Here is a 47,695-nt window from a genome sequence, read left to right as displayed (position 1 = left end):
CTCCTTGAATAATAAGAAGCGATAAGGTTAGCGGTTTGAGGGCGTCATGGGCAGGTAGGGTTGGATTGGCGCTTACAATCTTCCCCCGTTTGATGCCAATGCATCAACTCAGGCAATAATCCATTACCTTCAAGCGCTGAAAATGCAAATACATAGCACTCACAATGCTCCGATAATGCTTGTATAAGTTCAATAAAACTCTTGGGCAAACTGGCCACACCAAAAATACATAACGTCTTGGGCAATGGAAAAGTACGTTCTTTTACGGCACTTAGTAAAGCCAGCTCTTGTTGAGAACGAAACTGTTCTTCACTTTTATCGGACAGTAGATTCCACATGGCCTTTTGCCAAGGCTCGTCTTCCCCCAACCCCAAGCTATTTCCTACTTGCCATTCACTTAACCAATCACCTCTATACACCTGGTAAAGATCAAAGATACGGCTTATTTTACCTGCTAATACCATGCGATCAGAATCACAGCAGTTATTAAGGTAGTGACCTAACCGAGTAAAATTAACATTCAGAGCAGCGTCATCCAGTATTTTACGTATAGAGAAAAGCATCACCTCAGAAGAAAAATCACTCTGCTCGGTCAATTCCTTTTCCGCTTTGCGCAATAAAGACCAAGCGTACTTAGCTGGTAATACCGGATCTAAATTGACGCTAATGCCCTTTGATGTAGCCACTTGTTGCTGCAACCATCGACCGATCGCCTTATTGGGCACAACAACAGGCGTTTTAGTAAATACGGGGGCGGATAATGAAGACGTAATTTTAAGGTATTCATTCACTAATACTTTAAAATTTCTAGATGTATAGAGATGTAGCATTTCTCTTCCTTTTGAAATATTCCATAAACATAAAAATCAGCAACTTAAAACTCATAGTTGCCCATCACAACAATACCGTTACCCTCTTCAACCATGCTGCGCGCAATCTCAACGACACGGTGTTGGCCTTCAGTTACTGCCACTACCATCGATAAGATCACCAACCATGATAAAGTTTCGCTCAGAGTGTCTGTACCCTTTTTGAAAAGGCTCGTATCCAATATCAGATAGTAACTGCTCAAACTCAACACTATGACCGTGTATGTCACCGACTAAATCAACAGCTTTACTCATATGGGGCTCTTTTAAACAGTGTTTCCTTCAACATTTCTTGACAGAAAGTTTGACTTTATTTGTCTTTGGAAATATCTCTAGCATGCTACATTGAAATAAGCGATCATCAAATTTTAAAGCTGTGTGGATATTTCCACTTTCGTCAAATAAAAGAGAGATTTCATGAGGAGATAGCGCTTGGTATCGAATAGAAGCGGAGCTATCGACAAATTTAACATTAATATGACATTCACCTTGATTTGAAAACAAGGTTAAGTACTCTAACTCTTCATTGGTAGGATGATGACTTTTTGAAAAATCATTGTAAAATCTATCATTCGTATCATAAGCACTAGCATTTATAAAACTGCTACTGCTTTCTTTTACTACTAAAATATTAATAAGTTGATGCATTGAGTTAATTGATAGTTTCTTTACATTATAGACAATCCCATTCATATAAAACGATTTTCTAAAACCACTATCATCCAGTAGGAGGTCAATTAATCGACATGACTGCAAAAAACCCGTCGAAATAAATTCTCTTCCTTGACAAATATCAATTTTATAATGCGTAAACCTGTTTATAAAGTCATCAATTGGAGCTATTGAATCAGTAACCATAAAACCTCTTAAATTTCATTAAACTTCGTTTAAAACAAGATCTCGATAAAAAATATAAAGGCTACCACCGAAATTTATTTAAATGCAAACTTGTAGCGCACTTTAATAAAGGTAAAAGCTATCTACTTAAGACTAAGAAAATAGACAGATTATTTTTAAGTTCAATACTCCCCAAACCCCAATACTACAGACAGCCTATTTGCGTATTGCTGAATAGTTTCTAAAGATTCGTCAATGTGATCAAAGCGATGCGATCCACCCTCGAATATCAAAGTCTGTATATCAGGTAACAACCGTACGGTTTCTCTGTAATCAATAAGCTCGTCACCCTTATCCAGTAGAAGAAGCCCATGCTGCTTTTCCAGTGCCATTTGGTCGTATTCTTCCACTATACTTTCTTCTAAGTGATAAGGCCTGCCATAGTAGTCAACGCCTTCACCAATGTACTTACTAAGAGTGGTTCTAGGGCTCATCGCTGGATTGATCATGACATAAGGAAGACCAACCATTAGACCAACTTCGGCAGAAAAATACCCGCCCATTGACGTACCAACTAATAACTCAATGTCTTTCTGGATGATAACGTCTCGTAATTGTTGAGTAATAACTGATCTGCGATCGGTGTAGTCAATGTCTATTCCGTAAACGACCCCAAGAGAGGACAGACTTTTTACCTTATCCGATTGGGGCTTAAACTTTGAACCAAATCCGTGGATGTACAATATTTTCATTGCCGATTACTCCATTTTTAAATGAGCGATTGACTAACATACTAAATACATACAACGAAACATAACGTTCACATGATAATGAAAATAATTTACTTGCTTTCATATCTATGGAGTATGTATTTATTATCCATGCTGATTGACTACTTTTTTTAGTAAGGACAATAAAAATAAAGCATGGCTAAGCACAACCAATGTTATTTCTTCTTCATCTTTCTTTGCAAGGTATCTCAGTTCGCAACACTCCACGATCACACCTAAGTTTTGCCGACGCCTTAACGTCTCAGATGAAAAAATCGGTGACCAAGACAATTTATTACTTATTTCCTCCCATTGAACTTTCTCATTTATTGGCACTTTGCATACTCGACTATTGCCGTCCCATGCATTTCCCCAAAGCAATAACAATTGATGCTGTTCACCCTTATCCAAAGATAAAAGTTTGGCTAAAAGCGACCAAAAGCTTTGATTTAACAAATAAGCTTTGGCTGCTTTTGGACGATACGGCTTAGGAAGCAAAATATTTTCCTCCCGAGCGGGTATTGAAAAGGCTCGGTAACCAACATCTCGCTGTAATGTATCCTGAAAGGCACTCCAAACGTGATTAACAAAGCTAGTTTCAAGATCAGCTTTTTCAATTACATATTGAGCTTGCTCAGAATGAAGATCAATTTTTAGATTCTTAGAGGAAAAAGTTAAGTTTTCTAGCACTCGCAACGAGCGCTCTATATCTTTGATCATTTCCAATTGCGCTGTAACTGTGTCTATCATGACGTTACTAAGTTCAAGTTCCGGAAAATCGATTCCACTATTATTGATAAGGTTGGACACAGCACTGCTCTTGATTAAATCCTCAATTACACAATATGAAGCGGATAAACCAGTTTTATTTTTTTGTCGAAAAAGCTGCTCTTTAGACGTTTGTACAAGAGCGTATAAATCGCTGTCTAAGGTTTTAAGGGACCTAAATGTCTGCTCTACTGAAAGCCAACGCCAATAGCCAGTTAAATGAATATAGTTATTGGTAGTTGTCGTCGCTGAACTGTGGCCAACCATCTGTGCCAGTGCAGGTAACAAAGCATGACGTGTTGACGGATTACCTATAGTCACTTGAAAAAAGCTTTCTTGAAACTCCGCGAAACTACCGCATGGCAACCACCTTTTGATGGATAATGCAATCGGATCTGCTTGGTTATCACTTAGTTGCAGGGCAGTTGCAACAAAATTAATACCCGCATGACGACAATCATAAAGACGCGTATTTTTATCGCCTGTTGCCAATTGAAGCGCCTCTGTTACCCGATTAAATGTTTTATCCATGCTCCGAATGCGTCTAGGAAATAGGGAATCATAAAACAATGGCGGGTTATCACCCTGCCTTTTTGCTTCCTCAACGAAAGCCTGAATTCGATCATGCTCAGCTTCTGTCATCAAAATCTTGTAGGGGATTCGCCTGTTACCCTTAACCGTCTTGGTACTACCAAAAACATTACTGCGAATTGAGCATAGACCACTATGGGCACACCAATCGTTTACTCGCAAACGTCGGATCTCTCCACGCCTTGCCATTAATCGATAACTAATTACTAAAGCTACAATACAAGCCTCACGAGCTGATGGAGTGAAATATGGATCATTTTCTAATAGACAAATCGCCCTTTCATACTCCACATGTGTAATGATATTTCTGGTGATCTCTTCGTCGGTTAGTGGTACATCAAGGTCTTGCCAATCTATCTTAGGAAACTGAAAATATTTGCGACATTGCTTATGGAAGTCCATTAATCGGTTCGATCTAGTCTTGGCGTGAGTCTCCTCACCCATATCGATCACTGCTTGATAGACATCAATAAGATCGTCGTAATCTAAAGATAACAGCGACTTATTCGCACATAGCTCGCACAATGCAGGACCTATTGTAGACAAGTAAGTTTTGATTGTTGATACTGCCAGCCATGTGTTTCTTTTTCCTTTCCGACAGGCTGCCTCAAGCAACCAAGTAAGGATTAGAACAATGATTTCAGGTAACGAATTGGAACTGTTTACTAATTCAGTAACAGAAGTGCGAGACTCTTTACCATCGCTGATTAAACGATTCCAAAAGACTAGAATCCCCCTCTTTGAATTATTATTACAATCATCAAGTGCTTGAAGTAAGTCTTTAAAAAACGCTTTATAAAACACTTTATCTTTAGTCGCTTTATACGTCCTTTTTTCAATAACCTGTTCTTGAACAGCAGATAATTCCTGAGTATTGTTGAGTGGAAAATACTGTGTTGGCGAGATTAATCGTTCTAGAGCATGCGCCGATAAATCTTTGGTTTTAACCTTTTTTTGCCGTAGGCCAAACAAAACACCACTTTCGTACTGACGAGGACTGATGCTGATATGTTTGAAGAAGTCAGAAACACTCCAAGTTTCAGTTTTAAACTCACATACTGCAGCGCTAGTAAAATCCAACAAAGATTTCGTTACGCTGTTTAAATTATTTTTAACATTACTTTCTTTCAAAACCTCCAGACGCCGATCAAGCTCCTGAATATTAAATTGAACCTTATTTGAGTTAGAATTATTCAATAATAGAATCAATAGCGTACTCGTAACACCAGCAAAAATAACAGGTTGCTTTAAAATTTCACCCGTAAGATAATGATCAACATAGGTTATATTCTCTATTTTTAAGATTTTCTCAGCACTGGATCTAAAAAACTTAATGATAGAATCTTGACCATCAAAAATAATTGACAGCAGCAAAGCTGTCTTCAAATCATCTTCATTTTGAGGCCTACGATCACTAAATATTGATCTAACCAGCTCAATAAATTGAGGAAAGAAGATACTATAAACATCCTCGGCAATGTGCATTCTATATGGGAAAACGGTTTCAATTTTGGGGCTTTTAAGATAAACGCCTTTGAGTAGATTTTCAAACGCCTCATCATCCAACTGTTCTCCATTATCATCAACAATTAGCATTTCTAATTGCTTCAAGGCTTCTTCGTGTATGAAAGGTTGATGAGAAAGCTTCTTATTAATAAGCTCATATATGGAGTCATTAGAATCTTTTATTTCTGCCATGATGCTAACTAAAGCATTATTTGCTGACTCTTTCGTCGTTTCAGAGTTATTACCATTAATTGTTTCTGGTAAAAAAGATGCGATATTGAGATTTTTGTCGTTACTAAATTTTGTACGCCTTAAATTCACAAAGCCGAGTATGCCCAAAACGTCCTGAATTATTTCTCGATGCTGATTTTGCTCATCATCATGTAAGCTCCTTAAGGATGTATTCTGGAAATAATTAAGAGCAGAGGAAACATGACCCATCTGATGATCTAAATATCCACTTGATTGAGCTTGCAGAAGCATAGTTTGATAAGATAACTGTCTAAGGGCGTTCTGAGGCAACGTCCAGTCGGAGCCTAAAAACAAGGATATCTGCGAGGTTTCTGCGGTTTTAAGTGTATTACTATCCGTCCAACAACCAAGGAAAGGGCTATTTCCTTTCCTTGATAATGAAGCTGATAATATTTTATAAAAAGGATGCCCTATTACTATTAAGCGCTTAATAATTTGCTCAATCCAACCTTTTGTATTTTTAATTTGAGCTGTCATTACCTCTGGGACCGCAATGACGCGAGCCGCACTTTCACCAAAGAAAATTTTGTCTGCAATTAATACCTGCGTATAATCATGATTCCAACAGGAATGCTCAATAAAAACTGAATTATGTCGGCGATGACTAGTAGCACAAGCGAACATAGTGACAGTATAAGAAGCGACTAAATTATAAATATGTTTCAATTGCTCTGGATCTTTTTCACTTTTTACTGTCAACAGGAGCTCGTTTAAAACATTTATGTTATAAACTAACCTTTCTTTAAAAGAATCAGCTGAAATAGATAGGCGAGATCCTACCGTACCTGTTTGACCAATAGCCTTAACATTGGATGTCTCAACTGGTGTAAATAAACTTATTGCTTGAGCATACAATAGCTGAAGATGTTCAGCACTAGCAGCCATGTAGTAATGTCTAGTGGAATTAGAAAAGCTGTTGTTTGCAAAAATCAACGACGCAATATGTTGCCCAAACTGATCTGCAATGCGAGCAAACAGAGAATAGCGAAGAGCTCTTCTACTAATTGGTCTGTGTGATTGACCCAATTCTCGAATTTCTCTACATGCACTATTAAGAAACTCTTTTGCTTGTTTTTCGTCACTAAGGTTGAGCCAAGTCTTGACAGTGCATTGAGGTGAATCCAGCACCACACCAGACATAATTTGGTTAAAAATCAGAGGAATGGGCAGTGCTAACCATTCGTTATGCTCATTTAGCCAAGGTAAGTGTTCTTCTGTAGGAGTAAAACAATTTTGAACATCTAATTCTTTACGCCAGTAAACATTCGCCTCAAGATCGATGACACCATAGGCAGCCTTATCACTCATTATTGACTCTACTTCAGCGGTTGAACTAGTAACATTTAGACCCAATATTTCATGCTCTTTTAACGTAGTGAGCATAGCTAATGATACTAATACAGATGATATTGAGCTGGACGTTGAACGTAGCCACAGCTGAACACCATATATCTCAAGTAATGAAAGACGCACCGGGCTAAGCAGCAGGCCAAGTTGCTCTCTAGTTTCAATAATTTGATTTCGAAATAAATCTCGCTGTGCTGATCGGATAGGAAATACCGAATTATCATCTAACTCAATGATCTGAGTTTCTTCGGGGTCATCTATCGTCAATTCACTGCCAAAAAAAGGCAATGGCTGCGTGTGAACCTGTGGTTTATGGTGTTGTTTCTTTCGAGGTAGGATAATTTTAACAGGTGGGCGACTTTTTAACTGAACAAAAATATACCAACCTCTTTTAACTTCTTTTAAAAAAGAACCTTTTAGTTTATTCCTCTTAAAGTCTATATTGACTATATATTCTATCGACTCTAACAGCCCAAATTCCTTGGGAACTTCAAACAACTCTTTTGGGGGGTTAGCAATTAATCGTCTAATATCTCGAGCAGCTTCCATTATAGTGGATGATGAATTAATACGTACACCATCACTAAATAATGAAATAAAAACTGATATTTTCAAAAAGCAAACAATCTGCTTGCAATCATCATTAATATGTTGATGTTTCATAGCTGCCAAGGATGAAATTGCATAAGCTACAAGTTTATTTCTCGTATTATTTAATAGTAAGCTTTCGTCATAGTTGTCAAAAGGCTCAATTCCTACCTGACTTTCTATGAAAGATATTGGGCCTAGTAAATCCTTAGCAATACCAGCATCATAAAATAATCTAATATAGCAACGTATAGCGGAGTTGTGGCAAATTGCCGTAATATCATCCGGCCAGCGAGATATGAAAAGATCTAAGTCAAACATTGTTAAGCTCTATCTGTTCATTTCGGAATGAGCAGAAAGAGATTAAATTAAATTTCTTGCCAACTTGCTCTTTTACAACAAAATTAAAAATCACACTTTTTGATAAAATTCCATCAGCATATTTTTGATGAAATTTATTAAACTCTTCTGGACTTAAAACTATATTTTTTTTCTTCTCAGTATCAGTCAAAACCGCTATCTGATTTAATTCGAAATCTATAGCTTTAACTCTATAACCGATTAACTCTATTGAGTTATTATCAACTTTTGGAATTGGCTTAGGCGGCTCCACAGGAAAATGTATTTGAACTGTGTCATGCCCTTCAACTTCGACTGTAAAAGACTGACCTTCAGATAAAGTATGAAGTATTTTTGCTGACTCATATGAATCTTGAACGCAACCACAACCAGCTGCTTCGTACGCAGAATTATCAATCATTTGTTTTTGTTTAATTAAATTATGACTATTAGATTGATTGATTTGAAAGTATCCATAAACCTCATCACAGACTATCTTTTTTATAGGGTCGGATAGGTCTAAGGAGTTTGCATTTGCATCAAACCGATAAATAATTTCAAAATACTGATTAGGTGTTACGCTAAGGGTAAATCGGTCACTTTCAAGCTTAAGACCTGCTTTTCTTTTTTCTACCTTTTTCAACTCACTGTTGTTTGAAATTCTAGCAATGCAACCGAATAGCTTTCCGGATGAATTTGTGTCTTTATTACCTGAATTACCAAACAACGAAAACAAGACAGCCCCTGTTTCCGGATCTACAGAAATACCTTTAATTTTGAGATTCACCTTACAGATTACTGCACCCAAGTTCATTTCCGCCATACGCACTCCAGCATTAAAGTACAAAAATCAATCAGTTGACTTTTCGATACTAACAGAAGGAACACAAAATAACAGGGTGAATACAAAAACCTGCGTCACCATGTGACGCATGAGAGAAAGGTTTATCTTAATTGATAGGTTATATAGATGCGCTTAGGATGGCTTTAGCGTGTTCATGGATTTTTTCACGCCATTCAACAGGCTCTATGACGTTGATCTGTGAGCCATGACTTAAAACCCACATAAATGTTTGCTGATCATTAGGAATAGTAACAATTAGCTCATACGAATCAGAACTATCTGACAGCCTTAACTCTTGATCAAAACCTAGAGGTGTCTCCAGCAGCGTCTGAGCCAATTCCTTCTTGATGGTAGCGTAAAGCTGAACATCGTAACTTAACCCTTCAGACATTCTCACACCAAACCCACCCTTAGAAATATGATCTTGAATTTTAAAACTAGGTACTGAGCGATAGGGTTGATCAGATTTTTTTGCTTGTAAAAATCTATGTAGTGCAAAGTGCGCAATATCTTGATGGTCATTTGCTGACCCAACTAAATAGCTCACACTATGACGAATAATCATCCCATAAGGATGAATGACGTAGCTCTTCGGTTCACCCTCCCCGCGTTTGTTATATACAACGTCTAATGCGTAGCCTTCGAGCAAAGCAAGGGATAGATTCCACCAAATTCTATCGTCTACTTTTGCAGGGATCAAAGGTTTTCCATTTGGCAATGAAGCAACACGCTTTGTCCAGTCGACAAGACTATTTTGCCTTAAGCCATCTAAGTAATTCTGAGCAGCTTCAAAATACTGATTGAGCTGTTCCATTACAATTTTTGGGAGTAGACCTGAAAATTGATCTCGAGCAAGAACCCACGTCAAAGCCGTAGCGGTATCCATAGATTCAAAGTTGATAGGACTATTACCTTTAAAACTCCACTTATACATAGGCATTGAAGTATCACAGTTTAAATTGAACTGCTTGGTTAACACTTTAAGATCCCTCTGTAGAGTACGGGCAGGTACATTAAACCCCTTCCCTTCTAACACAGTTTGTATTGTTGCCGTCGACATAGCACGATCTGGTGTATTTGGAATAGCTCTTAAAATCTCTATTTGACGAAATAATGCATTGTTATTAATGCCCACTATCTATCCCTCTGATTAAGAGCAAAAACCATACGCAAGCGCTCAGTAAAAATAAACTCACTCAAAAAACATCAACAAAAAAATGACTTGTTCTAGGCATTTTGGTCACATAAAGTTTTTGACTACAACAGATCTGACCAATCACCCCTAACGAGTAATTTCAATATTATTCAGTAAGTTACGTTGGTAAAGAAAAAAACACTTTAGATACATTAAAGTCGTTTAGTGTCCAATATGATTATAGAATAATTGTGACCACATATATCATGATTTTTTTCTAGACCAAAACAAGCGAAGGTCAAAATAAGCTCAAAAAGCGAACAAATCAGCGATTTTGTTTGGCAATTAGAAAACTCAAAATATTCAATTTGGTCACAATATGGTCACAGATTCGCCACATGGAAATCTGAAGTGATTTTTTGATTTACTAGATAGGAGTATTTATAATGAAAAGTAGAGTTAATTGATTTTGAAAAATCTTATTATTTCAATAAGTTAGCTTGAATTACAGCTTAAGGGTAAGGATCAAAAAGTTGGTGGGTGTGGAGGGGTTCGAACCCCCGACATTCGCCTTGTAAGGGCGACGCTCTCCCAACTGAGCTACACACCCAACTTTTTTATTCCATCTTAAATGATGGCGGAATGGACGGGACTCGAACCCGCGACCCCCTGCGTGACAGGCAGGTATTCTAACCAACTGAACTACCACTCCGTATAACTTTTAATCATTGAATAGCTTTTGCAGTGCTGCTCAACTGAAAAAGAATTATAAGCATTTATTATTATTTATCAACAACTTAATTATGTATTTAAGCCAAAAAATCAATTAAGTGTGAGCTGTTTAAAAATCACGCATTTAATAGTTACAAAGTCACTCAAACAGTGAAAATCGCTGATTTAGTTTGATATTCAACAGTTACCTTATCTATTTCCAAGGCCGCTTTATTCAAGCCATCCATCATGATGACTAAATCTTCTATCGCTTTCGCGGCGTCGCTTACTTGGTGATTAATACTGCGCAACTCAGAGACTTGGTGCTCTGTATCTTTTACCACAGAAATACTTGAGGTGTGGATAACCGCAACATCCTCTGCACTTTTCAATAACCCTTGAGAGATATCCAGTGCATGTTGCACGCCGACTTGAGTTCGCTCTTTTCCAGAGATAATTGACTTCGACGTGTTTGCCACACTCGTATTTAAATTCGATAACACGCTTTCAATTTCATCAGTTGTATCACTTGAACGCTGTGCTAATGTTCTTACTTCATCAGCGACAACTGCAAAACCTCGCCCTGTCTCACCCGCTCTTGCAGCTTCAATGGCCGCATTTAATGCTAGCAGATTTGTTTGATCCGAAATACTTCTAATAGATTGTAATAATTGACTGATGGAGTCCACATCAGTCATAAGAGTCGCCAGCGATTTAGATACCCCGTCCATATTCTCTGACAGTAGTGTCATATCTGTCATTACATGCTTAGCACGTTCACTGTCTGAAATTGTGGCTTTTTTCAACTCTGTGACCATGGTGGCAGAATGTGAACTGTTAGTTGAAACCTGCTCCATCGAACTGGAAACATGGACTGAACTTTGTTCAACCTGCTGGAATCGCACATTATTATCATGTGCGTTTTGATTTGCCTTAGTACCGATGGCAACCACATCCTGACTGGCCGATGTTAAAGCAATGGCAATTTTTTTAAAGTCTTCAAATAAAGAAGACAGATCAGACAACAAAGTATTCAACGCCTCTTCCGCTTGAGAGGTAGGATTATCAACCCTTAAAGCAAGGTTTTTAGTTACGGATACTTGCTGTATAACAGCAGCCACCTTGTTATTCGCCAAAGTTTGCTTTGTCATAATATGAGCCATGTAGATAAGAACACACGCCTCACCGATAGCAAAACCACAATGAATAAACATAATTGACATATGATGATGACCTGCAAATACAGTGATCGGCATATTGCCAATGTGAACGCCCGCCATTTGTATATACATAAAAGCAACATGATATATTGCCGTTGTCAGCAGCGCCGCAATAATAGGCTGCCATTTCTGATAGATAAGCAAAATCACCATGCTAGCAAAGATATGAAAATGCATTTCTGTCAGACCAAGCTGGCTCTGAATTAGCAAAGATGAGACTACCATGATCAAAATACCTGCGATCACGGAAAAAGCCATAGATCCTTTAAACAGAGAATATGTAGTTTGCGTTGTTACAAAAAGAGCAATAGAAGCGTATAGGGTAAAAGTAAATAGCCCTTCTCCCACTAACCCGCTTATGAGTAGTATAGGAATTTGGGCAAGTAGGAAGCGGTATAGCAGAAGGTCTTTTTGTTTAATTGAAGTGTCTTGTGTTGTCATAGAGCGACCACCCTTTGTATATTGAAGTGTCTTGTGTTGTCATAGAGCGACCACCCTTTGTATTAGGATTTATAATTATAATCATAGGTAACAGGTGATGTGCTTTCGCTAGAAATCAAACGCTAATATGATGATTTTAAATTCAGTATAATAGAATAGTTCAAAAATAGGATGCATCCATGCATATTTTCTACATAATGAATACATTAATTAACAATCTTTTCCTTGATGAGAAAATCAATGAGTTTTTGACTGTGCGATTCAATGTTATCAACAGAATCATGACCAGCTCCATCTACCTCAATTAAGCTTACATGAGATAAATGGCCATCAGCAATGATAGCTCGTGAGTCTTCTATGGGAACGACTCTATCCACATTGCCATGAACCAGCAATACTGGGCATTTCACACTACGAATTGTGTTGATCGGTGCGATGTCGTTAAAACGACTACCAATAACCCACTCCACATAACGCAAAATGGATGGTCGCATGATCGAAGGGAGATGAACGCTTTTTAAGTAACGTTGCATCATCCATGTTGGGTGCGCAAAAGCTGAGATACTAATAACGGCAGCGACGTCATTCGTTCTTGAAGAGGCTAACAACACCGCAGCACCGCCAACAGAATGCCCTAAAAGTACGATTTTTTGTGATGCCATGGGGTGTGTTTTTTTCAACCAATCTACGACACTTTGTGTGTCCTCTGCAAAACGTGGTAAGGAAGAAAAAGTGTCCGATTCACTACCCCCATGACTACGAGCATCAAACAGCAAAACATTCATACCTGCAGCATGGAAGGGGGACGCAAGAGGAAGCATCATACCTGCATTACTGCCCCAACCATGCAAAATCACTACTGTGACTTCTGATTCATGAACTGGAAGAAACCATGTCGACAGCTTTTTAGCGTTTTTAGTCGGGACAAAAACAGTGCTATAGGCAACACCTAGCTTTGTTTCAGGCGTCTCAGTATTGCTTATCCGAGGCGCTCGAAAACCAACATGGATCGCCAGCATAAATATCACAACGCAAGCTAATAAGATTACTGCAAGCACAAAAAGGAAATTCATAGGCATCCATAAAGCAACACAAGCGTTAGACCGGTGTATAACCCTCTAGCATCACATCGTAGATTGGTCTTAATAATGATTTTTCCATCACCCAAGACAGCTTACTTTTCTTCAATGGATCCACTACCTCAAAAGGCAATGCTGTCACTGGCTGAAGTGTGTAATCAAACTCCCAAAGCATCGCGTGACCCACATCTAAAATCATTGGGCAAGAAGTATAACAATCCCACTTAGCAGGCGGCTCTACACCGCGAATCATAGCGGTTAGATTGGTTGCTACAACCGGAAGTTGAGCTTTTACAGACGCTGCGGTTTTGCCAATCGGTGTCCCTGCTGTATCGCCTAATCCAAATACATTGGGATAACGCTTATGTTGAAGGGTGTATTTATCAACTTCTAAATATCCTTTAAAGTCATTACTATCCGCAAGAACAGAGTTACGAACAGCTGGAATCGCCGACATAGGTGGCGTTACATGAATAAAGTCCCACTCTTTTTGATACTCTTCACCCGATACGGTTGTGAATACTGCTTGTTTAGTTTGCGTATCAATGGATTTTAAATCGTGTTCGTAATGATAGGCAATCTGCCTCTCTTGCCAAATCTCTTGCAGGCGCTCATCAAACACTTTCACACTAAACAAAAAATTCTCAGCGGTCATGTAGTCGAAATTAAAACGCTCTCGCTGCCCCGACTCCCTAACAAAATACTCAACCAAGTTGGTCGCTTTCAAAGGAGCACCAGCGCATTTAAGCGAACCATGTGGACGAGTAAAGATGGCATTACCACCTTTTGATTGAGCAAATTCCAATGCTTGTCGATGGCTTGCAATACCTGCTTCAGGGCTATGGTAAATACAAGTAAGGCCATCTTTTCCTATTTGCTCTGGGTCAAAACCTTCAATCAGATCGTAACGCAACTCTAACCCTGTCGACACAATAAGATAATCGTATGCCAAAGTACCGCTCTTGCCCGTTAGTATTTGATTATTATCAGGATCAAATTCTGTGACAGAATCCTCGACCCAACGTACGTTTGCGTCCATATATTCTTTATTAGTGCTAATCACGTCTTCACGTGAATCGTACACACCAGCCAAAAGCAGAGTTTGTCCAGGCTGGTACCAATGGTATGGACGAGGATCAACAACTGTAATCTGCGCACCATTAAGGTACATTTGCAGCTTGTTCGCGATAGCAATACCTGCCGCACCACCACCCGCGATGACGATCTTGGCATTAGTGTCTTGCTTATTAAGCTCCCAACTTATAATACCAGTGGCTGAGACTGCGCCTAAAGTAGCACCAGAAATGAGAAGGTTACGTCGGCTGATGGCCATAATTAATCTGCCTTATTCTGCAGTGTTACACAGAAAAAAAGTGTTGTTATTAAAATAGTATTTCGGTGTGTTTTCGCGAAAAACACCGACGATCATTACTTATCTGTACGATAAATTTTATCGGTATTAGGCTTAGAACCCCATGATAGGCCTTCATTTTGCCAACCATTTTTTACACGTAAACCGCGTTGTTCTCCCTCTTTTACGCTGCTTCCTTGAAACCCATGGATAACATAACGAGCATTTTCAAAACCATTGTTTTGTAGAAATTCAGCACTTGGCAAACCACGCTCACTGCCAGAACGACACATAGTAATTATGGTCGCATCCTCACTAAGGCCTTTTTGTGCTAAAGCCGCTTTCACTTCTTCAACGAAATTGGGGTTACGATGCAGGCGGAAACGTTGCTTTTCTTCATCCCAGTCATTTCGGTCTACGATTAAATATGGAATGTTAATATCCACTGCATCAGTAAAACCTATAAACATGATTTCAACTGGATCCCGAACATCAATAAACAACACATCATCACTTTGTTGGAGCAAAGCGTAGGTATCCTGAGCACTTATTCCAACAGTGTCTGCTTGAACTTGCCAAACGGGTAGTGCTAAAGCACTGAAAAGTAGTGCATTTTTGAGAAATTTATCCATAACTCTCACCTTATAATCAGTTTTATGTATCTTTAATTGTTCTACTAAAACACCAAACCAAATCAAAAACAGTTCGATTCCTATATATCATTATAAAATGATATATCATAAAAAACTAATACAGATACTACTTAAGTCAATTTTACGATGATTAATTGATTTTATGGATAAAAAAAAACGGACTGAGTAAACTCAAGTCCGTCTTGTTTACACTACGCAAAATCCGTTTAATTAAGCTGAGCCAACGCTCCTTCCACATCAGCAATAATGTCTTCAATGTCTTCAAGCCCGACGGAAACACGAATCAAGCCTTCTGTAATTCCGGCTTTGGCTTTTTCTTCGTCCGATAAGCGACCGTGAGTTGTTGTTGCTGGGTGGGTTACTAAGGTCTTAGTGTCTCCCAAGTTTCCAGTTATAGACATTAGCTTAGCTGCATTGATCACTTTCCAAGCCGCTTCTCGTCCACCTTCAACTTCAAAAGAGAGCAAACCACCAAAGTCTTTTTGTTGCTGCTTGGCAAGCTCGTGATACTTATGACTTGGTAAACCGCCATAATTGACTTTTTGTACTTTAGAATGACCTTCTAAAAATGTTGCCAACTTCATAGCATTAGAAGAATGAGCTGTCATCCTAAGAGACAGTGTTTCTAATCCATTCAATAACACCCAAGCATTGAAGGGGCTCATACAGGGGCCGGCACTACGCATAAAAGCAGTAAATACATCAACAATTTCTTGGCGAGAAATGAGAGCGCCGCCTAAACAGCGGCCTTGTCCGTCGATGAATTTTGTCGCCGACTGCATAACAATATCAGCACCCTGGGTGATAGGATTTTGTAAGGCTGGTGTTGCCAACACAGTATCTACACATAAAAGTGCCCCTTTAGCATGAGCCAACTCAGCAACACGAGCCACATCGACTACTTCATACAAAGGGTTAGAAGGCGTTTCAAAGTAACAAAGTCGTGTTTTACCGTTGATTGCTTCTTCCCAAGCTACATAATCAGTCGCATCAACGAAAACCACTTCTACACCAAACTTCACGGTATAGGCATTAAAAAACTTTACTGTAGAACCAAAAATATTGCGTGAACACACCACTCTATCGCCAGCACTTAATAAGCTGTAGGCGAGAGTCATTAATGCCGCCATACCAGAACTGGTCGCAATGGCCGCCTCCGCTTTTTCTAAGGTCGCCAAACGCTTTTCAAATAATTCTACCGTTGGGTTTGTAAAACGCGAATACACATTACCCTCTTCGTCACCAGAGAACTTACCAGCCGCCTCTTCTGCACTGGCGTAGGCAAAACTCGATGTCATAAAAATGGCTTCGCTGTTTTCTTGCTCTTGTGTTTGACGAATACCTGCACGGATCGCATTGGTGGCATCTTTATAGTCTGACATTCTTTCACTCCAAACCGAGTCTTTTATGAGGGTTTTAAAACACGTAAGCCAGGATCAACCTGGCTTACTGTTACACTTTTATAACATTCACCAACCCTACATAGGGTGCATCATGTCATTACTTTGCATATCTTCGATGGATGTTTTGTTCTGGTCGTTACGAGCCCCTTCGATACCAGCTAGGTAAGCTTCATCAATATTGCCTGTGATGTAAGTGGCATCGAAAACAGACGTATCGAACTCACGCACATCAGAATGCTTTTCATCAATGCAAGCATCTATAAGGTCTTGAAGATCTTGGAATATAAGCTTATCAGCACCAATCAATTCACAAATTTGGTCAACATTACGACCATGGGCAATCAACTCAGTAGCGGCCGGCATATCAATACCATAGACATTAGGGTAGCGAACTTCGGGCGCAGCAGAGGCGATGTAGACTTTCTTCGCACCGGCTTCTCTCGCCATTTCAATAATCTCTTTACTGGTAGTACCACGAACAATTGAATCGTCCACTAACAATACAGTTTTATCTTTAAACTCAAATGGCACAGGGTTCAATTTCTGACGCACTGATTTCTTACGAATTTCCTGACCAGGCATAATAAAGGTGCGACCAATGTAACGGTTTTTCACCAAGCCTTCACGGAAAGGAATGTTCAAGGCTTGCGCAATCTGCAAGGCTGCAGTACGACTTGTATCAGGAATTGGGATAACCACATCAATATCATGGTCCTGCCACTCACGTTGAATTTTCTCTGCCAAACGATCACCCATGTTGATACGAGCCTTGTACACAGAAATACTGTCAATAACGGTATCTGGTCGAGCAAAATACACGTATTCAAAAAGGCACGGACGTGGTGCTTTTTTGGGTGTGCACTGGCGCACATGAACATTGTGTTTTAAGTCAAAAAAGATGGCTTCACCTGGGCGAATGTCGCGTTCAATAGTAAAGCCTGCCGCATCCAAGGCAACACTCTCAGACGCCACCATGTACTCAACGCCCTCTTCAGTTTGTCTTGAGCCATAAATGAGCGGGCGAATACCGTCTGGATCACGAAATGCCAAAATACCATAGCCAGTAATGAGGGCGACGACAGCGAACCCCCCTTCAATACGCTGATATACACGTTCCAGCGAGTTAAAAATATCTTCTGGAGAAGGGATAAATTTCCCTTCTTGATGCAGTTCGTGGGCCAGCACATTCAACAAAACTTCAGAATCTGACGTGGTATTGATATGGCGTAAATCAGACTCAAAGATCTCGCGCTTTAACTTTGCCGTGTTGGTCAAGTTACCATTGTGTGCCAATGAAATACCGTAGGGAGAATTCACGTAAAAAGGCTGAGCTTCGGCTGAACTAGACGTACCAGCCGTTGGGTAACGTACATGCCCAATACCTATGTTACCGTAAAGTTTTTTCATATGACGAGTGCGAAATACTTCACTCACCGGACCATTGTCTTTGCGTAAGCACAAACGACCATTATGGCTTGTCACCATACCCGCCGCGTCTTGCCCGCGATGCTGAAGAAGAGTTAACGCATCAAAAATGGCTTGATTTACCACAGACGTGCCTACGACACCAACGATACCACACATGTTCTAGATCCTCGTGTTGGGGAGTTGCGACCCGAAGGCCACAGGATGTTTAACGATTTGATGGTTAAAATACGTAACTAATTACCTAGAGCGCGGTCAATAAGAGACGAATCTATTAAATCCGAGCTCTTGCCTAACATATCTCGCGTCCAGTCATTCAATTGACCCAGTTCAGGTATCAGTTGAGAGGTTTGCCAAAATTCGGTTTTTTCGATGGCTGGGCTTAAACTCAGTAGCGACACAAAAGCCACCACAATTAAACTACCACGAGCAAAACCAAACAGCATGCCGAGCACACGATCTGTACTCGATAATCCTGTCACCTGAATAAGAGAGCCTAATAAATAGCTAACTAAAACGCCGACGACCAAGGTAGCGACAAATAAGGATACAAAAGCAACAATATAGCGAATCTGATCATTTTGAACTTGGTCAAGCAACAAGGCCTGCATCTGATCTGAAAACTTAACAGCAACGACGAAAGCTATCACCCATGTGAGCAGAGACAGTACTTCTTTTACAAAGCCTCTTTTTAGGCTCAACATCGTCGACAAAATAACCACAGCGACAATTAACCAGTCGATGGTTGACAATGCACTTACTTGATCCATGTATACCTCTAAAAATTGCAGCGCAGTTTAACAGATGGAAATCGTTTTCCAACTACTGCCTTAAAAAACATGAATTAATTCACTAAGTATTTGATGACTATACCGTTCAGTTTGAACGTTTTCTTAATATCTTCACGCATCTTTTCTGACGTAGAACGCTTAAACTCGGGGCCGACATAGACCTTGTATAAAGAATTTGTCGTTACGCTATAAGCGTCGTAATTCGCTGCCTTAAGTTTTTCGACCAGTCGAAAAGTATTGTCTTTACTTTTAAAGGTGGCAATTTGAACAGTCCAACGTTCAGCAGCAGGCTCTACCTTGGTTGTTGATACTTGAGGTTCATCTCGCACCAACCTTTTTACATCGGTAGCAGGTTTTGGAACCGGGATAAGTTGAATATCAGCCGTGTCTAAATCTTCAGACCGGCTTGATTCACTTTCAGCAAGTCTTTTCTGACCATTGACTGGCAAGCTGTCAACAGGCTGAACCGGTGCAATATCAATGACAGGAAAATTGGGAGGGGAAGTTACCTGCACTTGTACATCCAGTTCTGCAGGTCGCTCACCATCTAACACCAAGGGCAAAACAATGGCCGCAGATAACACCATAATACCGGCGCCAATGAGTCTGTATGTGATGGTTTTATCTATCATAGACTACCCTTTAGAAGCACTTAACGCCAAATAATCCGAGACAGTTACGAAAGAGCCAAACACAATAATAGCGCGCTCCTCCTCAGTCGCTATCTTAAGCGCGGCATCAAAAGCTGAGGATACAGAAGAAAAAGCCTCCGCCTTTACCGTACCGGCTTCTGCAAAAGTTTTTAAAGCATGAAGCAACTCGCCAGCTTTTGCACCCCGAGCACCGCCTAAATCAGCACAGAACCACTGAGAAAAATGACCACCAAGATGTTGCATCACACTGTTAATGTCTTTGTCTTTTAACATGCCGCATACGGCAATAGGCGCTTTTGATAATCGACCAATACGTTGCACCAATTCCAGTGCGGCTTCTGGGTTGTGAGCCACATCAATATAGACATCAGGGGACGATGAGACCTGCTGAAATCGCCCAGTAAGTTGAGCCGTACTGAACAGGGTAGCAAGATCGTCAAACGTAAGATCAAACCCCATGTAAGACAACACAGCAATGACGGTAGCCGCATTTTGCAAAGGTAAATTAGGTAAAGGTAGGTTTTGAAATTCGATTCCGTTCCCTTGCCAAGACCAAGATGTTGCTTGCTGCGTGAAGTGGAAATCACGTCCTTTCTGACGAAGGTGGGCACCAATGCTAGTGGCGGTTGTTTCTATCGTCGATGGCGGATTGACCACGCCGCTTACAAGCAATTTACCTTCTCTGGCGATACCAGTTTTTTCTTGAGCGATAATATCAATGTTATCGCCCAGCCAATCTGTATGATCCAAGGCGATCGAGGTCACAACAGCTACGTCAGTATCAATCATATTGACCGAATCTAAACGACCACCCAAACCAACTTCTAATACCCAATAGTCCAATTCAGATTGATCGAAAATCCACAAGGCCGCCAGCGTACTGAATTCAAAGTAAGTTAACGGTGTGTCTTCACGAGCGGCTTCAATCACTTCAAAAGCGCGGCACAATAATTCATCGCTGCAAGGCAAGTTATTCAGGGCAATACGCTCATTAAAAGCGATAAAGTGTGGCGAGGTATAGGTGCCCACAGAAAAACCTTGTGAACACAAATATTGGGTTAACATGGCACAGGTAGAACCTTTGCCATTGGTCCCCGCTACCGTGATCACTTTGTTTTTTGGTCGCGATAAGTTAAGTCGATGAAGAACTTGTCTCCCCCTTTCTAGACCTAGTTCGATCTCAGAGGGATGTTGACTCTCAATGTATGAGAGCCAACTGTTTAATGACGTAGGCGCCATCGAATTAGGCTACCTTATGAGTAAGCATAGAAAGAATATTGAACAAGCGGCTGCGCATCTCATCACGTTTGATGATCATGTCTAACGCCCCTTTTTCTAGCAAAAACTCACTACGCTGAAAACCTTCAGGCAATTTCTCACGAACCGTCTGTTCGATAACACGTGGGCCGGCGAAGCCAATTAAAGCGTTAGGCTCAGCAACGTTCAAATCACCCAGCATTGCCAAAGACGCTGACACACCACCGAACACAGGATCTGTCATCACGGAAATATACGGAATCCCTTCTTGTTTCATGCGCTCCAGTCCTGCACTGGTTTTCGCCATTTGCATCAATGAAATAAGCGCTTCTTGCATACGCGCACCACCACTGGCAGAAAAGCATACCAAAGGAATACGTTTTTCAAGGCACACATTAACAGCTTGAATGAAGCGTTCCCCCACAATGGCTCCCATGGAACCACCTAAGAAGCGAAACTCAAACGCAACCGCAACAACAGGCATACCATTGAGTGTACCCTGCATAGCAACCAAAGCATCTTTCTCACCCGTTGCCTTTTGCGCATCAGCCAAGCGGTCTTTATAACGCTTAGAGTCTTTAAATTTCAATTTATCTTCAGGTTCAAGGTGTGAAGCAATTTCCTGACGATCCTCTTTGTCTAAGAAAATGTCCAATCGACGACGAGCGCCAACGCGCATGTGATGGCTGCACTTGGGGCAAACATCTAAATTCTTTTCCAGCTCTGGGCGATAAAGTACGTTTTCGCACTTAGGGCACTTTTTCCACAGTCCTTCTGGAACAGAACCAGACGCATTGCGTTTTGATTCGCTACGTACAATCGATGGAACAAATTTATCTAACCAGCTACTCATTTCTTTCTCCAAATTCTGATTACTAAAGCGTTAAGCATCCATTTCATTGCGCATTGGCAATAAAACACCACGTAAGGCTTCAGCGATGTGTTCTTTTGTATTGTGTTGATTGGCAGCAATGGCATTAACTAAAACGCTGCCGATGATAACGCCGTCGGCACATTGGCTCACCGCAGCAGCAGTTTTTCCATCACGGATACCAAAACCCACACCTATGGGTAATTTGGTTACTTCTCGTAACGAATCCACATGCTTTTTAACGCTATCAACATCTAATTCCGCTGACCCTGTCACCCCTTTTACCGAGACGTAATACACATAACCAGAAGCCAAATCACAGATTTTCTTAGCTCGTTCAGGTGTTGTTGTCGGTGACAGCAAGTAAATAAGGTCAATTGCGTTATTTTGGAAGCATTCTACTACATCTGTCGCCTCTTCAGGAGTCAGATCCACTAATAAAATCCCATCAACACCTGCTTCTTTTGCCGCATCAGAGAATTTTTGATAACCAAAAAACTCAATGGGGTTTAAATATCCCATTAAAACAATAGGCGTATGGGTATTGTGCTGTCTAAAGCTAGCAATGATTTCCAACACTTTTTTGACACTGGTGCCTGCTGCCAAGCTGCGCTCACAAGCAAGCTGAATTACAGGACCATCAGCCATAGGGTCCGAGAAAGGCATACCAATCTCAATAACATCCGCACCAGAGTCAACCAAGGCATTCATTAAAGTTAACGTATGATCAGGGCTGGGGTCACCCGCTGTGATATAAGGAATAAGCGCCTTTTTGCCCGCTTGCTCTAATGTTTCAAAACACTGTTTAATGCGGCTCATACTTCAATTCCATCTAATTCAGCAACGGTAAGGATGTCTTTGTCTCCACGACCAGACAAGTTAATCACAACAATTTGATCTTTCGCCATGGTCGCTGCCAGTTTCATGCCATACGCAACAGCATGGCTGGATTCCAACGCTGGCATGATACCTTCTAGTCGGGTTAAATCACGGAACCCTTCCATTGCTTCGTCGTCATTGATCGCCACGTAATTAGCTCGGCCAATGTCTTTTAGCCAAGCATGCTCAGGCCCAACACCTGGGTAATCCAAACCAGCTGAAATAGAATGCGTGCCGATAATCTGACCGTCATCATCGGCCATTACATAAGTTCGATTACCGTGTAAAACACCAGGGCGACCCGCGCTCAATGGGGCGGCATGACGACCCGTTTCGACACCATCACCGCCGGCTTCAACACCATACATAGCCACACCTTCATCTTGTATAAAAGGATGGAACATACCAATTGCATTGGACCCCCCCCCAACACAAGCGACAACCGCATCTGGCAAACGACCTTCCTGTTCCATACATTGTGCTTTGATTTCGCGACCAATAATTGATTGAAAGTCTCGTACCAATTTAGGGTAAGGGTGTGGACCAGCGGCAGTGCCAATGATGTAGAAAGTATCATCTACATTACCGACCCAATAACGCATGGCCTCGTTCAAGGCGTCTTTTAAGGTTTTAGTGCCAGATTCAACGGATATTACTTCGGCACCCAGTAACTTCATGCGGTAAACATTCAACGACTGGCGCTTAATGTCTTCGGCGCCCATGAACACCTTACACTTAAGACCTAGCCTTGCCGCCACGGTCGCTGAAGCCACACCGTGTTGACCTGCGCCAGTTTCCGCAATGATATTAGGCTTACCCATATGTTTGGCTAATAAAGCTTGTCCAATGGTGTTGTTAATCTTGTGCGCGCCCGTGTGATTAAGATCTTCACGCTTTAGGTAAATCTTGGCACCACCGGCCTTTCTAGTTAACCGATCTGCATAATACAGAGGCGATGGACGTCCTACATAATGCGCTAAATCGTAGTCAAATGCCGCTTGAAACTCACTGTCTTTTGACAAGCGCTCGTACATGGCGGCGAGATCATCCAATGCTGACATCAGAGTTTCTGATACAAACACACCACCGTATGGACCAAAACGACCATGAGAATCGGGTAAATCGAGAGGGATATCTTTATTATTCACTTTTGGCTCCACCAATGAAGGCTCTTACTTTAGGCTCACTCTTGAGGCCTTTTGATAATTCTACGCCTCCGCTTACATCTACTGCGTAAGGCGCGACTTGTTTGACCGCTTGTTTGACATTATCGGGAGTTAACCCACCGGCCAAAACAAGAGGTTTAGATAGGTTTTTAGGGATCAATGACCAATCAAATACTTCCCCCGTCCCCCCTGGCACATCAGGCTTATAGGCATCCAACAAAATAGCGCTGGCACTTGGGTATTGGTCGACCAAGGCAACAATGTCGTCTCCTTGTTTCATTCTCAGCGCCTTCATAAAAGGTCGTTGATAAGAACAACATTCTGCTTCCGACTCATTGCCATGAAACTGGATCATCCACCGAGCACTACCATTGATAACGGAAACTATCTCTTCGTGGGTAGCATCAACAAACAAAGCAACAGGCGTGATAAAAGGAGGCAGTTGTGCCACTATGTTATTTGCCGTTTCCGGCGATACATACCGAGGACTTTTTGAGTAAAATACAAAGCCTAATGCGTCTGCACCGTATCGACAAGCCATTAAGGCATCGTCAAGGTTAGTGATCCCACAGATTTTAACTTGGCAGTTCATAAGGTGGCTCTTCAACAGGCGGTAGAAAATGTGGCCCTAACGGCCGAGAGGGAACATTAAAATGTTCTGGATATTGTGCATCGACAAAATATAAGCCCGTTGGAGGGGCTGTGATACCCCCTTTGGTACGATCTTTTGCATCAAGCACTGTTTGCGCCCAAGCTACCGGTTTTTCGCCCGCGCCAATGGCCATTAGTACACCGGCAAAATTACGAATCATATGATGCAAAAACGCATTCGCTCTCACATCCAATACTATGTATTGACCCAATTGCTGAACATCAAAATTTAAAATGGTTCGTATCGGTGTGTGCGCCTGACAACCAATGGCCCTAAAAGAAGAGAAGTCATGTTTGCCCACAAACTTCTTCGCGGCTTGCTTCATGGCTTCCACATCAAGATTCTTATAAGTCCAAGTGACACCACCAGCTAATAATGCTGGCCGCAATGGAGCAGAATAAATCACATAACGATAGCGTCGACTTAACGCACTAAAACGCGCGTGAAAATCATCCGCTACGTATTGAGCCGCCACCACACAAATATCAGCGGGAAGATAAGTATTTACCCCTAACGTCCACGCCCTCTCATGTCGGTCGACATGGGTTTCAAAATGCACCACTTGAGCACTAGCGTGCACACCTGAATCGGTTCGACCTGCACAGATTACTTTCACTGGGTGATCTGCAATAACCGATAAGGCTTTCTCTAGGTTTTCTTGCACACTGGGAACATCGTATTTTTGTGCTTGCCAGCCCTTGTATTCAGAACCGTTGTATTCAACGATCAACACTACTTTTTTTAACGTTTGATGATCAGTCACTTGGGAACATTCGCTCCATCATATTATTTGCTTCTGCCACTTGTTGTTCATTTCCAGATTCGGCTACGTCTTCAAGTATTACGCGAGCGCCCTCTTCGTCACCCATATCAAGATAGGCACGCGCCAGATCAAGCTTAGTCGCTGCTTCATCACCACTGGCGTCAAAGAAATCAAAATCCTCTTCTTCATCGCTTTCCTCTTCGTCTTGCGCCGCTTCAGCTTCACCAAACGAAGGCACTTCCTCTTCATCGTCATCCTGTTGGGCTTCGGCCAAACTCTCTTCGATGGAATTGGCTAATGTATCATCAGGAGAACCAGAGAAAACGTCTGATTCGTCTGTATCTTCTTGCTCTTCATCATTCAATAAACTTGATACAAACGACTCCTCTTCACTTTCTTCTGCGCTTTGCTCTTCTGGATCTGATATGTCGGTCTCTGTTTCTTCCGGTTCAATAGGCTCAGGAGTAATGGTTGGCACATCTTCATCATCGATAGCCGCTTCTAGCTCATCGTCATCTTCTTCGGTATCAAGAGGTAATTCCGGCTCAGGCAGTTCGTCTACTTCATCGAACGACGCAAAGATGTCATCGACATCGTCATTTTCAGAAAGTGAATCTGGCGTCTCATTCGAATCACTTTCCAAGTCTTCATCAAATAAGGAAGTCGGTAAATCGTCGGACGCTAGTTCTTCTTCAAACGTACCGAAGTCTTCTAGGCCATCCTCGTCTTTCGCTTCATCAAGATCAAAAGCAAACGGACTCTCCTCGTCTGCCTTATTGTCTTGATCCTCTTCCGCTGAGGCATAATCAGCCGCTGCAACGGCTGCAACCGGCGCTGCAGCAGAAAGATCAAACTCATCTTTTGATGAAGTTTGCTCTTCTTTTTTCTTATTGCCGCGGCGCATCAAGATACCAATTAGGAATCCGAACAGTAGAAGCACTACGGCACCAATGGAAACAATAATAGGGTTGCCAAAAATTTGATTCGTCAAGGAATCAGCTTCGGCCTGTTCTTTCTCGCGTCGAAGCTGATCCGCTTCTAACAACTGATCAACAGTATTCTTTTGCTCTTGTAAGGCTTGTTGAGCACTTATAAATTGCTGTTGCAATTCGGCCATTTGTTTGTCTTTTAGGCTGATCAACTGCTCAAGGGTGGCGAGCTGTTTATTTAGATCATTAAGCTGAGTCGACAACTCGCTTTTCTCGCGCTGCTCTTTATCCAGCATTTCTTGAGAAGCGGACAATTCATTCTGTAACGCTTCGATAGCATTACTGTCTTCACCGGTGTTCGAGCTAGCGGTGTTTTCAGGAAGAATACTTTGGCCTGATGCCAGAGTTAATTTGTCGCCAGCGGTATTTTCTTGGTTTGAAGCGGCCTTCGCTTTAGCTTGTGTATTTAATTGAGCTTGCCCAACTGCCGTATTATTTTGATTTCCTTTAGAGGCCATCCAAGCATCATGCTGTCGCTGAAACTCTTCTTTAGACATGGTCTGGTTAAACAAAGCAATTTGCTCTTGGGTAGGCAAACGAAGCACTGCCCCTTCTTTAAGCAAATTGATGTTATTAGAGTAAAAAGCGTCTTTATTAAGTGCTTGAATCGCCATCATGGTTTGATAAATAGACAACTGATTGGTCGGCCTATTTTGCCCTGCAACAGACCAAAGTGTGTTGCCTTTAACGATGGATTGTTGGCCTTTAACCGGCATCCTTTGAGCTAACGTTGCAGCTTGTCTAAATACACTATTATCAGATGCACTACTCACCGCCTGCACGGATTCATTTCGAGACTTATCAACCAATGCCGATTGATTAACAGGCGCTTTGTATTCTCGAACGACTTGACCACTTGGCCATCGCGCAGCCAAAATAAACCTAAGCTCATCGACTTGTAATGGCTGGTCAGATGATACGGTTACAATTAAGTCTCTGTTTTCGCGAACGACATCAAACTTTAATTGAGATAAAACACTGGTTGCCATGAAGCCCGCTTGGCGAAACTCATTTTCGCTACCTAAACGAACTAGAATATCATTACTGGTTAAACTACCCACATCAGAAAGGGCGATTTTTCCGCGGTATGGCTCGTTCAAATTTGATTGGGAAGTCAATTCACCCAGCTCCAATGCGTAACTGCTGGACACAAAAAATGCACTAGACACAGCAATACTGACGAGGGTTTTTCTGAGCATAAGCTTCCCTTTATTTACAAATTATGAACATAAATGGTCGACCAAGTATCTTACACAGGTGAGCATTTATCAATAGCTTTAGAATCAATGGTTTGGGCTATAACCAAGACAAATCAATAAAAAGCGATAGTAAAGACGGTTTCAACTAAAATGAGATAAAAATCGATCGCGATAATAAAAACCTTGCACATAATCCACACCGATTATTCTAGCAAAAGCCAAGTCTGCCTCCGTTTCTACACCTTCAAGAATAACCTGTTTACCCGTCATTTGAGCAAAATCAATAATTTTTGATACAAACGCCATAAAGTTGGCATCGCATCGATTGGTCAATACACACTTATCAAGCTTAATCCACTCAACCAACTGCAACACCGCCACGGACAACATAGATTTAGGGTTACACAAATCATCCAGAGCCGTTCGAACACCCAGTTGATTAAACACTTCAATCATAGAAAGGCTCATTAATGCATCACTCATCTCAGAGTTTTCTATTAATTCAACAACGACCCTATCCTTACCTTCTTTATGAATCAGCTCAACAAATGCATTACCAGCCACATCCTGACCACAAGCAAAAAAAGCATCTTGGTCTAAGTTAACGAATATTTTTTCATTACTTGATAGCCCTGCTAGTTGAAGCTTCTTTTGTGCTAACTCGACTTGGAACAATAACAATGGGTTGTCATGTAGTGATGCATAAACATAATCTGGGCGAATAAATTCGCCATTCACCATTTTAAAACGAGACAAAGCCTCATAAGCAAACACCTCTCCTGTTTTAACTTCAACAATAGGCTGGTATTCAACACCAAACCGCTTGGACTCAACCAGCTCAAGTAGGCTGTTTTGCGATAATAACGACATCAATCACATCCATTTAAAGAGAATAAGAGGCATTTACAAAATACACCATTATAAAAAAAAACCCCGCCAAAAAGCGAGGTTTTCTTTTTATTTCAATGGGTTAGATCAGGATTACATCATCCCACCCATACCACCCATTCCGCCCATGCCACCCATATCAGGCATTGGCGCATCTTCTTTAGGCAATTCTGCAATCATGGCTTCTGTGGTGATCATTAGACCAGCAACAGAAGCAGCCGCTTGAAGTGCAGAACGCGTTACTTTAGCTGGATCAAGGATACCCATTTCCAGCATATCGCCATATTCACCCGTTGCTGCATTGTAACCGTAGTTACCTTCGCCTTTTTTCACTTGGTCAACAACAACAGAAGCTTCATCACCTGCGTTAGCTACGATTTGACGCATTGGCGCTTCCATTGCACGAAGAGCTAGAGCGATACCGACGTTTTGATCTTCATTGTCACCCATTAGCTCAGTTACTTTCGTCAAAGCACGCACCAAGGCAACACCACCACCAGCAACCACACCTTCTTCAACCGCTGCGCGCGTTGCATGAAGTGCATCGTCTACACGAGCTTTTTTCTCTTTCATTGCAACTTCAGTAGCCGCGCCGATCTTGATGACCGCAACACCACCAGCCAATTTCGCAACGCGTTCTTGTAGCTTCTCTTTGTCATACTCAGAAGAAGAATTAGCAATTTCAGCTCGAATTTGTTCAACACGGCTTGTGATGTTCGCCGCAACGCCAGCACCATCAACAATCGTCGTGCTTTCTTTTGTTAACGTAACACGCTTAGCCGTACCAAGCTGCTCCATTGTAGTTGCTTCTAGGGTTAAGCCAACCTCTTCAGAAATTACTGTCGCACCAGAAAGAATCGCTATATCTTCTAGCATTGCTTTACGACGATCACCAAAACCTGGCGCTTTAGCAGCCGCGACCTTGACGATACCGCGCATGCTGTTTACAACCAATGTTGCTAGAGCTTCACCTTCAACATCTTCCGCAATAATCAACAAAGGACGTGATGCCTTCGCAACGCCTTCCAATACTGGAAGTAATTCACGGATATTGGAAACTTTCTTATCAACCAAAAGAATGAATGGGTTTTCAAGCTCCGCACTCATGGTTTCTTGGTTATTGATGAAATAAGGAGACAAATAACCACGATCGAATTGCATACCTTCAACCACAGCCAGCTCATCATCAAAGCCAGAACCTTCTTCTACCGTGATAACGCCCTCTTTACCAACGCGCTCCATGGCTTCTGCAATAATTTTACCCACAGAAGAATCAGAGTTAGCTGAAATTGTACCTACCTGCTCAACCGCACGAGTATCGGCACAAGGCGTAGAAAGCGCCGCCAATTCTTTCACAACAGCGGCAGCAGCTTTATCGATACCACGCTTAAGATCCATTGGGTTACGACCCGCAGCAACGGATTTAAGACCTTCTGTGATCAAGGCTTGAGCCAATACCGTTGCCGTTGTTGTACCATCACCTGCTACATCGTTAGCTTGAGACGCCACTTCTTTAACCATTTGCGCGCCCATATTCTCGAATTTGTTTTCCAATTCGATTTCTTTGGCAACGGTCACACCATCTTTAGTAATTAAAGGAGAGCCAAAAGACTTCTCGATAACCACGTTGCGGCCTTTAGGCCCCAAGGTTACTTTAACCGCATCGGCAAGAACGTTTACACCACGTAGCATTTGCTGACGTGCACTGTCTCCGAATTTCACTTCTTTCGCTGACATGTTTTTATACCTTTAACTGTTTTAAATGTTTCAAATCAAATAGAAAATCAAACTAAATTAGGCTTCGATAACACCGTAAATTTCTTCTTCTTTCATGATAAGCAGTTCTTCACCGTCGATTTTAACTGTCTGACCTGAGTATTGGCCAAACATCACTGTATCACCAACGTTAACAGCCAATGCTTGCACATCGCCATTAGACTGAATACGACCCGTACCCACAGCCAAAACCTCGCCTTGCGTAGGTTTTTCTTTAGCCGATCCAGGCAGTACGATACCAGATGCGGTTGTTGTCTCTTCTTCTTTACGGCGAACAACGACACGATCGTGCAGAGGACGAATATTCATCAATCTTAATCTCCAATTAAAACAATACCAGGACACCCTGGCGGGATGTTACCTCACTTTTAAAAGCGAGAGTTTATGTCGGTTTTTATATACGGCTGGTAATCCGTTTTTCAACCCAATTCAAAAATTATTTTTTATCAATTAGATCCGTATCTTCATTCACATACTCACCTTCGATGATTTCGCCATCTGAGTCGGTGCGAGTTTGCGAGCGATAGTGGCTTTGATAGCTGCTTTGAGCGCCAGAGCGCCATTGCGTGCCCTTTGCCATCATTGAGCTCATTAATTTAACCACAATGCCTGCCGCAAATAACTTTCTCAGCGGCGGCACTAATAACAAACCTCCTATTGCATCGGTCACAAAGCCAGGAATTAACAGGCACAAGCCAGCCAGTATCAGCATCATACCTTCCGCCACTTCCGCGGCTGGCAACTCCCCGCGACGCATTTTTTCTTGGGCCTTCATTGAGGTCTCCAAACCTTGCTTACGAATCAAGGTAACCCCTACAATGGCAGTAAGAAATACCAAACCAACCGTCGATAAACTGCCGATTTTGCTACCGACTTGAATCAACACGGTCATTTCAACGATTGGCACTAGAATAAAGAGTAAAAGAGCAAATCTCATGAACACCTTCTTTAATTTATACTGTTTGTCTTATCTATGGGCAGCACATTGACTAATCAAGCGATGGTACACTTTAAATCTCAAGTGTTCCTTATTTTGAGCATGGTGCCAGCGGGAGAATGCATCGCCTATGGTGAATTAGCACGCGAAGCTGGATTTCCAGGCTATGCTAGGCAAGTAGGCCACTTGTTGAAGCAGCTACCAAAGGATACCCGTTTACCTTGGCACCGTGTGGTAAACGCTCAAAGACGCATTAGTTTTGCTGAAAATTCAGACGCCTATCTAAACCAAAAGGCAAAACTCGAGATGGAAGGTTGGCTCGTCGTTGGCAACAAACTCGTTACCAACGACAGCGCAAAGTAGACGATTTAGTCTCTGAAGTTCGTAAATTGCACCGGCTGCGCTAAATCCGCACCGCGCAATAACGCCATTACCTGCTGTAGATCATCGCGCTTTTTACCCGTTACCCGCAATTGATCGCCTTGGATTTGCGCCTGCACCTTGGCTTTGCTGTCCTTGATCAACTTGACGATTTTTTTCGCTTCGTCTGTTTCAAGGCCTTCTTTCATTTTAACGCCCTGAGAAGCGCGCATATTGCCACGCACAATGTCTTCTTTCTCAATACTCTTCAAATCAATACCACGTGCAACCAACTTCTGATTCAAAATGTCTGACATCTGGCGAAGCTGTGGTTCGGCTTCCGCCTCCATCACAACACTGGTTTTATCTTTGATTTCATAATGGGCTTTTACCCCTTTAAAGTCGTACCGTGTGGTAATTTCACGGTTCGCTTGATCAACGGCGTTACTGACTTCGTGCCAGTTTAGTTCAGATACTACGTCAAATGATGGCATTTTCTGCTCCTTAACCTTTCCAATAGTGTAGATTTGGCGCGATAATAACAGGGATTGAAATAAAACACCTAATGGAAACCTATTATGAAGAACACGCCTTGGTTAGTCATCGGCGCTGGCGCTATCGGTCTTTTTTGGGCTTGTAAGCTCGAAAAGCTCGGCCATAAAGTCCATCTTGTGTATCGATCCGAGAGTCCTGGCAATAAGATTACGCTGGAATCGCTCACGGACGAAGAAGGTCATCAGCAAATCAGTGTCTCTAAACACAAAGTCAAAAGCCTTACCCCGAGCGAGCTTTCTAGGCAATACGATAAGGTGTTGCTTTGTACGAAATCCTTCGATCTTACCACCGCGTTTGCGCAAGTTGCTGACTTTATTACCGACGATGCCCACGTTGCCTGCCTATGCAATGGCATTGGGGCTCAAGAAGCGCTTCAAAACGCCTTGCTAGATAGCCAAACCTTATGGGCAGGCACCACCAGCGAAGGGGTACTAAAGATTGAAAAAAACCATATTAAACACACAGGCCTTGGCGATACTTACTTTGGTCTGTGGCGACGAGATGACAAAAAAGAGACGACAGACTTTCCCCTCGAAAACATGACGGTCATCAACATTCATCAACGAATGATCGAAAAGTTAGCGGTTAATGCTGTGATCAACCCTATTACAGCCATTTTCAATATCCACAATGGCGATATCCTTAACGACGAATTCAAGCCTTTAATGGAAGCCACTTTGGCTGAGTTAGGCACCATGTTTACTCATGATAAATTTGGCTATGCACAAGAAAGCCTTCACCTTACCGCAGACAATCTGAAAAATCGTGTCAGCACCATCGCTCAGCTAACACGACTAAATCGCTCATCCATGCACGAAGACATTCGTCTTCGCAGACAAACCGAGAATGATTTTATTTCTGGCTTTTTACTAGACAACAGCCCCATTGAATTACCGATTCAACGCATGCTGTATGAAGGCGTCGCCCACGCAGAACAAAGAGAAGATGTGAAGAAGAAATTATTAGGCATGACCTCATAGCAAAGGTCTAAAAACTCTACGTACAAATAAAAACGCCGCGATGATCGCGGCGTTTTTGTGTCACTGCTTACCTAATGTAAGTAATCCACTAGATTTTGGAGATTTTCTCTTTCGTCAGCAGGATTTTCTTGTCTTTGTACAAAGCACCAAGGGCTTTTTTGTAGGTCGCTTTGCTCACCTTGAACACAGCGTAAATCGCTTCTGGCGACGCTTTATCAGTTAATGGTGACTCGCCACCGTGAGCATCCAAATATTCTAGAATATCGTCCAGAATGTTACGTACTTTCTTGTAACCAACTTCTTGTAAGCTCAAGTCAATTTTACCGTCTTCGCGCATTTGCTTAATAAAACCAACGGTTTTTTCACCTTTACGAAGCTGACGAAACGCATCTTCGAAGAAAAGTACACCCCAAAAGCGATTATCTATGATGCACTTAAAACCAATATTGGTTTTGTCGCCAATGATGATAGATACTTTTTCGCCGACCCGGTAAGGCGCTGCTTCGCGATTCAGCAAGGCATCGATGCGTGTTGTGGCGACAATACGGTGAGTAATGTTGTCTAGGTAGATAAACAACAAATGTGTTTCGCCTTCTTCAACACGATTTTTTTGCTGACTAAAAGGCACCAACAAATCTTTTGGCAAACCCCAGTCAAAAAACGCACCGACCTGATTTACTTCACAGGCGGTCAAACCGGCAAATTCGCCCACTTGCGCTTTCGGAAAGTCGGTCGTCGCAATGAGCTTATCGTCCGAATCTAAATAGATAAACACTTCTACGTCTTGATCGACGTACACATCTTTTGTGACATAGCGTCTTGGCAATAAAATCTCGCCTAGATCACCTGCGTCTAAATACACACCAAAATCTTTTTCTTTAACGACTCTTAATGTATTTAAGCGCCCAATTTGAGTAGCCATGAATTCTCCAACAGCATTTTTTGTCGCACTATACGCACTTCATTAACAAGCGCAATATGCATAAAATATAAATCAATGTTCGTCGATATTAACCCGCATACAACCCGAAAAAACCTCATCTAATGTGGGTTTTCCAAGAGATTCCATTTTTGTAATGTTTTGACTAGGGATCTCAGTCGTATCGCCATAAAATTCAATAGCCTTATCTAAACTGGCTTCCCTTAATAAGTGCAGCATGGGGTACGGTGAGCGATTGGTGTAATTTGATACATCGTCCGCCTCGGCACCGGCAAAACAATAATTTGGATGGAAAGTCGCTAACTGATAAATACCTTCACAACCTTGCTCTGCCATAAGGTCTTCTGCAGTATCAACAAAGTCCAAATAACGGTGAAAATCACTAAACAAGGTAGGAAACACCAACAGTGTGGTTTCTGTTTCTGGGTGCTCATCTAACCATTGAATCTCAGTCATCAACTCTTCAAGCGCCACATCCATTTTTTTCGAGCGCAATACGGTGCATCGCACGCTGTCTTTCTCAACTTCTCGATGCGCAAACGGACACACATTGAACGCCACAATAAATTCTTTCACCCATTTCATTGTCTGGGTGGTAACCAATTCGTCTGATAACAACATGCGGTGTCTTCTTGTTAAAATGATTACTCATTTTAAAACAAAGTACCCAACAAAGCACTCAGAGGACGCATTAAACACCCTGCTGACATATAAACATTCCGATACGGCTTGGTGGGTTTTCTTATTTTGACGGCGAGTTTCCATGCCAAACATTAGAAAACAAGGTATTATGAACACCAGTTTAGGTATAGGCCTATCAAGCCTGGCCATTTTTCCCGCTACAGAGAGTTTACATGTCATTTGCCGAATTAGATTTGGATCCAACGATTGAACAAGCCATCAGTGATCTTGGCTTTGAAACACCGACAGAAATACAGGAACAAGCCATTCCAATCGCATTGGATGGTTCAGATTTATTGGCCACTGCGCCCACAGGCACAGGCAAAACCATCGCCTTTTGTGCGCCTGCTGTTCAACACATTCTCGACCGCGATGAGCAGTCCACCACAGCACCCAAGGTATTAATACTGGCACCGAGCCGTGAATTGGCCCGTCAAATTTTCAATGTGGTTGAGTTGTTAACTCAGCATACCCGCATTCAGTCGCATCTAATCATTGGCGGTACGCCCTACGGCATGCAACAGCAACAGCTTAGCGAGTTATGCGACATTTTGGTGGCAACCCCTGGTCGTTTGGTCGAGTTGGATGAAAAACAATGGTTGGATTTGACCGATGTGTCTTACTTTGTCATCGACGAAGCCGACCGTATGTTGGACATGGGCTTCGTCAGCGCCATCAACCACATTGCCAAAGAATTACCACAAGAACACCAAACTCTGATGTTTTCCGCCACACTAGAAGGCGAGAAAATGGGACGCTTTGCCAGTGCCTTGCTCAACAGCGAAACCCAGCAGATTCGCTTAGGCGAGTCGTCTCGCACCGTGCCAAACCAGATTCGTCAAATCGCTTACCGTGTTGACAGCGAAGAACACAAAGAAGCCGTGCTCAAGCACTTGCTGACACAAGAACGCGTTCAACAGGCGGTTCTGTTCGTATCAAACCGCGAGCACGTAGACATTTGGGTGCAGCGCATTCGCAACATGGGCTTAATGTGCGACGGCCTACACGGCGAGATGAAGCAAGGCGATCGCAGCGAACACATGAAACAAATGAAACGGGGTCGCTTGCAAGTGCTCGTGGCTACCGACGTGGCCTCTCGTGGTATCGATCTTCCCGAAATCAACACCGTGATCAACCTACGCTTACCGCGCAAAGCCGACTCTTATATCCACCGTGCTGGCCGTGCATCTCGTGAGGGCGCACCAGGCGACTGTATTTCCTTGATCGACATTAACGACTTACCGATGATCGAAAAAATACAGCGCTTCATGCAAGCCAATATCAAATTCGGTCGTATCGAAGGGCTAGAAGCCAAAACCAAAGCGCGCTCGCCCAGTGCGAAGAAAAACAAAAAGAAAAAACCAACCGACAAAAAATCCGCGGCTAAGAAGTAATCATCTTCTGCATTACTGATTTCAATAGAAATCAATGAATCCTAAAAAAAGCGCCTTGCAATTTGCAAGGCGCTTTTTTGTTTTTACTTGCTAGATAACTAAAGCGTTTAAATCGGGTCGAATTTCAATGTGTGAAATTTGCGTTTTGCTTTGGTTTCTAGGTAAAGGCGGTTGTGTTGATTAACATGCACTTTCGTTGGAACCAATTCCGCCACGTCGATGCCATTTAGTGTCAATTGCTCGGCTTTGTCTGGGTTGTTGGTAAGCAGTCGCACGTTGGTAGCACCCAATGCTTTAAGCATGTCAGCGGCGATACCAAAGTCTCGGCCATCGTCGGGCAGGTGAAGCATTTCATTGGCTTGGTAAGTATCGTAACCTTGGTCTTGCAGTGCGTAGGCTTCAAGCTTTGCATACAAACCAATGCCACGACCTTCTTGGCGAAGATACAAAATATAGCCACCCTCTTCGTTAATACGATCAATGGCTTCGTCAAGTTGTTCACCGCAATCACAACGACCCGAACCAAACACGTCGCCGGTTAAACATTCTGAATGCAAACGCACCAAGGGAACATAATCGTCTGCTTTTTCTTTTGTGCCTTCGAAATAAATGCCGATGTGTTCTTTGCCTGAGTCATCGCCATTAAAGGAAATAAACTCGGCCATCACGTCACCCGCCCGAACGGGAATCATCACTCGACGCTTTATTGTCAAATCGCTCATAACTGCTTCTCTCTGGAGACTTTCTTTCGGTATGAATTATAACGCTCATTAATTTGGTCAAAAGCAAAAATATCAACACTAAATGAGGAAATAAGCCATTAAATTAAATGATCTAAGGGTAATGAGGTGCGATTAATGATTTTTCTCAACAAGAAACTCGAGTGCACCCCCGTGACGCCCGGTATTCTTGTCAATCTACCCAGAAGAAATTCTTGGTAGCGATCCATGTCTTCTACGACTACTTCGAGGAGATAATCCGCCGACTGCCCCGTCACCAAATTGCACGATTTCACTTCAGGAAAAGACGCCAGTGTGGATTCAAACACTTCAAATCGATCCGGTGTGTGTCGGTCCATGCTAATCTGGATAAACACCGACAATTTCAAGCCTAATTTACTTTGATCTAACAAGGTAACGCTGCGATCAATCACGCCGCTCTCTTCTAGCGCCTTCACGCGCCTCAGACAAGGAGACGGCGATAAACCCACTCTGTCGGCCAATTCTTGGTTGGTTAAGCTAGAATCTTGCTGTATTTCGCGTAAAATCTTCAAATCAATTTTATCAAAACCCATATTGCTCACCTTTTACTGCTAATTATTCAGACAAGTGAACAATATAATGCCATTAATCTTGATTTTTACACTAAAAAACGCAATCTTTTACCCTATAAAATTCGCTATGATAGATTCATAGACAATCACTAAACCAAGTGACATCAATAATAATCAGAGCTTACCCGCTCGACCACATGAATAAGGGAAACATCATGACCGCTTTTGATCATACTAAATACACGCCATTCAAACCTGTCGCCATTACCAATCGTGCATGGCCAGACAACGACATTACTCAAGCACCTATTTGGTCAAGCGTGGATCTTCGTGATGGCAACCAAGCACTGGTCGAACCTATGACCGTAGAACAAAAGAAACAATTTTTCGCGCTCTTGGTAGACGTGGGCTTTAAAGAGATTGAAGTGGGTTTCCCTGCGGCTTCACAGTTAGACTTTGACTTTGTTCGCTGGTTAATCGAAGAAGAGCAAGTGCCAGACGATGTGTACATTCAAGTATTGACGCAAGCTCGCCCTGAATTGATTGAGCGCACTTACGAGTCGTTAAAAGGGGCCAAAAAAGCCATCGTCCATGTATATAACTCCACCTCGACTACTCAGCGTGAGCAAGTGTTCCGCATGGACAAAGAAGGCATCAAGCAAATCGCTGTTAATGGAGCGAAATGCGTAAAAGAACACGCCGAGAAACACCCTGAAACAGAGTGGGTGTTCCAATATTCTCCTGAAAGCTTTACCGGCACAGAAATTGATTTTGCCGTAGAAGTCGTTGATGCCGTCACAGATGTTTGGCAACCAACACCAGAGAACAAGGTCATCATCAACTTGCCTGCAACAGTGGAAGTATCTACGCCTAATCGCTATGCCGACCAAATCGAATATTTTTGCCGCAACGTGCAAAAACGTGACAGCATGTTTGTTAGCTTGCACACTCACAACGACCGTGGTTGTGGCGTAGCGGCAGCGGAACTTGGCATTATGGCAGGCGCAGATCGCATCGAAGGCACCTTGCTTGGTAACGGTGAGCGTACCGGCAACATGGACGTAGTGACCATGGCGATGAACATGTACAGCCAAGGCATTGACCCTAAATTATCATTAGGCGACATGGACCGTATTATCAGCGTGGTTCAAGCCTGTACTTTATTGCAAGTTCACCCGCGCCACCCTTACGCTGGTGAATTGGTTTTCACCGCATTCTCTGGCTCTCACCAAGACGCCATTAAGAAATGCTTGGCCAATCAAACTGATGACAAACCATGGGATGTGGCGTACTTACCAATTGACCCTCGTGATGTAGGCCGCAGCTACCAAGAAGTTATTCGTGTGAACAGTCAGTCTGGTAAAGGCGGCATTGCTTACACCCTTGAGCAAGAATACGGTTTGGCTTTACCTCGCTGGTTGCAAGTAGAATTCAGCCCTATCGTGCAGCAGTTTGCTGAAAAAGACGGTGGCGTTGTCGATGCGCAGTCTATGAAAGATTTGTTCGAAAGTAGCTTTATGACGGGAACAGCGCCTTACAAATTGGGCAAATACGACTTGGCTAAAGATGATGTTGATACAGTGCGTGCTGAGTTAACCAGTAGCAGTAATAGTGTACAGATTTCAGGGGATGGCAACGGGGCTTTGTCGGCGTTTAGCGAAGCATTGGGAACGCACTTTGGCATGCGCGTCGACATCATTCAATACCAAGAGCATGCTCTTACTGTGGGTAGTGATTCCCAAGCGATTGCTTATGTGCAAGCCAATATAGATGGTGATCGTTACAATGGCGTTGCCATCGATACTGACATTGTTTCTGCTTCTATCCAGGCTTTGCTAGCAACCGTTAACCAAAAAGTGACAGAATCTAGTAACTCAGCTGTCGCATAAATCGTAAGCACCTTGGTTTCTTTACAATATAAAAGCCGATGACTTTAGTCATCGGCTTTTATATGCCTGTTTGCTTGCCTAACTGACCAGTAAAGTGGAAAACCACATTAATTAGCATACGTAGATTTAATGGACCATATTACGAGCGTGATAAATAACTCGATTTCGACCCGATCTTTTGGCTTCATACAAGGCTTGGTCTGCGCGTTTAATCAATGTATTGATGTTGTCATTCTCAACAGAATGAAACATGGCAACGCCGATACTGACGGTGACAGGAATGTCATGCCCTTCAAATGTTGTCACATGGCTTTCAATGTATTTGCGAACTTTATCGAAAGCGGCAAACGCATCCGCTTCGTTAAGGTTTTCTAAAATAACGCCAAATTCTTCCCCTCCAAGGCGACCGATAATCACTTTATCGTTGAGGCTTGCCCTGACACACTGAACCACCTTAATTAACACTTCATCGCCCGCATCGTGACCGAAAGTATCATTTACCGCTTTGAACTTATCTAAATCAAACATGCCGCAGGCAAAGGGCATGTGAATCTCACGGAAATGCAGCATTGCCTGTTCAAGGGCGCTTTCAAAAGCACGTCGGCTAGCCACACCGGTTAAATAATCCGTTGAAGCCAGACGCTCCAAGGCCAAGTTCGTTTCAACAAGACGTCTCCTCATGTCAGCAATGCGCTGCATTGCCAGCATTTTAACAGACAGAATTTTTTGGCTGATGGGCTTGATTAAGTAGTCATCGCCACCCGCTAAAATGCCTTCTACAATGCTCTCTTCTTCCGAGCTAGCACTAAGAAAAATAACCGGAAGCCACTCTTGTTTTTGTGACTCTTGGATAGAGCGAATCGCTTTCACAGCCTCAATGCCACTGACATTTGGCATGGTCACGTCCATCAGGATAAGATCTAAATCTTGCCCATGTTCAAGAAAAAGATCGATGGCTTCTTGACCGTCGTGTGCTTCAATCACCACGCAGTCTAGTTTTGATAAGTACAACTTGAGCAACACACGATCTGTGTTGGTATCGTCGACTATAAGTACCTTCATAGGGTTACCACTAGGTTCTGAAGCTCTGCTTTCGTACGCTGATAACAAGCCAAAATCTCTGTTAGCTTTTCATTCAATAACAATACCGCACCACCTTTGCTTTCTTGCTCAAGTTGTTTTGCCATAGAAGATAATTGCAACGCTCCCACACTCAAGCTAATGGATTTTAAACTGTGGGCAGAGCGCATTAACACGTCAGCGTCTACGCTACGGCTCTCTTCCACTAATACCGCTTGGAATGTTGCCATAATGGCATCGGCGTCATCAGTAAAGGCGCTGACTAACAATAAAAAATCATCACCTAATACGGCCTTCAGGTCTGCTAGGACACTCTTTGCAATCACCACATCAACCGTATCTATAAAGGTAGATTTTATAATAGGCGTACAAGTCGCCTCTGCAGTTGCAGTTTCATTAGATGCGTTTGGCGTTGGCATAAACTCATCCAACATACCTATAAACTCCTTTTGGTTGAATGGCTTTGGAATCAAACCATCTCCTCCCGCTCTGAATACAGCGGTTAAGGTATCCGGCATAACATCGGCCGTTAATGCTAAAATAGGCACTCGTTTGCCAATGTTTGCTTTTTCTGCTTCACGAATCGATCGTATGGCTTCGAAGCCATCCATCACCGGCATATGCAAATCCATAAGAATAAGATCTGGTTGCTTTTCCTCCCATTCAAGCACGCCTATTTCTCCGTTCAAGGCGCAAATCACATCGAAACCTAACTTAGTCAACATCCCTTCCGCGACGGCTAAATTGGTTTGCATGTCTTCCACGACCAAGATCAAACCGCGTCTCATGGGTAAGGATTTTTGCGCTACTGAGCCACGAGTGCCCTCAGTCTTCTTTGTAAGCTCAATACTAGAAGGACTAATACTCGCCAACACATGACTTTCGGGCAAACTAAGGGTTACCGTAAAAGTCGATCCCACATTGAGTTCACTGGTCAGGCTAATATCACCGCCCATCAGATCAGTCAGTTGTTTAGTAATCGCCAATCCTAGTCCAGTACCGCCAAACTTGCGCGTGATCGAGCTGTCCGCTTGAGTAAAGGCCTGAAACAAACCTAATTGAGCGGCCTCTGAAATCCCGACTCCTGTGTCTGAAACGCTAACAGACACTGCGATCAAACCATTGGCTCGCGCAACACCTTTCACCGAAATCACCACACCACCCACTTGGGTAAATTTGATCGCATTGCCGATAAGATTAGTGACAATTTGCTTAATCCGAAACACATCGCCGGTAAAGAGCTTTGGGCAAGATGCCTGATAATCAACTCGCAACGAAAGCGCCTTTTTCTCAGCACTCAATTGCAATAAGCTGACGACGCTGCAGATGGCATCCTCAAGATTAAAGTCAACTTGTTCAATCGACAACTGTCCGGCTTCGATTTTAGAGAAGTCTAATAAATCATTAATCAAGCCTAACAAACTGTCTCCAGACGCTCGCAAAATAGCTAACATTTCAGTTTGTTCTAGGCTCAAATCGCTGCCAGCTAAGAGGTCTGCCATTCCCAAGATACCATTCAAAGGGGTCCTGATTTCGTGACTCATGGTAGCTAAAAAATCGCTTTTGGCTCTACTGCCAGCAAGCGCTTGTTGACTGGCTTCACGCAATATGGCCTCTGTCTCTTTGCTTGACGTAATATCCATATTCACGCCCACTAGGTGTGTCGCTTCGTCTGATTTGTTGAACACCATGGCCGCATTGGATTTAAGATAGCGCGTCTGACCGTCTTTGCGCAGGACTCTGAATTCAAAATCCATTATATTCGAAATATAAGACGCTGCTACCTTACCTCGCCTCTCCTTGTAGGTCTCAACGTAATTAAGTGCCGTGTCTAGCTTTGGCCTATCTTCCGGATGAATGCAGTCAGTCCAAACATCGCTAGGAAAAGCCCCCTCTTCTTTGCTAACACCGTAGAGACGATACATCCAATCATCCCAGCGCACTTTTTTATCATGCAAATCCATTTCCCACACACCAATACCTGCTGTATCGGCGGCAATAGACATTCGTAGGTTGGTCTCAAGCATCTGTTGCTCAACAGCAAGACGCTCACTGACATCTCGAATATGGGCGATAAAACCACCTAGGCTACCATCCTTATTCTGAATTTGGCTGGTCATGGTTTCGGTATGGAAACACCGCCCATTACTGTCTTTGTATTCCACTCTATGGCGATTTAAAACATCACTACCTTCACTCCGATACGCTTTCCCTTGAGTGGTGAAGTCGCGATTGTCTGCATACAGCATTTCTGTAGTGTTACCCAACAATTGTGACTCATCGTAGCCAAACATCTCTATAAAGGCAGGATTGATCATCCGTATTGTACGGTTTTTATCCACTAAGATGACCGCTTCTGGCGCATTAATAAAAAGCGATTTGAATCGTTGTTTTTGCTCTAGAACAGCTTCTAAATTGAGGCGCTGTTGCTGCTCTGCATACTTCAATTGAGTAAGATTTTGGTGTCTTGTGATTTCATTACCGATCCATTGAGCAAGCAACTTCATGATTTCGTCATCATCGTCGCCAAACGCCCTCTCTTTCGGATTTGGACTGGAAAAATTTAACGTTCCCCAACGTTGGCCATTCACATAAATCACCACACCAATATAGGCCTCTAGACCAAAATTCAGATAGCATGGGTGTTCTTTGATGTCACTAAGGGCGGTATGAAAATAAGACACAGGTGAGTCAGTATTAAGCGTATGAACGCAGTAAGTATTTCCTAGTTCAAACTGAGCTCCAGCCACGACTTCATCGTTTGGTGTTTGACAATATTCAACCTGGTAAACATCAGCATTAATTGAGCTGATCAAGCCAATGGGCAAAGCAAACTGCTCAACACCCAACTGAAGAATTTTTTGCAGTTTTTCATCCAATGAAAGATGAGTATTGGCCGTAATTTGATGCAACCACTTAAGTGTCTGAACCGTTCGTCGCTGACTGGTTACATCTTGAGTCGATAAATATAATCCCGTCACCTTGCCCTGCTCAAAACGTGGCGAATAAGCCGCTTGGTAGAAACGCCGTTCACCATCCGCACCCTGCTTAACTTCATAATAAAAGCTGACATTGTGACCACTAAGGGCCTTATGCAGTTCGGCCACTACCTTAGAATAGGTATCTACCGATAAGCATGACTGTACAGATTGCCCGAGAATGCTCTCTTTGCTCATGTTGAAGCGCTGCTCATAAGCATCATTAATAAACTCATAACGCAGCTGTGCGTCTACCAAAGCAATATAAGCAGGAATGGTATTATTAAGACTGAAAAAGTCGCTGTAACCCAATGAAGAAAAACGTTCTGCTGGAGGCTGGATAGGTAATAGGTCGACAAACACATCATGAAGATTGGAAATATAATCGGTACAGACAGTTTCGCTTAAAGCACAGGGTATATGAGATAGAAAAAAAAGCCATGCCCTCTGCTGATCTAAAGGTTCAACAATCACGCAATGAATACTCGGCAGCACATTGCTTAGCTTTATTTTGCTATTTTGCGTTGCCACGTCTAAGTAGACAACGCGTTGACGAGGCAAATGATGACGAACATACTCAACCAGCTTGTTTGAGGTTACCTGCGGCAAACTACCCGACAACTGGCATCTACCATCACCGAACAATAACCCTGAACAAGGCAAACCCACCAACTGCCTTGCAACATTTAAAGGAGCATCAAATGATCGCATTCCTTCCCTGCAAAATCTGTGTTAAAGGTGCTGTGAAAGCTCAGACCAGACGCATGCTTTCACTGTGTTTGAATACATGAATTTACTACATGAGTTTATCAACAAGAATGCAGTCTTCTGTCTCGTTGCGGCTTGCTTTGACACGTTCTAATACTTTTTTAGCTGTCTCTTTTTGGCTGTCAGGAAGGTATTTTGAGTCTACTGTTTTTTCCAGCTTTTCCAGATAATCGTTTAACTTGGGGGTACAGTAATCCTCTAATGCTAGCGCATTACTTGAACCCAGAATGGCCGCACTTGCTAGTAAAACAACACTAAAAGATAATTTATAATGCATACTACAACCCCTAAATTTTATTAATAATTTGAAAATTAGAGCACATGACATAAGAAAGTAAAACAAAAACTCACTTTAGGGACCACAAACACCAGTCAGACAAACGATCAATACGTATTCACCTTGCCACATCAAACACGAATATAAGATACTCTATACAAAGAACCCTACAAAAAATCTATGCAGAGCAAATACACCATGACGACACCCTACAACAAGCTCACCCCAAAAGAAGCCAGCGTTATCATAAATAAAGGCACAGAACCGCCTTTTGTCGGCGAATATACGGATACCGTGGCAGAAGGTCTTTATGTTTGCAGACAATGTAACGCGCCGCTTTACACTTCTGAACACAAGTTCTTATCACACTGTGGCTGGCCTAGTTTCGACGATGAAATACCCGGTGCGGTTAAACGTCTTCCGGACGCCGACGGACGCCGTATTGAGATTGTCTGCGCAAACTGCGAAGGTCATCTGGGTCATGTTTTTGAAGGAGAAAGACTAACGGATAAAAACATCCGCCACTGCGTTAATTCCATCTCAATGACTTTTAAAAGCAATGCCTAACTAATGCAGTAAAAAAGCAAATGCGTACAACCAAGGCGTTTGCTTTTGCATCGTTAACTAAAAAATACCAAAAGAGACATATAACCTAGATGTGCAAGGTGATGTATGACAGTGAAGGGAAGTAATCAGGTATTAATGACTTACAAAATGATGTTTGTAATAAGGTGGCATCTCCACCAGCCACACCTCGGCACACAAGTCCACCGCTGTGGCTGCTTCCTTCCGGACCTGACCAGGTTAACGGTTTATTGTTGCGAGGGGACCAGCAGAGACACCATAAAGGAGGCCTGTTGACCTTGGTGCGCAATTATACGCAGCCAATCTGAAATATCAACCGCCTTTCTTACGTATTTTCAAATACTTATAAATTATTCTATTGAGCCTGGTCATCTGCGTCCTTAGCACTCGTTTTGCGACTATGTCGCCTTGTGCATTTAAGATAAGATAGCCCACTATCTACACATAGGAAGTTAGCATGAGTTTAAAAACGTACGAAAACCTTGCCAAGGGTGAATCTCTATCTCTTGATACTGTAATGGCAAATTTGAAAACCGACGATAAAGGCCTTGTTGCCGCCATTGCTCAACAACACGACACTGGCGAAGTATTAATGTTGGCCTATATGAATGAAACCTCGATCAGAGAAACATTACAAACAGGGCAAGTGTGTTATTGGTCTCGCTCACGCCAAACGTACTGGCGTAAAGGTGAAAGTTCCGGTCATCGTCAGCGTTTAGTATCAATGTCGTTTGATTGTGATGGCGATGCTATATTAATAAAAGTCGATCAGCAGGGGCCGGCTTGCCATACTAATCGTCGTGATTGTTTTTTCTTCACTGTTGATGGTGACAAGGTCGTCATTCGCACCGATCCACTTACTGAAGCATAAGGACTTTATCTGTTTTCATTGATATCGACTGTTACTAAAGAAGAGAACCAAAATAAACCTCTCTTCTAAGAAACGTACACCACAAGATTTACGGTTGTTTAGGAGAATTTACATGTGTCGCTGGATGGCGTATCAAGGTGAGCCTGTCTATCTTGAATCCTTACTTTTTAAACAAGAACATTCTCTTATCCATCAAAGTTTAAGCGCTCGCAAATCTTCGGTGACAGTTAATGCTGATGGCTTTGGCTTAGGCTGGTATGACGAACGCGAGGAGCCAGGTTTATATCATGAGATACTCCCTGCCTGGAGTGACAGCAATTTAAAAAGCCTGGCCCGACACATTAAAAGTAATTTGTTTTTTGCCCATGTAAGAGCATCAACAGGCACTGAGACCAGTCGCTCTAACTGCCACCCTTTTAGCTACAAAAATTGGCTTTTTATGCATAACGGACAAATTGGCGGCTATGACGACTTACGCTGGCAACTTGACCGCTTAATTCCTGAGTATTTATATGGCGAACGCCACGGGGCTACCGACTCTGAGCTTATTTTTTTATTGATGATTGCAAATGGCTTGGAAGAAAACCCGCAAAACGCCATCACTGATACTTTATTGCAAATTTTAACCATTATGAAAGAAAAGCGAATAACTGAACCTCTTCGCTTTACCGCCGTTTTTTCTGATGGCGAAAACATCATTGCGGTGCGCTTTTCTAGTGACGATAAAGCGCCCAGTTTATTTACTAAGAAATACAACGATCATTTGGTCATTGGCTCAGAGCCCCTCGATCACTGCAGTGACAGCTGGACTCAAGTACCTGCTGGACATATGGCACTCATTAAGCACAACACATACCAAATACAGCCTTTATCAGCAAAACTGTCGGATTTTTCACTCTCTTAATTAGCCGTCACTAAATTGCCTAACAAGACGCTGTAAGCTTTCAAGTTTATCAACTAGGTCATTTGAACGTCCAACCGAAGATGAAGATAAAGTTTTAGTGGACTGTATGGCATTGTTTATCTTAAAAACATGATCTTTCATATCCTTCGCCACTTGAACCTGCTCATTAATCACTTGGACAGTAGTACGACTTCTTTCTTCAATGGAATAAAGATCGTTCACAATCACTTCAAATGAGCTTTTACTATTTTTTGATTGCTCGACGCTTTTGCTTGAACATTGAATACATGCATTTACAAGTGCCCCAGTTTTTTGAGCAGCTTTCTGTAGGTGTTCAATTTTCGACCTGATTTCATCGACGGAATCATTTGTTTTCCCAGATAGACCTCTGACTTCATCAGCAACTACAGCAAAACCTCTTCCATGTTCACCCGCTCTAGCAGCTTCTATTGCAGCATTTAGAGCTAACAAATTAGTCTGTTCAGAAATCCCTTGAATCATTTCTAAGATAGCTTCAATGCCATCAACATCTTCGTAAAGCTGTGCAAGTGCATCTTTTGAATCATCTAAATATTCACTAAGTTGATGGACTGTTTCTTGGGCATCATTAATGTTGTTCGTGCCTTGATTTGCATTATTCAAAGCATTTTTAACTGACGTACTACTCTCTTGAGCTTGCGTTGCCACATTATCAATTGAGTAAAGCATTTTCTCAGCAGCTAAAGACATCGCATGAGTGGAAACTTCTTTTTCTCCCAACTCATTATCGATTAATTGGCTGTTTTGGACTTCTTTACTAGCATCATTCACAAGAGAGTCTGTCGTTTCACTCACTCGGGCCGTCACCGCTCTTAACTCTGCACATTTTGATATCATAGCTAACTCAATGGCTGACAAATCATCGCACCGTCCTGTATAAGGTCGCTCCATTAAGGGATTGTGGTAGCATTCTTTAGCCAGCTTATTGATTGAGTTTATGCGTTTATTTATGATGAATAAAACGTAAAGTTGAAAGCTCATTAAAGTCAAAAAAATATAGATTAAAGGCCTATCTGAGATAAAACTAAATTCAAATAAAAATAGTGTACAAAGTTGAGTTATCGTTATACCAAGAGCTACTTTTAACCACCTAAGGAAACTGCGATTAAGAATTCGCATTGTGCCCAGAATGCCTAATTTGGTTAAAAACCACAAAAAGTCACTCACTTCG

The 47,695-nt window shown here is 42.3% G+C and carries 41 protein-coding genes, 2 tRNA genes and 1 other RNA gene; 7 read left to right on the top strand and 37 right to left on the bottom strand.

Annotated elements, in window-relative coordinates; genetic code table 11:
- Positions 1–44: 44 nt before the first annotated feature.
- The 27 genes from J9B83_RS13395 to J9B83_RS13265 form a co-directional block, all read right to left on the bottom strand.
- The gene (locus J9B83_RS13395) at positions 45–830 is read right to left on the bottom strand and encodes an exodeoxyribonuclease V subunit gamma (RefSeq protein WP_211537339.1); all 786 of its coding nucleotides are present in this window, start codon (positions 828–830) and stop codon (positions 45–47) included.
- A gap of 321 nt (positions 831–1,151) precedes the next feature.
- The gene (locus J9B83_RS13390) at positions 1,152–1,727 is read right to left on the bottom strand and encodes a hypothetical protein (RefSeq protein WP_211537338.1); all 576 of its coding nucleotides are present in this window, start codon (positions 1,725–1,727) and stop codon (positions 1,152–1,154) included.
- 161 nt (positions 1,728–1,888) lie between these two features.
- Positions 1,889–2,458, bottom strand: coding sequence for a YqiA/YcfP family alpha/beta fold hydrolase (locus tag J9B83_RS13385; RefSeq protein WP_211537337.1), 570 nt, complete (start codon positions 2,456–2,458; stop codon positions 1,889–1,891).
- Between the two features lie 123 nt (positions 2,459–2,581).
- Positions 2,582–7,849, bottom strand: coding sequence for a site-specific integrase (locus J9B83_RS13380; RefSeq protein ID WP_211537336.1), 5,268 nt, complete (start codon positions 7,847–7,849; stop codon positions 2,582–2,584).
- Complete coding sequence (locus J9B83_RS13375) at positions 7,842–8,690, bottom strand: hypothetical protein (RefSeq protein ID WP_211537335.1); 849 nt, start codon at positions 8,688–8,690, stop codon at positions 7,842–7,844. The genes J9B83_RS13380 and J9B83_RS13375 overlap by 8 nt, the downstream gene beginning before the upstream one ends.
- Positions 8,691–8,829: 139 nt before the next feature.
- A complete protein-coding gene (locus tag J9B83_RS13370) occupies positions 8,830–9,846 on the bottom strand; it encodes a helix-turn-helix transcriptional regulator (protein ID WP_211537334.1) in 1,017 nt (338 codons plus the stop codon).
- A gap of 534 nt (positions 9,847–10,380) precedes the next feature.
- Positions 10,381–10,456, bottom strand: a tRNA-Val gene (locus J9B83_RS13365).
- Positions 10,457–10,481: 25 nt separating this feature from the next.
- Positions 10,482–10,558, bottom strand: a tRNA-Asp gene (locus J9B83_RS13360).
- A 163-nt stretch (positions 10,559–10,721) separates the two neighbouring features.
- Positions 10,722–12,218: a methyl-accepting chemotaxis protein gene (locus J9B83_RS13355; RefSeq protein ID WP_211537333.1), complete on the bottom strand. Its 1,497-nt coding sequence runs from the start codon at positions 12,216–12,218 to the stop codon at positions 10,722–10,724.
- A 206-nt stretch (positions 12,219–12,424) separates the two neighbouring features.
- Positions 12,425–13,291 carry an alpha/beta hydrolase gene (locus tag J9B83_RS13350; RefSeq protein WP_211537332.1) on the bottom strand — a complete coding sequence of 289 codons (867 nt, stop codon included), beginning with the start codon at positions 13,289–13,291 and terminating at the stop codon, positions 12,425–12,427.
- 25 nt (positions 13,292–13,316) lie between these two features.
- Complete coding sequence (locus J9B83_RS13345) at positions 13,317–14,630, bottom strand: NAD(P)/FAD-dependent oxidoreductase (RefSeq protein ID WP_211537331.1); 1,314 nt, start codon at positions 14,628–14,630, stop codon at positions 13,317–13,319.
- Positions 14,631–14,725: 95 nt separating this feature from the next.
- Entirely contained in the window at positions 14,726–15,280 is a 555-nt protein-coding gene (locus J9B83_RS13340) for a rhodanese-like domain-containing protein (protein WP_211537330.1), read from the bottom strand.
- 227 nt (positions 15,281–15,507) lie between these two features.
- Positions 15,508–16,683: an O-succinylhomoserine sulfhydrylase gene (locus J9B83_RS13335; protein WP_211537329.1), complete on the bottom strand. Its 1,176-nt coding sequence runs from the start codon at positions 16,681–16,683 to the stop codon at positions 15,508–15,510.
- A 96-nt stretch (positions 16,684–16,779) separates the two neighbouring features.
- Entirely contained in the window at positions 16,780–18,288 is a 1,509-nt protein-coding gene (gene purF, locus J9B83_RS13330; RefSeq protein WP_211537328.1) for an amidophosphoribosyltransferase, read from the bottom strand.
- A 77-nt stretch (positions 18,289–18,365) separates the two neighbouring features.
- Positions 18,366–18,899, bottom strand: a complete 534-nt coding sequence (locus tag J9B83_RS13325) for a CvpA family protein (protein WP_211537327.1) — start codon at positions 18,897–18,899, stop codon at positions 18,366–18,368.
- Between the two features lie 74 nt (positions 18,900–18,973).
- Entirely contained in the window at positions 18,974–19,552 is a 579-nt protein-coding gene (locus tag J9B83_RS13320) for an SPOR domain-containing protein (RefSeq protein ID WP_236037306.1), read from the bottom strand.
- 3 nt (positions 19,553–19,555) lie between these two features.
- Positions 19,556–20,812 (bottom strand): bifunctional tetrahydrofolate synthase/dihydrofolate synthase, encoded by a 1,257-nt coding sequence (folC, locus tag J9B83_RS13315; protein WP_211537326.1) that lies wholly within the window; start codon positions 20,810–20,812, stop codon positions 19,556–19,558.
- A 4-nt stretch (positions 20,813–20,816) separates the two neighbouring features.
- Positions 20,817–21,683, bottom strand: a complete 867-nt coding sequence (gene accD / locus J9B83_RS13310; protein ID WP_211537325.1) for an acetyl-CoA carboxylase, carboxyltransferase subunit beta — start codon at positions 21,681–21,683, stop codon at positions 20,817–20,819.
- Positions 21,684–21,713: 30 nt separating this feature from the next.
- Complete coding sequence (gene trpA / locus J9B83_RS13305) at positions 21,714–22,520, bottom strand: tryptophan synthase subunit alpha (RefSeq protein WP_211537324.1); 807 nt, start codon at positions 22,518–22,520, stop codon at positions 21,714–21,716.
- Positions 22,517–23,728 carry a tryptophan synthase subunit beta gene (gene trpB / locus J9B83_RS13300; RefSeq protein ID WP_211537323.1) on the bottom strand — a complete coding sequence of 404 codons (1,212 nt, stop codon included), beginning with the start codon at positions 23,726–23,728 and terminating at the stop codon, positions 22,517–22,519. The genes trpA and trpB overlap by 4 nt, the downstream gene beginning before the upstream one ends.
- Positions 23,721–24,338 (bottom strand): phosphoribosylanthranilate isomerase, encoded by a 618-nt coding sequence (locus J9B83_RS13295; RefSeq protein ID WP_211537322.1) that lies wholly within the window; start codon positions 24,336–24,338, stop codon positions 23,721–23,723. Before J9B83_RS13295 ends, trpB begins: the two co-directional genes overlap by 8 nt.
- Positions 24,322–25,161: a tRNA pseudouridine(38-40) synthase TruA gene (truA, locus tag J9B83_RS13290; RefSeq protein WP_211537321.1), complete on the bottom strand. Its 840-nt coding sequence runs from the start codon at positions 25,159–25,161 to the stop codon at positions 24,322–24,324. The genes J9B83_RS13295 and truA overlap by 17 nt, the downstream gene beginning before the upstream one ends.
- Positions 25,154–27,349, bottom strand: coding sequence for a FimV/HubP family polar landmark protein (locus tag J9B83_RS13285; RefSeq protein WP_211537320.1), 2,196 nt, complete (start codon positions 27,347–27,349; stop codon positions 25,154–25,156). Before J9B83_RS13285 ends, truA begins: the two co-directional genes overlap by 8 nt.
- A 141-nt stretch (positions 27,350–27,490) precedes the next feature.
- Positions 27,491–28,219, bottom strand: coding sequence for an EAL domain-containing protein (locus J9B83_RS13280; RefSeq protein WP_211537319.1), 729 nt, complete (start codon positions 28,217–28,219; stop codon positions 27,491–27,493).
- A 111-nt stretch (positions 28,220–28,330) separates the two neighbouring features.
- Positions 28,331–29,974 (bottom strand): chaperonin GroEL, encoded by a 1,644-nt coding sequence (groL, locus tag J9B83_RS13275; protein ID WP_211537318.1) that lies wholly within the window; start codon positions 29,972–29,974, stop codon positions 28,331–28,333.
- A 57-nt stretch (positions 29,975–30,031) separates the two neighbouring features.
- The gene (locus J9B83_RS13270) at positions 30,032–30,322 is read right to left on the bottom strand and encodes a co-chaperone GroES (RefSeq protein ID WP_211537317.1); all 291 of its coding nucleotides are present in this window, start codon (positions 30,320–30,322) and stop codon (positions 30,032–30,034) included.
- A gap of 127 nt (positions 30,323–30,449) precedes the next feature.
- Positions 30,450–30,950, bottom strand: a complete 501-nt coding sequence (locus tag J9B83_RS13265) for an FxsA family protein (protein ID WP_211537316.1) — start codon at positions 30,948–30,950, stop codon at positions 30,450–30,452.
- 48 nt (positions 30,951–30,998) lie between these two features.
- Here J9B83_RS13265 and J9B83_RS13260 point away from each other — a divergent pair, with 48 nt between their 5' ends.
- Entirely contained in the window at positions 30,999–31,313 is a 315-nt protein-coding gene (locus J9B83_RS13260) for an MGMT family protein (RefSeq protein ID WP_236037304.1), read from the top strand.
- A gap of 5 nt (positions 31,314–31,318) precedes the next feature.
- Here the strand turns inward: J9B83_RS13260 and J9B83_RS13255 are convergent, their stop codons facing one another.
- Complete coding sequence (locus J9B83_RS13255) at positions 31,319–31,804, bottom strand: YajQ family cyclic di-GMP-binding protein (protein WP_211537314.1); 486 nt, start codon at positions 31,802–31,804, stop codon at positions 31,319–31,321.
- 84 nt (positions 31,805–31,888) lie between these two features.
- Here J9B83_RS13255 and J9B83_RS13250 point away from each other — a divergent pair, with 84 nt between their 5' ends.
- On the top strand, positions 31,889–32,845 hold the full coding sequence (locus J9B83_RS13250; RefSeq protein ID WP_211537313.1) for a ketopantoate reductase family protein: 957 nt from the start codon (positions 31,889–31,891) through the stop codon (positions 32,843–32,845).
- 88 nt (positions 32,846–32,933) lie between these two features.
- Here the strand turns inward: J9B83_RS13250 and J9B83_RS13245 are convergent, their stop codons facing one another.
- Together J9B83_RS13245 and J9B83_RS13240 are read right to left on the bottom strand one after the other, a co-directional pair.
- The gene (locus J9B83_RS13245) at positions 32,934–33,767 is read right to left on the bottom strand and encodes a CvfB family protein (RefSeq protein WP_211537312.1); all 834 of its coding nucleotides are present in this window, start codon (positions 33,765–33,767) and stop codon (positions 32,934–32,936) included.
- Between the two features lie 72 nt (positions 33,768–33,839).
- The gene (locus J9B83_RS13240) at positions 33,840–34,406 is read right to left on the bottom strand and encodes a DUF1415 domain-containing protein (protein ID WP_211537311.1); all 567 of its coding nucleotides are present in this window, start codon (positions 34,404–34,406) and stop codon (positions 33,840–33,842) included.
- Between the two features lie 233 nt (positions 34,407–34,639).
- Between J9B83_RS13240 and J9B83_RS13235 the strand changes: the two genes are divergently transcribed.
- A complete protein-coding gene (locus J9B83_RS13235; protein ID WP_211537310.1) occupies positions 34,640–35,860 on the top strand; it encodes a DEAD/DEAH box helicase in 1,221 nt (406 codons plus the stop codon).
- 107 nt (positions 35,861–35,967) lie between these two features.
- Here the strand turns inward: J9B83_RS13235 and ribA are convergent, their stop codons facing one another.
- Together ribA and J9B83_RS13225 are read right to left on the bottom strand one after the other, a co-directional pair.
- Positions 35,968–36,582 carry a GTP cyclohydrolase II gene (ribA, locus tag J9B83_RS13230; RefSeq protein WP_211537309.1) on the bottom strand — a complete coding sequence of 205 codons (615 nt, stop codon included), beginning with the start codon at positions 36,580–36,582 and terminating at the stop codon, positions 35,968–35,970.
- 98 nt (positions 36,583–36,680) lie between these two features.
- Positions 36,681–37,154, bottom strand: coding sequence for an Lrp/AsnC family transcriptional regulator (locus J9B83_RS13225; RefSeq protein WP_211537308.1), 474 nt, complete (start codon positions 37,152–37,154; stop codon positions 36,681–36,683).
- Positions 37,155–37,348: 194 nt separating this feature from the next.
- Between J9B83_RS13225 and leuA the strand changes: the two genes are divergently transcribed.
- A complete protein-coding gene (gene leuA, locus J9B83_RS13220; RefSeq protein WP_211537307.1) occupies positions 37,349–39,022 on the top strand; it encodes a 2-isopropylmalate synthase in 1,674 nt (557 codons plus the stop codon).
- Positions 39,023–39,148: 126 nt separating this feature from the next.
- On the opposite strand, the gene J9B83_RS13215 is transcribed toward leuA, so the two are convergent.
- From J9B83_RS13215 to J9B83_RS13205, 3 genes are all read right to left on the bottom strand, one after another.
- The gene (locus J9B83_RS13215; protein ID WP_211537306.1) at positions 39,149–40,084 is read right to left on the bottom strand and encodes a GGDEF domain-containing response regulator; all 936 of its coding nucleotides are present in this window, start codon (positions 40,082–40,084) and stop codon (positions 39,149–39,151) included.
- Complete coding sequence (locus J9B83_RS13210) at positions 40,081–43,791, bottom strand: PAS domain S-box protein (RefSeq protein ID WP_211537305.1); 3,711 nt, start codon at positions 43,789–43,791, stop codon at positions 40,081–40,083. Before J9B83_RS13210 ends, J9B83_RS13215 begins: the two co-directional genes overlap by 4 nt.
- 85 nt (positions 43,792–43,876) lie before the next feature.
- Complete coding sequence (locus tag J9B83_RS13205; RefSeq protein ID WP_211537304.1) at positions 43,877–44,125, bottom strand: hypothetical protein; 249 nt, start codon at positions 44,123–44,125, stop codon at positions 43,877–43,879.
- Between the two features lie 198 nt (positions 44,126–44,323).
- Here J9B83_RS13205 and J9B83_RS13200 point away from each other — a divergent pair, with 198 nt between their 5' ends.
- The gene (locus tag J9B83_RS13200) at positions 44,324–44,692 is read left to right on the top strand and encodes a methionine-R-sulfoxide reductase (protein WP_211537303.1); all 369 of its coding nucleotides are present in this window, start codon (positions 44,324–44,326) and stop codon (positions 44,690–44,692) included.
- 171 nt (positions 44,693–44,863) lie between these two features.
- Here J9B83_RS13200 and ffs read toward each other — a convergent pair.
- Positions 44,864–44,960, bottom strand: an RNA gene (gene ffs, locus J9B83_RS13195) — signal recognition particle sRNA small type.
- 207 nt (positions 44,961–45,167) lie between these two features.
- On the opposite strand from ffs, the gene hisI reads away from it, so the two are divergent.
- Together hisI and J9B83_RS13185 are read left to right on the top strand one after the other, a co-directional pair.
- Entirely contained in the window at positions 45,168–45,581 is a 414-nt protein-coding gene (gene hisI, locus J9B83_RS13190; RefSeq protein WP_211537302.1) for a phosphoribosyl-AMP cyclohydrolase, read from the top strand.
- 112 nt (positions 45,582–45,693) lie between these two features.
- On the top strand, positions 45,694–46,485 hold the full coding sequence (locus J9B83_RS13185) for a class II glutamine amidotransferase (RefSeq protein ID WP_211537301.1): 792 nt from the start codon (positions 45,694–45,696) through the stop codon (positions 46,483–46,485).
- Here the strand turns inward: J9B83_RS13185 and J9B83_RS13180 are convergent.
- The coding region (locus J9B83_RS13180) for a methyl-accepting chemotaxis protein (RefSeq protein WP_211537300.1) at positions 46,486–47,695 on the bottom strand (1,210 nt) is incomplete at its 5' end. It lies immediately after the preceding gene.

Origin of the sequence: Marinomonas vulgaris (assembly GCF_018145875.1) — a bacterium.
Classification (GTDB): Bacteria; Pseudomonadota; Gammaproteobacteria; order Pseudomonadales; family Marinomonadaceae; genus Marinomonas; species Marinomonas vulgaris.
Note: the sequence above shows the minus strand (reverse complement) of the source record. Positions and strands in the feature narration are given on the sequence as shown.

Coding starts and splice junctions, on each gene's coding strand:
- J9B83_RS13385 (WP_211537337.1), bottom strand. CDS start 2,458: ATGAAAATATTGTACATCCACGGATTTGGTTCAAAGTTTAAGCCCCAA.
- groL (WP_211537318.1), bottom strand. CDS start 29,974: ATGTCAGCGAAAGAAGTGAAATTCGGAGACAGTGCACGTCAGCAAATG.
- J9B83_RS13335 (WP_211537329.1), bottom strand. CDS start 16,683: ATGTCAGACTATAAAGATGCCACCAATGCGATCCGTGCAGGTATTCGT.
- J9B83_RS13255 (WP_211537314.1), bottom strand. CDS start 31,804: ATGCCATCATTTGACGTAGTATCTGAACTAAACTGGCACGAAGTCAGT.
- J9B83_RS13345 (WP_211537331.1), bottom strand. CDS start 14,630: ATGGCCATCAGCCGACGTAACCTTCTCATTTCTGGTGCTACTTTAGGC.
- J9B83_RS13240 (WP_211537311.1), bottom strand. CDS start 34,406: ATGTTGTTATCAGACGAATTGGTTACCACCCAGACAATGAAATGGGTG.
- J9B83_RS13295 (WP_211537322.1), bottom strand. CDS start 24,338: ATGAACTGCCAAGTTAAAATCTGTGGGATCACTAACCTTGACGATGCC.
- J9B83_RS13235 (WP_211537310.1), top strand. CDS start 34,640: ATGTCATTTGCCGAATTAGATTTGGATCCAACGATTGAACAAGCCATC.
- hisI (WP_211537302.1), top strand. CDS start 45,168: ATGAGTTTAAAAACGTACGAAAACCTTGCCAAGGGTGAATCTCTATCT.
- J9B83_RS13250 (WP_211537313.1), top strand. CDS start 31,889: ATGAAGAACACGCCTTGGTTAGTCATCGGCGCTGGCGCTATCGGTCTT.
- trpA (WP_211537324.1), bottom strand. CDS start 22,520: ATGAGCCGCATTAAACAGTGTTTTGAAACATTAGAGCAAGCGGGCAAA.
- J9B83_RS13340 (WP_211537330.1), bottom strand. CDS start 15,280: ATGGATAAATTTCTCAAAAATGCACTACTTTTCAGTGCTTTAGCACTA.
- J9B83_RS13280 (WP_211537319.1), bottom strand. CDS start 28,219: ATGTCGTTATTATCGCAAAACAGCCTACTTGAGCTGGTTGAGTCCAAG.
- J9B83_RS13325 (WP_211537327.1), bottom strand. CDS start 18,899: ATGGATCAAGTAAGTGCATTGTCAACCATCGACTGGTTAATTGTCGCT.
- J9B83_RS13355 (WP_211537333.1), bottom strand. CDS start 12,218: ATGACAACACAAGACACTTCAATTAAACAAAAAGACCTTCTGCTATAC.
- J9B83_RS13200 (WP_211537303.1), top strand. CDS start 44,324: ATGACGACACCCTACAACAAGCTCACCCCAAAAGAAGCCAGCGTTATC.
- J9B83_RS13380 (WP_211537336.1), bottom strand. CDS start 7,849: ATGTTTGACTTAGATCTTTTCATATCTCGCTGGCCGGATGATATTACG.
- accD (WP_211537325.1), bottom strand. CDS start 21,683: ATGAGTAGCTGGTTAGATAAATTTGTTCCATCGATTGTACGTAGCGAA.
- J9B83_RS13210 (WP_211537305.1), bottom strand. CDS start 43,791: ATGCGATCATTTGATGCTCCTTTAAATGTTGCAAGGCAGTTGGTGGGT.
- J9B83_RS13185 (WP_211537301.1), top strand. CDS start 45,694: ATGTGTCGCTGGATGGCGTATCAAGGTGAGCCTGTCTATCTTGAATCC.
- J9B83_RS13205 (WP_211537304.1), bottom strand. CDS start 44,125: ATGCATTATAAATTATCTTTTAGTGTTGTTTTACTAGCAAGTGCGGCC.
- J9B83_RS13285 (WP_211537320.1), bottom strand. CDS start 27,349: ATGCTCAGAAAAACCCTCGTCAGTATTGCTGTGTCTAGTGCATTTTTT.
- purF (WP_211537328.1), bottom strand. CDS start 18,288: ATGTGTGGTATCGTTGGTGTCGTAGGCACGTCTGTGGTAAATCAAGCC.
- J9B83_RS13265 (WP_211537316.1), bottom strand. CDS start 30,950: ATGAGATTTGCTCTTTTACTCTTTATTCTAGTGCCAATCGTTGAAATG.
- leuA (WP_211537307.1), top strand. CDS start 37,349: ATGACCGCTTTTGATCATACTAAATACACGCCATTCAAACCTGTCGCC.
- J9B83_RS13395 (WP_211537339.1), bottom strand. CDS start 830: ATGCTACATCTCTATACATCTAGAAATTTTAAAGTATTAGTGAATGAA.
- J9B83_RS13320 (WP_236037306.1), bottom strand. CDS start 19,552: ATGATAGATAAAACCATCACATACAGACTCATTGGCGCCGGTATTATG.
- ribA (WP_211537309.1), bottom strand. CDS start 36,582: ATGAGCGATTTGACAATAAAGCGTCGAGTGATGATTCCCGTTCGGGCG.
- J9B83_RS13215 (WP_211537306.1), bottom strand. CDS start 40,084: ATGAAGGTACTTATAGTCGACGATACCAACACAGATCGTGTGTTGCTC.
- J9B83_RS13225 (WP_211537308.1), bottom strand. CDS start 37,154: ATGGGTTTTGATAAAATTGATTTGAAGATTTTACGCGAAATACAGCAA.
- J9B83_RS13245 (WP_211537312.1), bottom strand. CDS start 33,767: ATGGCTACTCAAATTGGGCGCTTAAATACATTAAGAGTCGTTAAAGAA.
- J9B83_RS13375 (WP_211537335.1), bottom strand. CDS start 8,690: ATGGCGGAAATGAACTTGGGTGCAGTAATCTGTAAGGTGAATCTCAAA.
- J9B83_RS13390 (WP_211537338.1), bottom strand. CDS start 1,727: ATGGTTACTGATTCAATAGCTCCAATTGATGACTTTATAAACAGGTTT.
- J9B83_RS13350 (WP_211537332.1), bottom strand. CDS start 13,291: ATGAATTTCCTTTTTGTGCTTGCAGTAATCTTATTAGCTTGCGTTGTG.
- J9B83_RS13270 (WP_211537317.1), bottom strand. CDS start 30,322: ATGAATATTCGTCCTCTGCACGATCGTGTCGTTGTTCGCCGTAAAGAA.
- folC (WP_211537326.1), bottom strand. CDS start 20,812: ATGGCGCCTACGTCATTAAACAGTTGGCTCTCATACATTGAGAGTCAA.